This is a genomic window from Parafrankia sp. BMG5.11 (assembly GCF_004337455.1).
In genome coordinates this window covers 570,842-626,562 of record NZ_SJXI01000027.1, presented here as the reverse complement: position 1 = coordinate 626,562, position 55,721 = coordinate 570,842, and the positions used below count along the sequence as shown (strand labels likewise).

Genomic DNA, 55,721 nt, shown 5'->3' with positions numbered 1-55,721 from the left:
GGCTGATCTCCAACCCGTGAAACCGAAAAAGGAAGGGGATGCGCCCAAGCCTACGAAGGATGGCGAACCGGAAAAGCCAAGCTTCAGCGAGCGCGGATCGCTCCTGAACTTCGCAAATACCGATATCGCCTTTTCGGGCGACCTGATGGTGGCTGGCAACTATCACGGCTTCAACGCTTACAGGCTCGGCGCGGACGGTGTCCCACAGCTCGTGAGTTCCACGGTCTGTCCCGGTGGCCAGGGCGACGTCTCCATCGTCGGCAAGCTGCTGATCATGAGCGTGCAAGACAGCCGCGCGCGGAAAGATTGCGGACTGCAGGGCGTCAATCAGAAAGTCAGCCAAGAGCGCTTCCGCGGCATCCGCATCTTTGACATCTCCGACGTCACTCGGCCTCGTCAGGTGGGGCAGGTGCAGACCTGCCGAGGCAGCCACACGCATTCGATTGTCTCCGCTGACGACAAGCGGATCGTGCTCTACAACTCTGGCACCAGCTACGTACGCGATGAGAAGGAACTAGCCGGCTGCTTCGACACTTCGGGCGACGAGACGGCGCTGTTCAGTATCGATGTCATCGAGATTCCGGTGGCCGATCCGGCGGCAGCGCGGATCGTGGATCGCCCGCGCGTATTCGCGACGGGCGGGCAGATTGCCGGTTTGTGGCGCGGCGGCGACCATGGCGACGGAACGCAGGAAACAGAGCGCACCGACATGTGCCACGACATCACTGTGTTCCCGTCGAAGAAGATTGCCGCAGGTGCCTGCTCGGGCAACGGTATCATCTTCGACATCTCCGATCCGCTGAAGCCGAAGCGCATCGACGACGTCACCGACAAGGGGTTTGCTTACTGGCATTCGGCTACCTTCAACAACGACGGCACCAAAGTGCTCTTCACCGACGAATGGGGCGGTGGCGGGCGTCCTCGGTGCCAAGCGGGCGATCCGGTCAACTGGGGCGCGAACGCGTTCTACGACATCGTGGACCGCAAACTGGTCCAGCGCGGGACGTTCAAACTGCCCGCTCCGCAAAGCGACAAGGAGAACTGCGTCGCTCACAACGGATCCATCATCCCTGTGCCGGGGCGCGATATCTTCGTGCAGGCCTGGTATCAGGGGGGGATTTCCGTGATCGATTTCACCGACAGCGCGAACCCGGTCGAGATCGCATACTTCGACCGCGGGCCGGTGGACAAGGATCAGCTGGTCACTGGCGGGCATTGGTCGGCGTATTGGTATAACGGCCACATCTATGCGACCGAGATCGTCCGGGGCATTGACGTCTTGGCTCTCGAGCCGAGCGCTTTCCTGACCGCGGAAGAAATCGCCGCGGCGAAGGCAGCGCAGTACCCGGGTGGAGTGTTCAATCCCCAGACCCAAACTCGGGTCACTTGGCCGGCAGATGTCGTCGCTCGCGCTACGGAAAGTCGCAAGGGAGGTTAGTTCCTGTCCTGTTGAGGGAGCGCATAACGCTGACTCCGTTCAAGGCCTGAGCCAACGATCGGCTTGCAGGGTGTCGGCAGGACGACCGAACTTGGGCCGATAGCAAACTGACTGCCATTGGTGACATGATGCCGGTCGCCCCCTTTTTCGCGCCAGCGATCAGTTGATCTCGTCCGGCGGAGCGACCGGAAACGGCAGCGGGACGACTGCAATCCCCTCGTCCGCTAGCGCGACCGCTTCCTCGCGTGTGGCTTGTCCGTGGATCGTCGCCTGGTCCCGTTCGCCGTAATGCATCGCGCGGCTTTCATGCGCGAACCGCTCGCCCACCCAGGTGCTGTGTTTGAGAGCCTTGCTCTGAGCGTCCGCCAGAGCCTTCATCGCCGTGACCAGTTCGGGCGGGATCGTGCCGGTCATGGCCTGCTGACCGGTGGGCCGGGTATTGCTTTTTGCCGGGACCGAGGGGGCCATCGGTGCCTTCATGACGTAATTCGAGCCACAGTGCGGGCACAGGATCAGACCGCGATCTTGCTGATCTGCGAAGGCGCTGGACGAGGCGAACCAGCCTTCGAACCGATGGCCGAGCGTGCAGGCGAGGTCGAATACGATCATGCCGTCCTACAGCGGTATCTCGCGCCGGTTGGCAAGGCTGGGCAACTGCGCGCGGACTTCAGCGATCCGCGCCGGATCGGTTTCGGCAAAACCGACGCCGGGGCTGTCGCCCATGTCGAGCAGCACTTCGCCCCACGGGTCGACCACCAGGCTGTGGCCGTAAGTACGCCGACCATCCGCATGCTCGCCTACTTGAGCCGCGGCGACGACATACGCGCTTGCTTCGATCGCGCGCACACGCTGCAGCAAGTGCCAATGCGCCTTGCCAGTGGGTATGGTGAAAGCGGCGGGGATGGCAATCGCATCGCACTGGCGCCGGCCAAGCGTGTCGAACAAGGCCGGAAACCGGATATCGTAACAAATCGTCAGGCCCAGCGTCCCGACGGGCGTTTGGTCTACCGACACCACGTCTCGGCCAGGTTCGTAAGCAGTGGACTCGCGCCAGCTTTCTCCGTTAGCCAGGTCGACGTCGAACATGTGAATCTTGTCGTACCGGGCCACCACCGTCCCCCGCGCATCGATCAGCAGGGAGCGGTTCGCCCAGCGCCCATCGGCCCTGGTGACCGCCAGCGAGCCGAGAGCAACCCACAGGTCATTCCGCCTGGCAGCGTCCTGCGCCGCGGCGAGAACCGGGTTATCCTCTTCGGGAACGATATGCTGGGCAGCCCGTGCCCGATCTCGATCGAGCAGACCGCTCATCTCCGGCGTGAACAGCATGGCCGCCCCGCCCTCCGCAGCACGTTCCGCGGCCTGACTAATAGTCTGCGCGTTCTCCGCCGGGTTGATCCCGGCGGTCATCTGCAGCAGGGCGACGCGCGTCACGCGTTGGCCAGCAATGCGTCGAGCTTTCCGGCGGACTCGAGCGCCTGGAGATCGTCCGAACCGCCCACATACGTATTTCCAATGAAAATCTGCGGCACGGTGCGCGCGTTGGGCGCGCGGCTGAGCATTTCGTCACGTCTGGGGCCGCCCATGGTGATGTCATGCTCGGTGTATTCGACGCCTTTGGCGTCCAGCAGTCGCTTGGCGCGAAAACAGAAACCACAGCCGAACTTGGTGTAGATCACGACGTCTGGGCTGGCCATTTATCGTCCCTTTTTTCTTTGCCGGCAGACCCCTTGAACGGCTGCTTCGGACAACTAGATTTTGCTTGCCGACCCGTGCCGCATGGCGGGCGGGAAGGCAATCATGGCGGATGCCACGCGCGTGGGTCCGTCAATCTGGTTCAAATTGCTCATTGGAGGATTTGTTTCATGTCACGTCTTGATTTCACCCCCTATCGCCGCACCACCGTCGGGTTCGACAAGCTGTTCGACATCCTGGAAAGCCAGGTGCGCAACAACGCGGGCGATAATTACCCACCGTTCAACATCGAGCGCCGTGGTGACGACGAGTACCGCATAACCCTAGCCGTTGCCGGATTCCGCGCGAGCGATCTCGACATCACCGCGCAGCAGAACCTGCTGGTCATCCAGGGCAAGAAACGCCCCGAAACCACTCAGGGCGAAGTGCTGCACCTCGGCATTGCCAACCGCGGGTTTGAGCGCCGCTTTGAACTGGCGGATTACGTGCGGGTCGAAAATGCCGATCTTGCGGATGGGTTGCTGACGATCGACCTGGTGCGCGAGGTGCCGGAGGCGATGCGGCCCAAGAAGATCATGGTGGGCGGCCAGCCAAGCCTGGAAGTCGTCAAGGACGACGAGGATGGCCAGGCCAACGCGGCCTGAAATCGTCTGCGAGAATGATCGATGTTGTTGGGGGCAGACCTTGCGGTCTGCCCCCGCGACAATGAAGCCGCCTTGGGCGAAGCTGATCGTCCGGGTCGCAGAAGACGATCAGATCCGCACCAAGCTGTTCGCTCCTTGCCAGCATGCCAGCGCATCGACCGAATCGAGAAGCGCGACCAAAACTTAGCAAAAAGCAATCTCTTGCCCGAGCGCCGCCCTACCGGCTCTCGTGACATAAGCAACATATATTCTTTTTTCGGCCGCTCCGCTTGTAGAAAATGACGATCGTGTCATTTCCGCGCGGTTTTCAGACCAGGCGGGCCTGCCTCAACGCGGCTTCCACGAAGCCGGCGAACAGGGGGTGCGGGTCGAACGGTTTGCTCTTCAGCTCCGGATGGAACTGCACGCCGATGAACCAAGGATGGTCCGGTCGCTCGACAATCTCAGGCAGCAGCCCATCGGGCGACATGCCGGAAAAGATCATCCCGTCCTTCTCCAGCGCTTCGCGATAGGCGGAGTTCACCTCGTACCGGTGACGGTGACGTTCGCTGATAGTGGTGGCCCCGCCATAGACCGTGCTGACGTGGCTGTTGCCGGTGAGGTGCGCGTCGTAGGCACCCAGCCGCATCGTCCCACCCAGATCGCCCTCGGCACTGCGCTGCTGCAGGCCTTCCTTGCTCATCCACTCGGTGATGATGCCGACCACCGGCTCGTCGGTCGGGCCGAATTCGGTCGAGCTGGCGGCCGCATGGCCGGCCGCGCGCACGCCTTCGATGCAGGCCATCTGCATGCCAAGGCAGATACCCAAGAAAGGAACGTTGCGCTCCTTGGCGAAGCGGACGCTGGCGATCTTGCCCTCGCTCCCCCGCTCGCCGAACCCGCCGGGCACCAGAATCCCGTGCATCGGTTCCAGCCGCGCGGCGATCTCTTCGTCGTCAGCTTCGAACAGCTCCGCGTCGATCCAGCGGATGTTGACCTTGACCCGGTTGGCCATCCCACCATGGACCAGCGCTTCGTTGAGCGATTTGTAGGCATCCGGCAGACCGACATACTTGCCGACCACGCCGATCGTGACTTCGCCTTCGGGATGTTCGTAGCGGTCGAGGATGTCGTCCCACCGGGCAAGCTCGGGATCGGGCGCGTTCATGCCGAAATGGCGCAGCACTTCGCTGTCCAGTCCTTCGCGGTGATACTGCAGCGGCACCGCATAGATGCTCGAGGCGTCGAGCGCCGGAATGACCGCTTCCTTGCGCACATTGCAGAACAGCGCGATCTTGGCGCGTTCGCTGTCGGGCAGCGGCTTTTCGCAGCGGCACAGCAGGATGTCGGGCTGCACGCCCAGCCCGGTCATTTCGCGAACCGAGTGCTGCGTCGGCTTGGTCTTCAGCTCGCCTGCCGCGGCGATGTACGGCACCAGCGTCACGTGAACGGAACAGGTGTTCTCGCGGCCCAGTTCGTTCCTTAGCTGCCGCAAAGCTTCGATGAACGGCAAGCTCTCGATGTCGCCCACGGTGCCGCCGATCTCGCACAGGACGAAGTCGAGATCGCTGGTATCGTCCTGCGCGAACTGCTTGATCGCGTCAGTGACGTGCGGGATCACTTGGACCGTCGCGCCGAGATAGTCTCCGCGCCGCTCCTTGGCGATGATGTCGCGATAGATGCGGCCAGACGTGATGTTGTCGCCCTGGTGCGCCGACACGCCGGTGAAGCGTTCGTAGTGCCCAAGGTCGAGATCGGTCTCCGCGCCGTCGTCGGTCACGTAGACTTCGCCGTGCTGATACGGGCTCATCGTGCCGGGATCGACGTTCAGATACGGATCGAACTTGCGAATCCGCACGCGGAAACCGCGCGCCTGCAGCAACGCCGCGAGGCTCGCTGCCATGAGACCTTTGCCGAGCGAGGAGACCACGCCGCCGGTGATAAAGATATACCGCGCCATGGGAGTTGGGCCTTAAGCGGTGGTGCAGGGTGGGCGCAAGCGGCTTGGTGCGGCCGGGAGCCGCAATCCACAGCTGCCTTGTCGTCAGAAAGCGTTAGCCAGCGACGCCAGCGAGCGGATCGTCCGTGGTGGCGGGTGCGGACGGTGCCGGTGCGGCAGGAGCGGCGGCATCAGGCGCGGCCGGCAGCGGGGCAGCACGATCCAGCGTCGATTCCACCGATGCCGCGGTGCCCGCCCCGGCAGCGATCGCTGCGAGGATGATCGACAGGATCACGAACACGATCGCCAGCCAACGGGTTGCGCGGGTGAGGAAATCGGCCGCGCCGCGCGCGCTCATCATCCCGCTTGGGCTGCCGCCGATGCCCAGCCCGCCGCCTTCGGAGCGCTGGACCAGGATGACCCCCACCAATGCGGCGGCGACGATCGCTTGCACGACCAGGAGAAAGATGAACGTCGACATGTACGAAGATTCCGGTTGGCTATGCTGCGCGACTTAGGCGCGGCGGGCAGTCACGGCAAGGGCGGCGCCTCAGGCGTCTTGCAAGTCCACCGTCGCCATGACGATCCCCAAAAAGCTTTCCGCGGTCAGGCTGGCGCCGCCGACCAGCGCACCGCCGACCTCGTCAGCCGCGAGCAGCTCCCGCGCGTTATCAGGCTTGACCGAGCCGCCATAAAGGATGCGCACGAGCGCGCCCTGCTCCTCGCCGTATCGATCGATCAGCAGCGCGCGGATCGCGCGATGCATCGCCGAAATGTCGGCGACGGTCGGCGTCCGCCCGGTGCCGATCGCCCAGATCGGCTCATATGCCACCGACAGGCGTTCCGACGCCGCATCGATCGCATCCGGCAGCGACGCCGCCAATTGACGGGTCACGAAGATTTCGGCCCCGTCCGCGTCGCGCGTGGCTTCGCTCTCGCCGCAGCAGACGATCAGCTTGAGACCGGCCGCCAGCGCGGCATCCGCCTTGGCGCGGACCAGTTCGTCGCTTTCGCCATGGCCGCCACGCCGTTCGCTGTGGCCCAGGATCACGAACTTGGCGCCGGCATCGGCGACCATCGTCGCCGAGACGTCCCCGGTGAACGCCCCATCGGGCGATGCGTGACAATCCTGCGCGCCCACGCCGATCTGCTCCGCTTCCCGGTGCACGGCGTGAAGCAACGTGAACGGCGGGGCCAGCGCCACCTCGACCTTCATCAGGCGCTGGGCCGACCGATCGATCGCGCGCGCTTCGGCGAGCATGGCCCGCGTACCGTTCATCTTCCAGTTACCGACGACGTAGGGTCGCAGGGACATACACCAGTTCCTCAAGAGATTTGCCGCCAGGGGCGTTTGCGCGGCCTATAGTGCCGCTGCGCCGCGCCCCGCTAGCGCGCTTGCGCGCCTGCGTCAAAACGATGCAGCACCTGTTGCGGCAAGGTCGCATGCCTCCTAAAGGTCCGGCCTTCCGCGCCCCGTGCGCGCCCTTCCGTGCAGGCGATTTCGGTTTCATGCTCAGTTTCTTCCGCAATATCTTCAAGACCAAGATCGGCCTTGCCCTCACGATCGGATTCGTCGGCCTGATCGGCGTGGCCTTCGCGGTCGGCGACGTGGCGAACACCGGCGGACTGGGTGGGAGCCTGGCTGGCGGCGACAATGTCGCGGTCGTGGGCGGAGACAAGGTCGGCGCGGCAGAATTCAGCGAGGCGGCGACCAACGCCGTCGATCAGTTGCGCCAAACCAACCCGACCATCTCGATGGCGGCCTTTGTCGAACAAGGTGGCTTGACCGAGGTGCTCGATCAATTGCTCGATCGGCGCGCGATCAGTGCATGGGCGCGGGAGCATGGGCTCAGCGCGGGCGATAATCTGGTGAACAGCGAAATCCGCCGGATCCCGGCGTTCGCGGGCGCTGACGGCAACTTCAGCGAAACCACTTACCGGCAGGCGCTTGCCGGTCGCGGCCTGACCGACGCGATGGTGCGCCGCGACCTCGCCGATGGCCTGCTGGCGCAGCAGGCGCTGGTCCCGGCGGCGTTCGGCGCGCGCATGCCGCAGAAGATCGCCATGCGCTATGCAGCGCTGACCAAAGAGCGTCGCCAGGGCGGGATCGCCGTCATCCCGAGCAATGCCTTCGCGCCCAGGGGTGAGCCGACGGCGGCGCAACTGACCAGCTATTACAACAGCAACAAGGCCGACTTCATTCGTCCGGAACGCCGCATCCTGCGCTATGCCGTGTTCGGCGCGGACTCGCTCGGCAGTGTGCAGCCGACCGACGCGGAAATCTCCGCGCGCTACGCGCGGGACCGGGCCAACCTCTACGCCGCGCGTGAACTGCGCACGTTCAGCCAGCTGATCGTGCCCACCCGCCAGGCGGCGGAGGCGATCGCGCAGCGCGGGCCTGGCGCCCTCGAAACGGCGGCGCGCGAGGCCGGGCTGGAAGTGGCGAAAATCCCCTCGATCGATCGCAACGGGTACGCCGCCCAGAACTCCGCCGCGGTCGCGCAGGCCGCTTTCGCGGCCAATCGCGGAGCGATCGCCGCCCCCGCACGGGGCGCTTTGGGCTGGTACGTCGTGCGCGTCGATGCCATGCAGACGGTTCCGGCGCGCTCGATCGACCAGGCGCGCGGCGAGATCGTCGCGGCGCTGACCGCGGAGAAGCGCACGCGTGCGCTCAGCGAACTGGCCGGGGACGTCGAGCAGCAGATCGACGAGGGTAATTCGCTGTCGGACATCGTCCGATCGCTGAAGGTCGATGTTCTCACCACCAAGCCGGTGGTCGCTGACGGGCGCGTCTACGGCTCTGGCACGGAGCGGGTGCCCGATGCGCTGGCGCCGGCACTGGCCAGCGCGTTCGAGATGGAAGAAGGCAGTCCGCAGATTGCCGCGATGCCCGGCGGGGAGACCTATCTGGTCTATGAAACAGCCCGGATCACGCCTTCGGCGGCCGCACCGCTCGCCGAAATCCGCGCTGACGTGGTGGCTGGCTGGCGCCAGGCGGCGGGGGCCGCGGCGGCAAAAGCCGCGGCCGACCGGATCCTCGCACGAGTTGGCAAGGGGCAGACGCTTGCTCAGGCGGTCGCAGCCGAAACCGCCGCCCTGCCCGCCATCGAAACGATCAATATGACCCGCGAAGAACTGGCGTCGCAGGGACAGCGGGTGCCGCCAGCGCTGGCGTTGCTGTTCTCGATGGCACGAGGCAGCGTCAAGAAGCTGGAAGGGCCGAACAACGCAGGCTGGTTCGTGGTCAACGTCAACAGCATCGAGCCGGGCAAGATCGCCCCCAACGACCCACTGATGGCGCAGGCTTCACAGAGCCTCGGCCAGCTGCTCGGTCGCGAGTACAGCGATTCCTTGCGCGCGGCGATCCGCAAGGATGTTGGCGTCGAGCGCAATGCGGAGGCGGTCGCAGCAGTGCGCCAGCGCCTCGTCGGCGACAACAGCGCGAACTAAGGGCCGGACACTGAGCGGCGCCGCGCCCCATAATGCCGCGGCCGCGCGCGCCGCGCTGAACGAGGGCCGCGCGGCGCTCGTCTGGCGGCGCGTCGTCGCCGACACCGAGACGCCGGTCGGCGCTGCGCTCAAGTTGATCGAGCCTGAGCGGGGGGACTTCCTGCTGGAGTCGGTCGAAGGCGGGGAGGTGCGCGGACGCTACAGCCTGCTGGGCCTCGATCCCGATCTGGTGTTTCGCGCGCAGGGTAGCCTAGCGGAAACCAATCACCGGTGGCAGGCGGACAGGAAAGCGTTTGTTACCTGCGCCGGCGATGCACTCGCGGAACTGCGCGGGCTCGTGGAGGCGTGCCGCATCGACGTGCCGCCCGGGCTCCCGCCCATCGCGTGTCTGGTCGGCTACTTCGGATACGAGACCATTGGCCTGGTAGAGCGGCTGCCCCGCGCCGCCGCCCCAGGCATCGGCCTGCCCGACATGTTGTTTGTGCGCCCCACCCTGATCCTGGTGTTCGACCGGCTGGGAGACGAACTGTTCTGCATCGCGCCGTTGTGGCCGGGAAAGCTCTCAGGTGATAAAGCGGTCGCTGCTGCCGGGGAGCGGATCGACGGAGCGCTGCGCCGCCTGTCGCAAGCGACCCCACCAACCGCGCGCGCCAACGTTCCCGAGCCGACTCTGTCGCCAGTGCTCGCGCCCGAGGACTACCGGGCGATGGTGATCAAGGCGAAAGACTACATCGAGGCGGGCGACGTGTTCCAGGTGGTGCTCGCTCAGCGCTTCACCGCGCCGTTCACCCTGCCCCCGGTCGCGCTCTACCGGGCGCTGCGGCGGATCAATCCCAGTCCGTTTCTCTACTTCCTCGATCTGCCCGGGTTCGCGGTGGTTGGCTCCAGCCCTGAAATCCTAGTCCGGGTGCGCGGCGGTGAGGTGACTATCCGCCCGATCGCTGGAACGCGTCCGCGCGGAGCGACCGCGGAGCTTGATCGCGCTGCGGAGGAAGGTCTGCTGGCCGACGCGAAGGAACGCGCCGAACACCTGATGCTGCTCGATCTCGGACGCAACGACGTTGGGCGGGTAGCCGCACGGGGCACGGTGGACGTCACCGACAGCTTCACCATCGAACGTTACAGCCACGTGATGCACATCGTCAGCAACGTGGTGGGGCAGCTCGATCCCGCGAAGGACGCGCTCGATGCCCTGTTCGCGGGCTTTCCCGCCGGCACCGTCAGCGGCGCGCCGAAAGTGCGCGCGTGCGAGATCATCGCGGAGCTCGAACCCGAAGCGCGCGGCGCATACGCCGGCGGAGTGGGCTATTTCGCGCCCGATGGCACGCTCGATTCCTGCATCGTGCTGCGCACCGGGGTCATCAAGGATGGCACCCTCCACGTCCAGGCAGGCGCGGGCATCGTCGCCGACAGCGATCCCGAATACGAGCTGCGCGAATGCCATGCCAAGGCCGGCGCCCTGATCGCCGCCGCGCGCGAGGCGGTACGCATCGCGGCAGAACCGGACTTCGGTCAGTGAAGCGCCTTTCGCTCATCTTCGTCGTCCTGCTCGGGGCGTGCAACCCGCAAGCGGGCGGTGAGCCGGTGACCCGCGTCGATCTCGAGAATCCGGGCAAGGCGGCCATGCCCGCGCCGATCCCCACGCCCGTCACTACAGGCGCGTGCCAAACCGTCACGTTCGAGGACGCGCAGTTCACCCACTGTGTCGCCGACCCGGCCAGGCACCGCATCACCACCATGCTGGGCAACCCGCCTTACCGCAGCTTCAAGGCCTACGCCGCCGCGCGCGCGGCCGATGCCCCAGCCCCCGCCTTCGCAGTGAACGCGGGCATGTTCGATGATGCCGGCAAGCCGATCGGCTACTACGTTCGCGAAGGGGAGCGCGGGCAGGAATTGAACCGCAATGACGGTGCGGGCAACTTCCACATGAAGCCGAACGGCGTGTTCTTCGGCACCGCTGGCAAGTGGCGCGTGATGACCGCCGATGCGTTCTACGCGCAAGTAGGTGACCGCCCCCAGTTCGGCACCCAGAGCGGCCCCATGCTGCTGGTAGACGGCAAGCTTCATCCTGAAATTACCGACGATGGCCCCAGCCGCACGATCCGCAACGGGGTTGGCATCGATGCTGCTGGACGCGCGCATTTCGTCATCAGCGACAGCGCGGTCAGCTTCGGCAAGCTCGCGCGGTTCTACCGCGACGTCTTGAAGACGCCGAACGCGCTCTATCTCGATGGTTCGGTGTCCGCATTGTGGGCTCCGGCGACCGGTCGCATGGACGCTCGTGCGCCGATCGGGCCGATGATCGTGGTTGAGGAGACGAGTCAGTGAGTGTCACGGATCAGGAACGTCGCACGCTCTATCCGCCCATTGAACCGTACGAGACCGGCATGCTGGACGTCGGCAACGGCCATTCGCTTTACTGGGAGCGGGTCGGCACCCCCGGCGCCAAGCCGGCGGTCATGCTCCACGGCGGGCCCGGTGCCGGCTGCAGCCCTAGTCACCGCCGTCAGTGGGACCCGGAACGGTACGACGTCCTGCTGTTCGACCAGCGCGGCTGCGGTCGTTCCAGGCCGTTCGCCAGCCTGGAGCACAACACCACCTGGGATCTTGTCGGCGACATCGAGGCGCTGCGCGCGATGTGCGGTCACGAGCAATGGCAAGTGTTTGGGGGTAGCTGGGGCTCCACGCTTTCGCTGGCTTATTCGCAGACCCATCCGGAGCGGGTCAGCGAGATCATCCTGCGCGGCATTTTTCTGTGCGAGCAGAACGAGCTCGACTGGCTCTACAAATACGGCGCAAGCGAGCTCTACCCCGAAGAATGGGACCGGTTCGTCGCTCACGCCGCGGCGCACGGAGACGATCTGCTGGAAACGTACATCGCGCTGCTCGACGATGCCGACCCCGAGGTGCGCAAGGCCGCGGCGAATGCGTGGAACCGGTGGGAGGGCGTGACCGTGACCCTGCTTCCCGAAGAAGACACGATCGACCGCATGGCCGGCGGCGAAAACGCCGTCGCCACAGCTCGGATCGAAACGCATTATTTCCGCCACAGGTGCTGGCTGGAAAGCGGGCAGCTGCTGGCAGGTGCGGACAAGTTGCGCGGCATCCCCGGCGTAATCGTCCAGGGACGCCACGACTGCTGTACGCCGCCGGCGGCAGCCTGGGCGCTCAAGCAGGCCTGGCCTGAAGTCGATCTGCAGATCGTGCCGGACGCCAGCCACCTTTTTACCGAGCCCGGCATCACCGATGGCCTGGTGCGCGCCACCGATCGCTTTGCTGCTGCGCCGCCGTCATGATCCTGGTCATCGACAACTACGACAGCTTCACCTTCAACCTGGTCCACTACCTGATGGAACTGGGTGCCGAAGTGCGGGTGGAGCGCAACGATGCGCTGACCGCTTCGGAAGCGATCGCGTCCGGGGCGGAAGGGTTCCTGATCTCTCCGGGACCGTGCACGCCGAACGAGGCGGGGATCAGCCTTGATCTCGTGGCGGCCTGCGCAGATGCCGCCATGCCCCTCCTCGGCGTGTGTCTGGGGCATCAGGCGATCGGCCAGCATTTCGGAGGACGCGTGGTGCGCGGCGGGCTGATGCACGGCAAGACATCGCCGGTCAGCCATGACGGCAGCGGGGTGTTCGCAGGCCTGCCCTCACCCTTCCTCGCCACCCGGTATCACAGCCTGGTTGTAGAGGGTATTCCAGCGACCCTGCCGGTCAACGCCACGTCCGATGATACCCACGTCATGGGCTTTCGCCACGCAGAGCTGCCGATCCACGGCGTGCAGTTCCATCCCGAAAGCATCGCTACCGAGCACGGCCACGCATTGCTTGCGAACTTCCTGCGGGTGTGCGGGATCGCTCCGGAGGATTGGATATGAGAACTCTTCCAGAGGCCGAGCCGCACCTGAACGAAGCGCAAGCTGAAGAGGTGTTTGGCGCGCTGCTCGATGGCGAAGCGAGCGAGGAAGAAATCGCGCGGTTCCTGTGCGATCTGTCCGATCGCGGTGAAACCGCTGACGAGATCGCCGGTGCGGCGCGCGCGCTGCGCGCGCGGCTGATCCCGGTTGACGCGCCCGCCCACGCGATCGACGTCTGCGGCACGGGCGGCGATGGGCACCACACGCTGAACGTATCGACTGCGGTGAGCCTTGTCGTCGCGGCGTCGGGCGTGCCGGTAGCCAAACATGGCAACCGCGCCGCGAGCAGCAAGGCCGGCGCTGCCGATACTCTCGAGATGCTTGGCCTCGACATGGAAGCCGCCGGAAGAACGGCTGAGAGGTCGTTGGCGGAGCTGGGAATCGGGTTCCTGTTCGCAGCCAATCACCACCCTGCGATGCGGCGCATTCAGCCGATACGCCAACGGCTTGGCCGGCGGACGATCTTCAACCTAATGGGGCCGTTGTGCAATCCTGCGGGCGTAAAGCGTCAGCTGATCGGCATTGCCCGCCCCGCTTACGTGCCCATCTACGCCGAGGCCAAGGCGCGACTGGGCAGCGAACGCACGCTGATCGTATCTGGCGACGAAGGGCTTGACGAGTTGAGCCTCGCGGGCGGCAACGAAGTGGCCGACGTGCAGGGGCACGACTGGGAGATGCGCCGGGTTCGCGCCTCCGACGCAGGCCTGCCCACCGCGCCGATCGAGGCGATCCGCGGCGGAGATGCCGCACACAACGCGAAAGCACTCAAGGCGCTCCTGATGGGTGCGCCTGGTCCTTATCGGGACGCGGTGCTGTTCAATGCCGGCGCCGCGCTGATGATCGCCGGGCAAGCCGCGGACTATGCCGATGGCGCCAAACAGGCGGCCGACGCTCTCGATTCCGGCCGTGCCGAAGAATTGCTCACCCGCTGGATTGCGATCGCCCAATGAACAAGCTTGACGAGATCTGCGCGACCAAGCGCATTGAGGTGGCTGACCGACGCGGAGCGGCCACGATAAGCGATCTCGATCGCCTAGCGCGCGACCAGACGCCTCCGCGAGGGTTCCGGGCGGCACTTGATGCCAAGGCGCAGGAGGGCTTTGCCCTTATCGCGGAGATCAAGAAAGCTTCGCCGTCCAAGGGGCTGATCCGGCAGGACTTCAGGCCTGCCGAACATGCCGTGGCGTACGCGCGCGGCGGCGCCGCCTGCCTGTCGGTGCTCACCGACGCTGCCTACTTTCAAGGACACGAGGATTTTCTGGCGGACGCGCGGAGGGCCTGTGATCTGCCAGTGCTGCGCAAGGATTTCATGGTCGATCCCTGGCAGGTTGCAGAAGCCCGCGCGATCGGGGCGGATGCGATCCTGATCATCGTGGCGGCGCTGGAAGACGGCGTGATGGCGGAGATCGAGGCGGCCGCGCTGGAGCGCGGGATGGACGTACTGGTTGAGGTTCATGACGAAGCAGAACTGGCGCGCGCGGCCAAGCTTCGTTCGCGCCTGGTCGGAATAAACAATCGCGATCTCAAGAACTTCCGTACCGATCTTGGCACGACTGAGCGGCTCGCACCGCTGGCACCAGAAGGTACGCTGCTGGTCGGGGAGAGCGGCATCAGCAGCCATGCCGACTGCATGCGGCTGGAGCGCGCTGGCGTTCACGCGTTCCTGGTTGGCGAAAGCCTGATGCGGCAGCCAGACGTGGAAGCTGCAACGCGCGAACTGCTCGGCGGACATTAGCGCTGTCCTACAACTCGCCGCTTACGCTACCCGATCCCAGCAGCTAATTGGCCCGCAGCGGAGCGGGCAAACTTTCCGCTCATGAACAGTGTGACACGTGTGACACTTTCACTTCTGGATTGTCCTCTATGAACGATCTCACGCACCTCGATGAACACGGTCAGGCCCGGATGGTCGACGTCGGCGGCAAGGCGGAAACCGTGCGTAAGGCAGTGGCATCGGGTCGGATCGCGATGTCAGCCATCGCGCTCGCCGCCATTCGTGACGGCAGCGGGCCCAAGGGCGACGTGCTCGGCGCCGCGCGGATCGCTGGCATCATGGCGGCCAAGAAGACCGCCGATCTTATCCCGCTGTGCCACCCGCTCGCGCTCGATAGCGTGATCGTCGACTTCACGTTCGAGGAGGCGGCGATTTCGGCCACGGTTGAGGTGGCGCTGACCGGCCGCACCGGCGTAGAAATGGAAGCGATGACAGCATGTTGCGTCGCCCTGTTGACCATCTACGACATGGCGAAGGCGCTCGACAAGAGCATGATGATCGGAGATGTCCGATTGCTCGAAAAGACCGGCGGCAAGTCGGGAAAATGGAGACGTGACGGTGGTTTGACGCCGCGACTTGACGGCTTGGGGTAAGTTGCCTAATTGTTCCGCGTTCGTTCCCGCATTGGAACGGTCTCGCAAAGGATCGGGCATGCTCACTGCCAAGCAACGCGAACTTCTCCACTTCATCACCGTTCGTCTTGAAGACAGCGGGATCTCCCCGTCGTTCGAAGAAATGAAGGAAGCGCTCGATCTGAAGAGCAAGTCGGGCGTGCACCGGCTCATCTCCGCGCTGGAGGAACGTGGGTTTATTCGCCGGCTCCCCAACCGGGCTCGCGCGCTTGAGGTGATCCGCCAGGCCGAGGATTCCGTCGCCGCGCCGCGCGCCAAGTCGTTGGAGAGCACCCACGACAATGTCGTGCCCCTCCGCCGACCCGCACCTGTCCAGCGCCAGATCGCCAACGATGTCGTCGAGTTGCCCTTGCACGGGCGCATTGCGGCCGGTGTACCGATCGAGGCGCTCGAAGGTCAAAGCACTCTGCCCGTGCCCGCCGCGCTTTTGGGTCCGGGCGAACATTACGCGCTGGAGGTGTCTGGCGACTCGATGATCGAAGCCGGCATCTTCGACGGTGATTTTGCGCTCGTCCGCAAGACTGACGTGGCACGCGACGGAGAAATCGTGGTGGCGCTGGTGCGGGACGAGGAAGCGACCCTCAAGTACCTGCACCGTGAGAACGGCATGGTGCGGCTGGATCCGGCCAACGGAGCGTATGAGCCGCAGGTGTACCGGGCCGGCGAGGTCAAGGTGCAGGGTAAGCTAGCGGGCCTCCTGCGCCGTTACCACTGAGCGCGAAAAGCGCGGTTCCGGTCGGCTGGCCGTCCACCATGGGTGCTCGCCTTCGCTTTCGCCCACGGTGACGGTGCGCGCCTCGGCGAGGTAAATCGCCAGGCCGCCGTGGGCATCCAGGAAATTGCGGTCCGCCTTCAGCCAGCGGGGCCGGCAGCTTCTCGGCAGCCAGCGTTCGGCGATGACGATATCGGACCGTTCGCAAGCCGCGGCCAGCGACCGCTCCTCGATCCGGGCACGGCTCCGTCCCATCAGGATGTGCCAGGTGCGCTCGTCGCGTTCGATCGTCAGGCTGCAAAAGTCTCGACTGCAGGTGGCGTCAGGCCACCGTTCGATCAGCACCGGATCGGCTTCCATCCCGGCAAGCTCCATCAGGTTGTCGCGCGCGAAATCGCTGCGTCCCTCGCGCAGGACCAGCAGCCGCTCACCCTCCCCGACAATGCCAACGTTGCGTCCATCACTGGAGATCAGCAAATCGGGCGGTTGAGCGCCAAGCAGAAAGATGGTCGCGGCCAGCACCGGCACCAGTCCGATCAACCGCCGTCTGCCGTGCCAAAGCGCTAACCATAATCCACCCAAGACAAATAATGCGAAAACCCCGGCCCCCATCTGGGGCATCAGCTTGACCGCGCCTGGCTGGCTAGCGGTGAAATGAGCGAGCGCCAGCATCAGATCGAGTGACCCGCCGACCAGGAACCAGACCGGAGCGCCGGCTCCCACCAAATCCAGCGCAAGCGCCAGCGCGATCAGCGGCATGGTGACAAAGGTAACCAACGGAATTGCGACGACATTGGCGAGCGCGCCGTAGAACCCCGCCCGGTGAAAATGGAACAGCACGATCGGCATCAGCGCGACCTCGATCACCACGCCCGTCAGAAGGAGCATGACGGCGCGCCGCCCGGTTCTCGCCACCGCCCCTTCGTCACGCGGCGCAAGGAAAGCGCGCGCCGGAGCCGCCTCATGGAGGGCGACGATCGCAATCACTGCGGCGAAGCTCATCTGAAAGCCGGGGCTCACCACCGCCTCGGGCCAGGCAAGCATGACCACGAAGGCCGCAGCGGCGACCATGCGGAGTGACAGCGCTTCCCGACCGAGTGCAAGAGCGCCAAGAACCAGCAGCGCGCCGACGCAACTGCGCACGGTGGGCACCTCGGCGCCGGTGAGCAAGGTGTACCCCACCCCTGCCCCTGCCCCGCAAGCCGCCGCGACCAGCGGCAGGCGCACCCTCAATGTCAACCAGGACCACAGGGCGAGCAGCCGCAAGGCGACGAAATAGGCGCCCGCGATCACTGCGCTGACATGCAGACCGCTGATCGATAGCAGGTGCGTGAGCCCCGCATCGCGCATCGCATCATCGTCCGCGGCCGAGATTCCGCCACGGTCTCCGCTGGCAAATGCCGCGGCGATGGCGCCTGCGGAGCCGTCGAGCCGCGAGCGCACGTGGTCTGACAAGGTGCGTTGCGCGGCGGGCCAGCGTGCCGCCTGGCGTGGCTGAGCCGATCAACTGAACGGGTCCGATGGCGGTCCCCGTAGCCGACAGTCCGGCAAACCACGCAGCGCGAGCAAAGTTGTACGCGCCGGGGGCCATCGGCGGCGCCGGTGGCATCAGGCGGGCACGAAGGCGTACGTGCGCACCTTCCGCAATTCCGGGATCGAGATCATCGGGCGCTACGTTCACGCGCACCTTGCGCGCCAGACCTGCCTCTGCGTCACGATAAGCGAGCGTCAACCGCACTCGTTGTTGCGCGGGTTGGTTCTCGCGCTCCAGAACTTTGCCCTCCAGCCAGATGACCTGGGGCCGGGCGATGGGTTCGGCGCCGATCACGACTGAACGGATCCAGACAAGCGCGATGCCCGCGGAAATCAGCAATGCTACCGCGACCACTGCACGACGAAGGTGAACGTAGTCATCGCCCGGCCGCGTCAGGGCGACAGTAGCCGAAGCAAGCAGGATGCAGCCCGCCATAGCGACGATCCAGGCGATAGGACTGGGTAGCGCAAACCATGCGACGATCCCGCCGGCCAGCGCGGTCGCCAGCCACGGCGCACGGTCGAACCCGGCGCGATCGAGCCACGCATCTGCGCCCCCCGCAAGGCTGGACAAGGACCACGCCTTGCGCCAATGCTGCTGCAGTGCAACATCGCCAGGATCGTCGACGATGGGTACGATCACTGCTGCGCGGGTCGCCATTTAACCGCTGGATAAGGATACGCATTCGGATGGCAAGCGATAGCGGAGAAGTGGTCACCCGCTTCGCGCCCTCGCCCACTGGATTCCTGCACATCGGTGGTGCACGAACCGCGTTGTTCAACTGGTTGTTCGCCCGGCATCACGGCGGCAAGGCACTGCTGCGGATTGAAGACACCGACAAGAAGCGGAGCACGGCCGAGGCGATAGATGCCATCATCGATGGTTTGTCCTGGCTTGGCTTGGACTACGATGCGCCCGTCGTGTTTCAATCAGAACGGGCGGGCCGCCATGCGGAGGTCGCTCATCAGTTGCTGACGGCCGGACATGCCTATAAATGCTTCGCCACGCCTGAGGATCTCGAGGCTATGCGCGCGGCCCAGCGGGCTGCGAAGCAACCTTTGCGATATGACGGTCGGTGGCGCGATCGTGACCCCGGCACGGCTCCCGAAGGCGCGCCGTTCGTCATTCGCCTGAAGACGCCAGATGACGGCGAGACGGTCATCCAGGATCAGGTGCAAGGGTCCGTCACCGTGCGCAACGCAGAGCTTGACGATTACGTCCTGCTGCGCGCTGACGGCACCCCGACCTACATGCTCGCGGTGGTCGTCGACGATCACGACATGGGAGTGACGCACGTCATTCGAGGCGACGACCACCTCAATAATGCGTTTCGCCAGTTGCCCATCTACCGCGCGATGGGCTGGCAGGAGCCGGTCTATGCGCACATTCCCCTGATCCACGGGGCCGATGGCGCGAAACTGTCCAAGCGCCATGGCGCGCTCGGAGCCGAGAACTATCGCGACGAATTCGGCATCCTGCCCGAAGCGCTGTTCAACTACCTGCTCCGGCTGGGATGGGGTCACGGCGATCGCGAGGAAATCTCTCGCGACGAGGCGATCGCGCTGTTCGATCTGGCCGGTGTGGGCAAAAGCCCCAGCCGGTTCGACCTGAAGAAGCTGCAGAACCTCAACGGGCATTACATCCGTGAGGCGGATGATGCGCGGCTTGCCGAACTGGTCGCGCCGCGGATCGGCGAAGGCATCGACTTGGCGTTGCTTACCCGCGCGATGCCGCAGCTGAAGCTGCGCGCCAAGGACTTGGATGAGCTTGCGACGGGCGCGGCCTTCCTGTTCAAGACGCGTCCGCTCGCGCTAGAGGACAAGGCTGCCGCGCTTCTGACCTCGGACGCACGGGTGCTGCTAGCGAAGATCTCGGCGCGGTTGCGAAACCAGGATGATTGGACCGTCGCCGCGCTGGAAGCTGAACTTAAACCGTTCGCCGAAGAGCTCGGGCTGGGTCTTGGTAAGTTGGCGCAACCCATGCGGGCAGCTTTGACCGGGACCACGACCTCGCCCGGAATTTTCGACGTTCTCGCTCTGCTCGGACGGGAGGAATCGCTGGCGCGGCTTGACGCACACGCGACTTCCGCCGACGCGTCCCAACAAGCTTAAGGAGACTCACGATGGCGGACAAACAGGCCACGCTCACTTACAACGACAAGACCATCGACGTGCCGGTGCTGGAAGGCAGCGTCGGCCCGGAAGTGCTCGATATCCGCAAGCTGTACGGCCAGACCGGAGCGTTCACCTACGATCCCGGCTACAAGTCGACCGGCAGCTGTGAGAGCGCCCTGACCTACATCGATGGCGATGAGGGCGTGCTGCTTCATCGCGGCTATCCGATCGGTCAGTTGGCCGAGCAATCCTCGTTCATGGAAGTCAGCTATCTCCTGCTCAACGGTGAACTGCCGTCCAAGGACGAACTGGACGACTTCACCTACACCATCAGCCGCCACACGATGCTGCACGAGCAGCTGTCGACGTTCTACCGCGGCTTCCGCCGCGATGCTCACCCGATGGCGATCATGTGCGGCGTGGTGGGCGCCCTGTCCGCTTTTTACCACGACAGCACCGACATCTCCGATCCGGAGCAGCGCAAGATCGCCAGTCATCGTCTGGTCGCCAAAATGCCGACGATCGCCGCGATGGCGTACAAGTATTCGGTCGGGCAGCCGTTTCTCTATCCCGACAATTCCCTGTCCTACACCGGCAACTTCCTGCGCATGACCTTCGGCGTTCCGGCCGAGCCGTACGAGGTGGTGCCGGCGGTCGAGAAGGCGATGGACCGGATTTTCATCCTCCACGCCGACCACGAGCAGAACGCGTCGACGTCCACGGTGCGGCTGGCCGGGTCGTCGGGAGCCAATCCGTTCGCGTGCATCGCGGCGGGCATCGCTTGCCTGTGGGGGCCCGCGCACGGCGGGGCCAACGAGGCGGCACTAAACATGCTTCGGGAAATCGGCACGCCCGACAAGATTCCGCACTACATCGAGCGGGCCAAGGACAAGAATGATCCGTTCCGGCTGATGGGGTTCGGCCACCGGGTGTACAAGAACTACGATCCTCGCGCGACGGTGATGCAGAAGACGGTGCGCGAAGTGTTCGACGCGCTCAAGGTCAACGACCCGCTGTTCGAGACCGCGCTGCGGCTGGAAGAACTGGCCCTGCAGGACGATTACTTCATCGAGAAGAAGCTGTTTCCGAACGTCGACTTCTATTCGGGCGTGATCCTCTCCGCGATCGGTTTCCCGACCACCATGTTCACCGCGCTGTTCGCTCTCGCACGCACGGTGGGCTGGGTCGCTCAATGGAACGAGATGATCTCCGATCCGGCGCAGGTCATCGGTCGTCCGCGGCAGCTCTACACCGGCCCTACCCAACGCGATTACGTACCCGTAGGCCAGCGCTGAGGTGCGCGCGCTGAAGCTCATCGCGCAAATCTTCGGCGTTGCGCTGGTGCTATCGGGCGGGCTGTGGGCGCTGCAGGGCCTGGGGCTGGTCATGTGGCCGGCCGAAAGCTTCATGCTCGCCGACCGTTCATGGGCGCTCTACGGTGGGTTGACGGTTGTGGTCGGCCTGCTGCTGATCTGGTGGGGCAGCCGGCGCCGCGCCTAGTCGTCGGACGGCAGCGTCAGGGTGAACCGCGCCCCTTCCCCCGGCGCGCTGCTGACAGTCAGGTCGCCCCCCATGGCACGGGCAAGCTTGCGCGAGATATAAAGCCCCAGGCCTGAGCCCCCGTCCCCGCTTCGACCGAGGCGTTCGAACTTTTCGAATATCCTGGCAGCCTGGTTATGCTCTAGCCCCGGCCCCTGATCCGCGACGGTCACGAGCGCCGATCCCGCTTGTTTCTCCAGCGCGAGCGTAACCCGCGATCCGGCCGGTGAGTAGGCAATCGCGTTGCCCACCAGATTGAGCAGAATCTGTAGGACCCGGCGAAACTCACCTGTCGCGGGCAGGCTTTCGCCGACCGGAGGCGCTGTCAGTGTGATTATCTTGGCCTGTGCCCGCATGCCTAGGATGCCCACCGCGCGGCGCGCGACGTCGGCAAGGTCGATGGGGTCAGGCGCCGTGACGAATCCATCTGAGTCGACGATGTCGAGGTCGGCGAGATCTTCCACCAGCGACAGCAGGTGCTGCCCCGCGGCAGCGATGTCTGCCGCATAATTGCTGTATTCTTCAGCCAGTGGTCCCGCCAGGCGTGACCGGATCGTCTCCGCGTTGGCGATGATCCGCGCGATCGGTGGTCGCAGAACCGGGGTCAACTCGCGGCCAAACCCGCTCAATCCCGGATCGTCGGCCTCGACCGGCTCGGGGGCATCCGCCAGCGGAGTGTCCGCCACCAACAACAGCTCGAACCCGGCGCTGCCGGGCTCCGGATGGCCGAGCGGCACCAGAGTGACGGTCCAGATCCGGTCCGATCCGGGTGCACGGCACCGCGCCCCGTCCAGCAGCCGCCAGTGCAACGGCTGATGGCGGGCTACATCGGGAAAAGTCAGCCACTCACTCCACGGCCGGTCTCGACCATCGCGCAGCTTTTGGGCAAGTTCACCGAGGTCCGGCGCACTTACCTCCACTACGAGCGGCCGCTGTGCCGGATCGAGGCGCGCGGTCAGTTCGGCAACTGCGCGGTCAATCATGATCCGTCGTGCGGCCACGTCCGCGTCAGGTTCAGCTGCGCGCGGGGCGCTTTGCCAGCTGCCTACTGAAATCGCGCAGCCGCCTCCGCCAGCGCTGTCCTGAGGCGCAATCTCGACCCACGCTCGAATGGTTTCTTCCCCATCGGAGGCAGTGATCGAGCGCGCGAGTTTCAGACCCATGGCGCGTGCCTTGCTTACCGCTTCGAGCAATTGCGGGATCGCGACCGTCCCCGGAAGCTCCCCACCGCAGCGACGCTGCAGGCCGGCCAGCGGCTCATCGGCCTCGACCAGGCAATCGGCTGCATCGGTCCGCGCACGCGCCAGCACTGTGCGCTCAGCTGTCATGGTCAAGTCGCCGAGGTGCGACGGGACGACGCGAGCAACTCGCGCGCGCGATCAGCGCGCAGCGAATCGAACCCTTCCGGCAGCGCGACGTTAGGGTGGAGGTAGAGAAACTGCTCTTCGATCGCGGACGGCTTCAGACCGGCGGCGCGCAGCGACAACGCCAACCGGGCAAGCTGGCGGTCGTTGGTTGCGATGATCGTCAGGTCCCGGTCCTGCTGATTGGCCGAGGACAGCGCCGTCAGGAACATCGCAGCTCCAGCATGGCTGACGGACAACGCGGCAAGCGCTCCTGCACCCATGGTGTGGATCAGGCGCGCGAGCAGGCCCAGACGACCGGCGCTCTCATCAAAGTCATCGCGCAGCTTGCCCGCCGCCAGAACTGCCGCTTCAGCATCCTGAGGTTCCACCAGTTCTAGCCACGTGGCGAGCGCCTGGTGGAAGTGGTCCGCCGGCAGCTCCGGCAATGGCAGTTCCATCCGCCGCTGGCGTTGCGCGAACCGCGCCTGCGCGGTCAGAGCGGCCATCGCGGTCGACGCCGTCGGTGGATCGTCCGACGCGATCAGCGCCTGCAACAGCGGCGAAAGAACGGGGTCCACTCCGCTACGGGTCTCCAACCGCAAAGTGAGTTGCCATTCGAGCGCCAGCGCATGGCAATGGCCAACCAGCCGGGCGTCCGCCATCAGCGCGTCCGTCAAGACGCCGATGCCGGTCTCCGGGACAGCCCGTGGATCCGCCGCATCCGCTGCGTCGGCCTGAGCGTGCAGCATTTGCCGCGCAAGGTCGCCAATCATCCCGCGCACCCGGCTGACGATCTCGTCGCTGAACAGAGAATGGTCGTGGTTCGCCAGCAAATGTCCCAACACGGGGCCGATCGTGCCAAGCACGATGTCGCCATGCGCCAACTCGTCGCGCAGGATCGCTTCGACGGGAGCTTCAGGAGAGGAGGTCGTGGCCGCTTCGTTCATCGATGCCACCTATAGCAGCGCCGTGGTTAAGCGCGCGTTAGCTCCGCTGGCGCGGGGCGAATATCCTGACGGCGAGTGCGATCAGCGCGAGAATGGCCAATCCGCCGGGCAGCACGCCAACTGCGGCAAACATGGTCAGCAGCAGGAACACGAGGGGTCGATCCGACATCGGACGTAGCAGCCGCGGAGCGCCCTCCTCCAGCGAAAGCCGGATCGCTCCGACCAGCATGAGAGCTGCAAATGCCGTCCACCGATTTTCAAACGCGGCGGGGCTGGATGCAATCGCGACGAGTGACAGGTCAAGAAGCGCGCGACGCGCGTGCGACATCCACGGCCGCTCGACCGCGGGCGAACCTGCGCCGGCGAGCCGGGCGAGAGCACTTCCGGAACTCAATAACATGCTACCGATCGTGAGCGCGCCCAGGCCGGCAGCCGTCCACCCCAGGTAACCGGCAAGGGCCCCGCCCACCGCCAGCACCGACCCGCTTGCAGCCAGCATGATCGGGGAGCGCTGAGCGTCCCCGAGCCGGTCCAGCAGGCGCCGGGCCAGCTTGTAAGCGAGTGCCGCACCCGGTCGACTTAGCGAAGGCGCCGGCACATGCCGCGCATACCAGTCATCCTGGTAGCGCTGCGCTGCCCCCTCGCTGGTCACCATCGCCCAGCGGCCATCGTCGATCCACTTGTCCGGCACCGCGAGCGTGCCGCCAGCCCGCTGAAGCGAGACGCGCAGCAGTCCCCCAATGGGATCGGCATCGGGCGCCAGGCCTGCCAGTGCTTCCACCGCGTCTCCTCGCGTGGCCAGCACGCCAGCCCAGGCTCGCTCGCGATCGATCCGTTCGAACCCTTGTTCGATCGCGCTATCGGCCGGCAGCGTCGCGATACCGGCGCGGGCGCCGAATGCCTGGACCAGCCAGTCGCGGTCGGGCAGCACCCCTGGCCCAAAGACCACCAGAGTGTCTGCCGCGCTCACCAGACCTGACAGTGGCCGGTGGCCCGCAACGGCATGAAAGGTCGCGCCGCGTCGTTCTGCTTCCCGCTGGACGATCGCAAGCGCTGGCCCAGGCGCGTCGGCCAGGACAATAACCCGCTCGCAGGACAGGTCGAGCGCGGCCTGAAGCTGGTGCCAGGCAAGCGGATGGCCCGCCACGCGAACGTCGGTCGCCGGCAGCTCCGTCATCGAAATCAGCGCTATGCGCAAAGCCGCGTCCACCCTCCTGTAGAGGATGGAGCGCTAGGCAGTTCGAACCCGATTGGCTAGGTTTGTGCGATCACCCAGCGATGAAGCGGTCGCGAAATTCCGCGATCCGCCGCACGACCGCCGGCTCTCCCGGTGCGGCGGCGATAGCCTCATCGGCAAGCGCGATCAGCTCGCTGGCATGGAAACCCGCCGCCAGTCCCTTCAGCCGCTGGGCCGCGACGGCCCAGTTGCCGTCGCACCGAGATCGTCGCAGCAGGTCGAGATGCCTCGAGACACTGTCGGCGAAAGCCGCTCGCAGCTCAGCAACGAGCTCCCGATCTTGCCCGGCGGCAGCGGCCAGGGTCGCGTCGAATGCTCCGTGTTCGTATGCCATCACCTGGCGAGATAGCCGGGCCATGATTAATAGACTGTTTAACCATAACCCGATGGTGTATTTCGCCAGAGCATGAGTGGGGGTTCACATATCCGGGCGATCGGCGCCGGCAGCGGCGCTGACGCGTCAGGCGAAACAACTCGGCAGGACAGCGAGCCGCTGACCCTGGATGAGACTTGGGCCGAAGTCCCGGAACACGAAGCGGATTGGGATGAACCGTCGCCGGCATCGCGGAGCGGCCTGATCGTGCCGGCCATGGCGGGCGCGGCGATTGTTGCCTGGACCGCGTTCTTCGCCTGGGCTCATTTGAGCGACCTGCGTACCGGAGTAACGCCGCAAGGCGGATCGCAACTGTTGATCGACTGGTCGATCCCGACCCTGCTGGTCATCGGCGTATGGCTGCTGGCAATACGCAACAGCCGGCGCGAGGCACGCCGCTTCGGCGATACCGCGGTCACGCTGCGCACCGAAAGTGCCGCGCTCGAAGCGCGCCTGTCGGTCGTCAACCGGGAGCTCAGCTTGGCGCGCGAGTTTCTCGCTGCGCAAACCCGGGAGCTCGATTCCCTCGGGCGGGTCGCGACGCAGCGACTGTCGGAGCACGCAGACCGGCTCCAGGATCTGGTGCGAGACAACGGGACACAAGTAGAGGCCATCGCCGGAGTCAGCCGCACCGCGCTCGACAACATGGACAAGCTGCGCGGCGACCTGCCGGTCATCGCCAATGCTGCGCGGGATGTAACCAGCCAGATCGGCAATGCGGGCAACACCGCGCATTCCCAACTGGCTGAACTGATTGCCGGCTTCGGCCGCCTGAACGAATTCGGGCAGGCAAGCGAACGGCAGGTCGGGACCCTTCGTGCGAAAGTCGACGCGGCGATCGCCGGATTCGAGGCGCAGGCGGTGCAGCTTGATGAGATCGCGGGCGCCCGGTTCACCCTCTTGCGTGAGAAGAGCGATGCGTTTCGCGCTGAGCTGGACGGGCGCGAGGTCGATACGCTGGCTGCGATGCGCCACCGGGCCGATCGCCTGCGCGAGGAAGTCGCCGCCGCAGCCAACCTGCTGGAAACGCACGAGGAAGAACTGCTCAAATCGATGCAGGCGCGGCTGGCCGCCCTGCGCGATGGCGCCATCACTGTCGGCGACGGATTGGCCGGGACCGAGCGACAGGCGCTGGCATCGTGGAATACCCGGCTCGATGCCCTGAAGGCGGACCTTGCTGCGGCGATCAAGGAAGTGGAAGCAATCGACATCGCGGCCCGCGATGGCGCAAGCGAGCGGCTGCGCCTGATCCAGGACGAAGCGGTACTGGTCGACGACCAGCTCAAGAATTCGCACGCGCTGTTCGTCGACGAGGTTGAGAAGCGACGGAGCGAGGCGGCAGCGCTTGCTGACGAGCAGGCCGAACTCATTCAGGAGCGCCTGGCCCTGATCGACCAGGCCCTCGCTGAGCGGCGTGCAGGTCATGCCGTTCAGGCCGAAGAACTCGCCCAGCAAAGCGAAATCCTTGGGATGAGGCTGGATGCGTTGGGTGCCGAGATGGCCCGCGCTGCGGACCAGGGCCGCGAGGCCGAAACCGCGCTCGCGAGCTCGATCGATGTTCTGGCCGCTCGCCTCACGGAAAGCCGCGAAGCACTGGCCGGGACCGATCGAGCTGTCGCGAGCCTGACCGAGGCGAGTGTCCGCCTGCTTGAGCTGATCCGCGCGAGCGCCGATCACACCCGTACCGACCTCCCCGCCGCGCTCGGCAACGCCGAAGAGCGCCTTGAAGAGCTCAGCCAACGTGGCGAGCGGCTTGGCCTGATGCTGGGTCAAGCGGGCGAACAAAGCCGGGAGTTGTCGGAATACGTCATTCTCGCCAGTCGCGACAGCGCGGCGGCCATGGGCGACCTCAAGGGTTTTCACGGACAATTCACCGCCACTTTTGCGGCCAACGAGCAGGACATCGCAAACCTTCGCTCGCAGCTTGCCGCCCTCGCGGAAGACAGCCGGGGGACGGCCGCCGAGGTCCAGGGCCCGCTACGCGAGGCGATCGGCGCGTTGGAGAGCTCCGCGCGAGACGCCATTGCCTCGCTGGAGCGTGACAGCGCCGGTCAAGTCGCGGCGCTGGCCGAGCGGATCGGCGCTGACGCCGCCGGTGCGATTGATCGGGCACTGCAGACCCATGTCGGTGCCGCCCTCGCTGAACTGGACGAGAGCGCGGCGCAAGCCGCCGGAGCCGGTCGTGCCGCGGCACTGCAACTGCGAGACCAGCTGGCGCGGGTGAACGAACTCGCCGCTAATCTGGAAAACCGCGTGGCGCACGCTCGTCAACGAGCCGAAGAGCAGGTCGACAGCGACTTCGCGCGCCGGGTCGCGCTGATCACCGAAAGCCTGAACTCCAACGCCATCGATCTAGCCAAGGCCTTGTCGAGCGAAGTGACCGACACCGCCTGGGCGAGCTATCTGCGTGGCGATCGCGGGATTTTCACCCGCCGTGCGGTGCGCCTGATCGACAACACGCAGGCGCGCGAAATCTCCGACCTGTTCGAGAGCGACCGCGAATTCCGCGAGCACGTCAGCCGCTACATCCACGATTTCGAAGCGATGCTGCGGGCCATGCTGTCGACGCGCGACGGGAACGCGATCGGCGTCACCCTGCTCAGCAGCGACATGGGCAAGCTCTACGTGGCGCTCGCCCAAGCCATCGAACGGCTGCGGGACTAGACGTTAGCTGCCGATCATCAGGTCGCGCGGAGTGATCCAGCCGTAGATATAGTTGGCGACATACAATGCCGTCAGCGCGGCCGACAGGGCCGTCGCTCGCACTGCCAGCCGGCCCGGCCGGAAATTGGCCGGAGCGCTGTCAGCCTGCCCCGGGATTTTGTCGATCCCCAACTCGTCATGGGTTTTGACCCCGAACGGCAGCAGCACGAATGCGCTGGCGACCCAGAACAGAAAGTAGATCGCCAGGATCGACGTCCACTTCATGCCGGCTGGCTTTCGGTCAGGAGGACTTTGACCTGCGGCCGCTTTCCGCTCCAGCGAGTGGCGGCACGGCGCGCGGCGAGGCGCGCCGCCTCGATCACGCTGTCTCGATCCCGAGAGCCGCCCTTCAGCTTCGCGACGGCAGCGGCGATGTCGGTCTGCGTTTCGGTAACGAACGCGGGGTAATCCTCGTCCAGTGGCAGGCCGATGCCTTCGACCTGCGCCCGGCCCCGCGGATCCAGCGCGACAATCACCAGCCCTTCGCGCGCGATCCGCCGGCGCATCACCATCGCATCGCCATCGGCGGGAGTGATCAGGTCGCCGTCGAGGATCAGGCGCCCCGCCCGGACCTTGGCCACCGTGCCGGGCTTTCCGGGCGCGATCCGCACGATATCGCCGTTCTTCTGCACCACTGCGTGCGGGATGCCGCACTCAAGCCCCAACCGGGCCTGCTCGGTCATGTGGCGCATCTCGCCATGGACCGGCACCAGGATTTCGGGCCGCAGCCAGCTGTAGAGCGCTTCCAGCTCAGGCCGCCCGGGGTGACCGGACACGTGAATGGCACTCTGCCGATCGGTCACCACGATGATCCCCCGCTCGGCCAGAAGGTTCTGAATGCGCCCGACCGAAATTTCGTTTCCGGGGATCTGCCGACTGGAAAACAGCACTACGTCGCCTTCGCTCAGCGACAGGGGGTGCTGGCCTTCCGCGACCCGTGCCAGAGCGGCTCGCGGTTCGCCCTGCCCGCCGGTCGCGACGATCAGAACCTCCCCCCGTGGTAACGACATCGCGGTGTCGAAATCGACGATCTCCGGAAAATCCGCGAGGTAGCCGTTGTCCTGGCTGACCTCGATCATCCGGTCGAGCGACCGTCCGGCAACGCACAACCGGCGTCCGGTGGCCTCTGCCACCGCTCCCAATGTATGGAGGCGAGCGACGTTGCTCGCAAAGGTGGTGACCAGCACGCGCCGGCCGTCCCACCGCGCTACTTCTTCGTGCAGCGCGCGATAGACCGCGCCTTCGGAACCGCTTTCCGCCGGATTGAACACATTGGTGGAATCGCACACCATCGCGAGCACGCCCTCGTCGCCGATCTCGCGCAGCTCCGCTTCGGTGGTGGGATCACCGATGATCGGTTCTTCGTCGAGCTTCCAGTCGCCGGTGTGGAAGATGCGGCCATAAGGCGTGTCAATCAGCAGCGCGTGCCCTTCGGCAATCGAGTGCGCCAGCGGCACGTAGGCAACATCGAACGGGCCCAGCGCAAAGCTGTCGGAACCGCGAATGATGTTGAGTTCGACTTCGTCCACCAGACCCGCTTCGGCTAGCTTGCGCCGCACCAGGTCTGCCGTGAACGGCGTGGCATAGAGCGGCACGCCGAGATCAGCGGCAAAGTACGGCACGGCGCCGATGTGATCTTCGTGCGCGTGAGTCAGGACGATCCCGACCAGGTCGCGGGTCCGCTCCTCGATAAACTCGAGGTCGGCGAACACCAAGTCCACCCCCGGGTATTCGTTGCCGCTAAAGGTCATGCCCAGGTCGACCATCAGCCACTTGCCCTGGCAGCCGTACAGATTGACGTTCATGCCAATCTCGCCAGAGCCGCCGAGCGCCAGGAACAGCAATTCGTCTTCGGGGGTGTAGTTCTTTTTCATGCGCGCGCCTGCTCTGCCAGCAGCGCCAGACCGTCCAGTGTCAGGTCGGCATCGACTGCGTCGAAAATAGTGGTGTGTTGATCGAACAGGATCGCCAGCCCACCGGTGGCGATCACCGTCGCCGGCCGGCCGATCTCCTCACGCATACGCGCGATTAAACCTTCCAGCATGGCAACGTAGCCCCAGTACACCCCGATCAGCATCTGGTCTTCCGTGTTAGTGCCGATGACGCTGTCGTTGCGTGGTGCTTCGATGGCGATGCGCGGCAACTTCGCGGTGTTGCCCACCAGGGCATCGAGCGACAGGTTGATCCCCGGCGCGATGATGCCGCCCTTGTATGCGCCGCTGAAGTCGATCGCGTCGAACGTCGTGGCCGTGCCGAAATCGACCACGATCAGGTCGCCCTGGTACTTGGCATGCGCGGCGATGACATTGAGTGCGCGGTCCGCGCCAAGCGAACGCGGCTGATCGACATCTGCGCGAAACGGCCACTCCGCCGCGCCCTCTCCCGCTATCACCGGCGTTAACTTGAAAAACTTTTCCGCCAGCACCGTAATGTTATGGATCGCGCGCGGGACTACCGAGCCGACGATGATCTGCTTGATGTCTTCACGCTTGAAGCCCTCGATGGCGAGAAGCTGGAGGAGCCACACGGCGTACTCATCGCCCGTCCGGCGCGGGTCGGTCGCGATGCGCCAGCGCGCCTTGATCTCGCGGCCACCGCCTTCACCCAAGGCGAACAGCGCGAAGACCACGTTGGTGTTGCCGACATCGGCGGCGAGCAGCATGGCGGTTCCCTTCAGCCCAGCATCACATCGCCGGCGTGGATAGGCCGGGTTGAGCCGTCTTCCAAGCGTAGCAACAGCGATCCATCCGGGCCGAGCCCGGCAAAGGCGCCTGATACCTTCGCCCCGGCGGGCTCATGCACCGTCAGCGAGGTACCCAATGGATGCGCGACTGCGAGCCACCGTCGCAGCAGCGGATCGATCCCGGCGGCGCGCCAGCGTTCAAGCTCGCGGTCGAACGATCGCGCGAGAGCGGCAGCGAAGTCGTCGCGCGCGGGCGGAGGGCCGAGCGCTGACAACGCCACGGTCTCGCGCCCTTCCACATCCGGTGCCGCGGCCAGGTTGACTCCCAGCCCGACGATCACCGCGTCGCCTTCCCGCTCCAGCAGAATACCGGCGAGCTTGGCACGGCCGAGCAGCAGATCGTTTGGCCACTTGAGCGAGAGCCCCGCGGGTTCCGCAAGCAATGGCGCGATTGCTTCGTAAAGCGTCAGGCCGCTCATCAGTGCCAGCGTCGGCGCTGCAGGATCGTGCGGGCCGGGACGCACGATGGTGGAACCCATGAAGTTGCCAGCCCCATCGAACCATGCACGCCCCTGGCGCCCGCGCCCGGCAATCTGGCGGTCGGCGATCAGCCAGTGACCTTCACTCAATCGCTCACCAGCACGCACCGCGCTGGCTAGGTCGGCGTTGGTGGAGCCGGTTTCAGAGACGAACTTCAGTGGCAACTGGGTCAAGCGGCGAGAAACAGTGCCGCGCTTGCCTTACCCGCGATCCGGTCGAACCACCCTGTAAGCAGGTAGCCCAAAGGAGAGTTGAATACGGTTGCCGCCAGCAGCAAGCTCCAGTGTGCCCAGTCGTTCCGGCCCTTCGCCTGATCCGCCGGTTCGTCGAAGAACATCGTCTTGCAGACCATCAGGTAATAGTACGCGCTGATCACGCTGCCCACGATCGCCAGCGTTGCGAGTGCGATCATGTCGGCATCGACTGCCGCGCGGAATACGACCAGCTTGCCCCAGAACCCGAACAGTGGCGGAATGCCGGCCAGGCTAAGCATCATCACCAACAGGCACCAAGCCAGGAGCGGCTGAGTACGCGACAGGCCGGCCATGGCCGAAATCGATTCAATCTGGTTGCCGTCGGCATCGCGCAACATCAGCACGCCGACGAACGCTCCGATCGACATCGCGACGTAGATGGCCAGGTACACCAGCATCGCACTTGCCCCGCCCACCGTTGCAGTCGCCAGGCCGACGAGGATGAAACCCACGTTGTTGATCGAGGAATAGGCGAGCAAGCGTTTGATGTTGCTCTGCCCGATCGCGCCGAGTGCACCCACCACGATCGAAGCGAGGGCGACGAACACCACCACCTGGCGCCAGGCATCGGCCTGGTCGCCGAACGCCTCGAGCGCGACGCGCATGGTCAGTGCGATCGCCGCAACCTTGGGCGCGGTCGAAAAGAACATGGTGACCGGCGTCGGCGCGCCTTCATAGACATCGGGCGTCCACATATGGAACGGCACGGCCGAAATCTTGAATGCCAGCCCCGACAGCACGATGATCAGTCCGAACAGAGCGCCGGTGGACATGCCACCTTCCAGCGCGACGCGGATGGCCGCGAAGTTGGTCGACCCGGTGAAGCCGTAGGTCAGGCTCATGCCATAGAGCAGGATGCCGCTCGCAAGGGCGCCCAGCACGAAGTACTTCAGCCCCGCTTCAGCAGAACGGTTGTCGACCCGCAGGAATGCTGCGAGCACGTAAGCGGCCAGGCTGTTCATCTCGAGCCCGATATACAGCGTCATCAGGTCGCTTGCGGATACCATGATCCCGGTGCCGAGCACGGCGAACAGCAGCAGCACCGGATATTCGGCCCGCATCGCGTTCCAGCGATCGAAGAATCGCGGGGCGATCATCAGTCCGGCGGCGCCCGAGATGTAGATCAGCAGCTTGGCGTAAGCGGCAAAGGCATCTGCGCGAAACTGTCCGAAGAACGCGTTTGTATCGGGGCCCATGGCGCCCGCGTCCAGCGTCGGGACGGTCACGGCCGCGGCAGCGACCATCAGGGCCACTGCGGCGATCGATATGGCCCGGCTCGACTTGTCGCCCAGCCACGCTGCGGCCAGCAGGAGCACCAGCCCGCCGACACCGAGGATCTCCTCGGCCAAAATGAGGCGGAGGGATTGGGTGAGATCCATCAGTGGGCCTCCCCTTCGGCAGCATGGCCCGCGCCAGTCTCCGCGTGCGGCAGGGCATTGGCTGCCTGCGTCCGTGCCTGCCCGGCGGCGGGGGCCGCCAGCTTGCTATCGCCGGCAGGGGCCGCGCGCGCCAACCGGGCGTCGAGCGCGGCAATGTCCTTGCGCATCGGGGCGAGGAAGCTTTCCGGGTAGACACCCATCCACAACACGGCGGCGGCGATGGGGGCGAGCATGAACCATTCACGCACGTTCATGTCGCGCATCGCGGCAGCGTCGGCATTGGCCTGGACGCCGAAAGCTACGCGGCGGTAGAGATATAGCATGTAGGCCGCGCCCAGGATGATACCCGTGGTGCACACCAGCGTGACCCAGGTGGAGATCTGATAGATGCCGGCAAGGCTGAGGAATTCGCCAACAAAGCCGCTGGTGCCGGGCAGGCCGATGCTCGCCATCGTGAACAGCAAAAAGAACAGCGAATAGCGCGGCATGTTGATGCTGAGACCGCCGTAGCGGTCGATCTCGCGCGTGTGCAGCCGGTCGTAGATGACCCCGACGCACAGGAACAGCGCGCCCGAAACCAGACCGTGGCTCAGCATCACGATCATTGCGCCTTCGAGGCCCTGCACGTTGAAGGCGAACAGGCCCACCGTCACGACCGCCATGTGCGCGACCGACGAATAGGCGATCAGCTTCTTCATGTCGTGCTGCACCAGCGCGACCAGCGAGGTGTAGATCACCCCGATCATGCTCAGCGCGAACACCAGCCAGGCAAGCTGGGCACTTGCTTCCGGCAGCATCGGCAGGCTGAAGCGAATGAAGCCATACCCACCCATCTTGAGCAGCACGCCCGCCAAGATCACCGAGCCCGCGGTCGGCGCTTGGACGTGCGCGTCGGGCAGCCATGTATGCACCGGCCACATCGGCATCTTGACCGCGAAGCTGGCGAAGAACGCGAGCCACAGCCACGTCTGCGCCTGGGGCGGGAAATCGAACTGCATCAGCGTGGGGATGTCGGTCGTGCCGGCCTCGCGGATCATCCACAGCATCGCCACGAGCATCACCACCGACCCGAGCAGCGTGTAGAGGAAGAACTTGTAGCTCGCGTAGATCCGCTCGGCCCCGCCCCAGATGCCGATGATCAGGTACATCGGGATCAGGCCGGCTTCGAAGAAGATGTAGAACAGCAGGATGTCTTGCGCCGCGAACACGCCGATCATCAGCAGTTCCATGAACAGGAACGCGGCCATGTATTCGCCCACGCGCTGCTCGATCGATTCCCAGCTCGCCAGGATGCAGATCGGCATCAGGAACACGCTGAGCACGATCAGCAGCAGCGCGATCCCGTCGATGCCGAGCGCGTAGCTGAAGCCGGCAAACAGTTCCGCGCGCTCGGTGAACTGCCACTGCGCGCCGCCGATGTCATAGTTCGCCCATAACGCGATGCCGAGCGCGAGGTCGATCAGCGTCGCCGCCAGCGCCACCGTGCGGGCGGCCTTAGCGTCGAGGAAGAAGCACGCCAGCGCCCCGACCAGCGGGACCAGCAGCATCAGCGAAAGGATCGGGAACCCGTCCATCAGAAGAGCACCCAGGTGATCGCGCCGACGACGCCAACCAGCATCCAGAGCGCGTAAGTGGTAAGGTAACCCGACTGCACGCGGGTGTTGCCGACGCTGCCGAGTGCCACCACCCGCGCCGCGCCATTGGGACCGAAGCGGTCGATAATGCCCTGATCGCCGGTTCTCCAGAACCGGCGGCCGAACCAGAATGCCGGCCGCACGAACAGGAAGTGGTAAAGTTCGTCAAAGTACCACTTGTTGAAGAAGAACCGATAGACCGGCCCCAACTGCTTGGCCGCGCGCTCGGGCATGCCGGTGTCGCGGATGTAACCCAGCCATGCAACGGCAAGGCCGATCAGCATGACGATCGTCGCGGTCAGCTTCACCCACAGCGGCACGGCATGCAGCGCGTGCATCAGGTTCTCGTTGTAGAAGATCGAGCCGCCCCAGAACGCCTCGGAATCGAGGAATTGCGGGTTGAACATGAACCCGGCGACCACCGCGCCCACGCTCAACACGGCAAGCGGGATGAGCATCGTCAGCGGACTTTCATGCGGGTGATAGCCCGCGGTGCCGTAGCCGTGATCCGGATCGGGAACGTGATGCGCGACGTCATGGCCGGAGTCTTCCTGCGCCGGAGGATTGCCGCGCTCGCTATCGGCGTGGCCGTGTGCGTCGTGCACCGCGTGCTGGATGTGGTCGCTCGCCGCCCAGCGCGGCTTGCCGAAGAAGGTCAGGAACATGAGCCGCCAGCTGTAGAAGCTGGTCAGCAGTGCGGCGACCGCGCCAAGCCAGAAGGCGAAGTGCGCCATCTCCGTCCCGCGGCCCCAGGCGGCTTCGAGGATCGCGTCCTTGGAATGAAACCCCGCAAAGCCAGCGTGCAGCCAGTAGATGCCGACCCCGGTGATCGCCAGCGTGCCCGCCATCATCGCCCAGAAGGTCAACGGAATGCTTTTACGCAAGCCGCCGTAGTACCGCATGTCCTGCTCGTGATGCATCGCGTGGATCACCGATCCTGCGCCAAGGAACAAGAGTGCCTTGAAGAACGCGTGCGTGAACAGGTGGAACATGGCCGCGTTGTAGGCACCCACGCCCGCGGCGAAGAACATGTAGCCAAGCTGCGAGCACGTGGAATAAGCGATCACCCGCTTGATGTCCCACTGGGTCGTGCCGACCGTCGCGGCGAACAGGCAAGTGGCAGCGCCGATGAACGTCACGAACATCAGCGCGATCGGCGCGGTTTCGAACATCGGCGACAAGCGGCAGACCATGAACACGCCCGCGGTCACCATCGTCGCCGCGTGGATCAGCGCCGACACCGGGGTCGGGCCTTCCATCGCATCGGGCAGCCACGTGTGCAGGCCTAGCTGCGCCGACTTGCCCATGGCGCCGATGAACAGCAGGATGCACAGCACATCCATCGTATCGACGCGGTATCCCAGGAAGCCGATCGTGCTGCCCGCCATGCCCGGCGCGGCGGCCAGGATCTCGGGGATGGAGACAGTGCCGAACACCAGATAGGTGCCGAATATTCCGAGCATGAAGCCGAGGTCGCCGACCCGGTTGACCACGAACGCCTTGATCGCCGCGGCGTTGGCGCTCGGCTTGCGGAACCAGAATCCGATCAGCAGGTAGCTGGCCAGACCTACGCCTTCCCAACCAAAGAACATCTGCACCAGGTTGTCCGCGGTCACCAGCATCAGCATCGCGAAGGTGAACAGCGACAGGTAAGCGAAGAATCGCGGCTGGTCCGGGTCCTCGTCCATGTAGCCCCAGCTGTACAGGTGCACGAGCGCCGAGACGGTGGTGATGACCACCAGCATGACCGCGGTCAGCGTATCCACCCGCAGCGCCCAGTCGAACGCCAGGTCGCCCGAACGGACCCACTGCAGCACCGGCACGACGCTGGCCTCCGCAGAGCCGTTGAGGAAGGCTAGGAAAATCGGCCAACTCAACGCGCACGACAGGAACAGCGCGCCGGTGGTGAGCGATTTGACGACCGTGTTGCCGAGCGCCCGGTTACCCAGCCCGCCCACGAGCGCGGCCAGCAGGGGGGCGAAAACAATGATGAGGATCGGATGCAAGGGTCCGTTATCCCTTCAGCCGGTCGACGCTGTCGACCGCGATGGTGCCGCGTCCGCGGAAATAGATGACCAGGATCGCCAGCCCGATCGCCGCTTCGCCCGCGGCGACGGTCAGGACGAACATCGCGAAAACCTGACCGGTGATGTCGTTCAGGAAAGCGCTGAACGCTACCAGATTGATGTTTACCGCCAGCAGGATGAGCTCGATCGACATCAGGATGACGATGATGTTCTTCCGGTTGAGGAAGATGCCCAGCACGCCGAGCACGAACATGATGGTCCCGACAACGATGTAGTGTTCGAGGCCGATCACAACTCCAGCCCTCCCCCGACTTCCGGACGCATGTTCACAGTCGCATCCTGCGGCCGGCGACGGTTCTGACGATCGATGTTCTGCGGCCGCGAATCCTTGCGGTCGCGATGCGTCAGCACGATTGCCCCGATCATCGCGACCAGCAGGATGATGCCGGCGCTTTCGAACAGGAACAGGTAGCGGCTGTACAGGACCTGCCCGATCGCGGCGATGTTGCTGGTCATGATCGGCGGTGCCGCTGTCGCTGCGGCGGGTGCAAGGTCGATCGATCCTGCGCGGTACGCGCCGATCCCGAACACCAGTTCGGCCAGCAGCACCACTGCGATAGCGATACCCAGCGGGAAGTTCTTCACGAACCCTGCTCTGAGAGAGGCGAAGTCGATGTCGAGCATCATCACGACAAACAGGAACAGCACCGCGACCGCGCCGACGTACACGATCACCAACAGCATCGCGATGAACTCGGCGCCGACCAGCACCATCAGCCCAGCTGCGTTGAAGAACGCAACGATCAGCCACAGCACCGAATGCACGGGGTTGCGCGACAGGATCACGAACACCGCGGACAGGATCGCGAGCGCGGCGAACAGATAGAAGGCGAAGACCTGGATCATGGTTCGGCGCGGCCCCTAACGATAGGGCGCATCGGCTTCAAGGTTCGCGGCCAGCGCCCGCTCCCACTTGTCCCCGTTGGCCAGCAATTTCGCCTTGTCGTAGAGCAATTCCTCGCGCGTCTCGGTCGAGAATTCGAAGTTCGGCCCTTCGACGATGGCATCGACCGGACAGGCTTCCTGACAGAAGCCGCAATAGATGCACTTGGTCATGTCGATGTCGTAACGGGTGGTGCGGCGGCTGCCGTCCTCGCGCGGTTCGGCCTCGATCGTGATCGCCTGTGCCGGGCACACCGCCTCGCACAACTTGCACGCGATGCAGCGTTCCTCGCCATTGGGATAGCGGCGCAGCGCGTGCTCTCCGCGGAAGCGCGGGGACAGCGGGTTCTTCTCGAACGGGTAGTTGATCGTCGCCTTAGGCTTGAAGAAATACTTCAGCGTGAGGGCGTGCGCCTTCACGAATTCCCACAGGGTGAACGACTTGATGAAGTGAGCGACGCTCATCCGTACCTCGTAAGCATGAGCCAGCCCGAAACGAGCACGACGAACAGCAGCGAAACGGGCAGGAACACCTTCCACCCAAGCCGCATCAACTGGTCATAGCGGTACCGCGGCACGGTCGCCTTGACCCAGCTGAAGATGAAAAAGAACATGAACATCTTGGCAAACAGCCAGATGATTCCCGGGACCGCATAGAGCGGCGCCCAGTCAATGGGCGGCAACCACCCGCCGAAGAACAGCGTCGCGTTGAGCGCGCACATCAGGAGCACGTTCGCGTATTCGCCGAGCCAGTAGAGCGCGAAGCTCATAGAGGAATACTCGGTCTGGTAGCCCGCGACGAGCTCGCTTTCCGCTTCGGTCAAGTCGAACGGCGCGCGGCCCGTTTCCGCCATGCTCGAAATGAGGAACATGACCCACATCGGGAACAGCAGCAGGTTGAACCAGTAGCCATTGACGATGCCCAGCCCGTGGCCGCGCTGCGCCTCCACGATGGCGTTGAGATTGAAGGTGCCGGCATAGAGCACCACGCACACCAGGATGAAGCCGATCGAGACTTCATAGCTGACCATCTGCGCGGCGGCGCGCATGGCGGAGAAGAAAGGGTACTTGGAGTTCGAGGCCCACCCGGCGATGATCACGCCGTAAACACCCAGTGAACTGATCGCCAGAACGTAAAGCAACCCGACGTTGATATCGGCCAGCACCGCGCCCGAATTAAATGGGATGACGGCCCACGCCATCAGCGCGACGGTGAAGGTGACGATCGGCGCGATCAGGAACAGGCCCTTGTTCGCGGCCGAGGGGATGATCGTTTCCTGCAGAAACACCTTGAGCCCGTCGGCGAAGCTCTGGAGCAATCCGAACGGCCCGACCACGTTGGGCCCGCGCCGCAGCGCCATCGCCGCCCAGATCTTGCGGTCGGCATAGATGATCATCGCCACCGCCAGCATCAGCGGCAGCGCGATCAGCAGGATGCCGGCGATCGTCGCGGCGAACCACGCCCATTCGTAGGACATGCCCCAGTGTTGGAAGGTCTCGGTCATTCCGCGGCCTCCGCCAGCGCATCGCCGTGAAGCAGTTCATCCGAACAGCGCTGCATCACCACGCTCGCGCGGGCGATCGGGTTGGTGAGGTAGAAATCCTGGATCGGGTAGCGGATCGCACCGCTCGCCATGGCCGCGCCGGGCGTGGGCAGCGCGCCGTAGCTTGCCAGCCCCTCGACGCCGAGCGCGGGAACTGCCTCGATCATCTTCGCCTGGAGTTCGACCAGGCTGTCGAAGCCGACCGCCACTCCAAACGCATCGGCCAGCGCGCGCAGGATCGTCCAATCCTCGCGCGCGTCGCCCGGCGGAAACACCGCGCGTTCGGCGAACTGCACCCTACCCTCAGTGTTGACGTAAGTGCCGTCCTTTTCGCTGTAGGCGGCAGCCGGCAGGATGATGTCGGCGGCATGGGCACCCTTGTCGCCGTGATGACCGATGTAGACCTTCAGACTGCTCTGGAACTGCGTCCAGTCGACCTCGTCCGCGCCCAGCGCCAGCACGACCTTGGGCGCGGCTTGAACGATGTCGGCGATCCCGCCCTTCTGCGCGAAACCGAGCATCAGCCCGCCCATCCGGCTGGCGGCCATGTGGAGCACGTTGAACCCGTTCCAGCCCTCACGCTGTACCGGCAGCGCCAGCGCCGCGTCGAGCACACCCGCCGCCAGTCCCGCGCCACCGACGATCACCGCTGGGCGCTGCGCCTTCTCCAGCGCCTCGGTAACATGGCCTGGTAGGTCGTGCAGCACCGCCACATCATCGCCCAAGAATTCGGCCGGATAAGTCGTTTCCCACTTGGGTCCGACCACAAACACCTTGGCTCCGGCCTTGACAGCCTTGCGCAGGCGGACGTTCACCAGCGCCGCTTCCCAGCGCACATGGCTGCCAACGATGAGGATCGCGTCGGCGGTCTCGATCCCGGCCAGCGTGGAATTGAAATTAACCGCGGCGAGATTGTCCGCCGCATAGCTCATTCCGGTCTGCCGGCCTTCCAGCAGTGTCGAGCCCATGGCGCCGAGCAGCGTCTTGGCGGCGAACATCGTTTCACAATCGACCAGATCGCCGGCGATGGCGGCGATGCTGGCGCCCGGCTGGGCCTGGCGGATGGCGGCGAACGCCTCGTGCCAGGAAGCGGCTCGCAGCTTGCCGCCTTGCCTGATCCACACCTTGTCGAGCCGCCGGCGCACCAGCCCATCGACCATGTAGCGGCCCTTATCGCTCAGCCACTCCTCGTTCACGTCGTCATTGACCCGCGGCAGCGCGCGCAGCACTTCGCGACCGCGGCTGTCGAGGCGGATATTGGCGCCCACGGCATCGCTGACGTCGATTGACAGCGTCTTCTTCAGCTCCCACGGCCGCGCCTCGAAGGCATAAGGGCGCGAGGTCAGCGCGCCGACCGGGCACAGGTCGATCACATTGGCCGACAGTTCGTGCGTCGCTGCCTTCTCCAGATAGGTCGTGATCTGCATCGATTCGCCGCGATAAAGGGCGCCGATTTCGTCCACCCCGGCGATCTCCTCGGAGAAGCGCACGCAGCGGGTGCAGTGGATGCAGCGGGTCATGATCGTCTTGATCAGTGGACCCATGTACTTCTCGGTGACCGCCCGCTTGTTCTCGTAATAGCGCGAGCCGCCGCGGCCATAGGCCATCGCCTGGTCCTGGAGATCGCATTCGCCGCCCTGGTCGCAGATCGGGCAGTCGAGCGGGTGATTGATCAGGAGGAACTCCATCACCCCTTCGCGCGCCAGCTTGACCATCTGGCTATCGGTGCGGATTTCCTGGCCTTCTGCAGCCGGCAAGGCGCAGCTCGCCTGCGGCTTCGGCGGGCCCGGCTTCACCTCGACCAGACACATCCGGCAATTGCCCGCGATGCTCAGCCGCTCGTGGTAACAGAACCGAGGGATCTCCTTGCCGGCGAGTTCGCACGCCTGCAGCACGGTGGCGCCGTCCGGCACCTCGATTGTTTCGCCGTCTACGGTGACCTTGGGCATCAGACTTCTTTCATGCTCGCGACGGAGCGGAACGAGGCGGTCGCCAGCATGGCCCGCAGGCCCGCCGGACTGATCGACAGCGGCTTGCGCGCCTTGGCCGCCTGCGCGCACAGCGCGGCCGGCGTCGCCAGGACGTTAATGGCCGTCGTTTCCTCGGCGCTGCCGGGCGTTGTCGCGAATAATGCCGCTACCTGATCGGGCGCTGAGCGGGCGACGCACATGGCGACGCTGTCGGTGAACGAATACGTGGGTGCTGCGGGGCTTGCAGCAGCACGTGCCAGCTGCGCGTTCAGCGGCGCGCCGCGCTGCTTCATGAGCGCTTCGGCAAGAGCGCCGGCAAACGACAGGTTAGCCATCTTCAGTCGACCCTGCAGCCCCACCTTGCGGCCGCAATGATCGTTGTTGCGGATCATGGTCTGGATACCCGCGCGGTACGAGTTTGCCCGAAAGTCGCTGAGCAGCAGAGCGCTTGCCTTGTCGGTACTGCCTTCCACCACGCAAGCGGCAAATGCACTCATCGTGCGCCGCGCCATGCTGTCGCTGTCGGTAGTATAGGCATCGACCATTCCCAGCTCGCGCTCATGGTCGGGCCACGGCGCGGGCGTGTTCTCGATCTTCGGCTGCGGCTGCGGTTGCGGCGCGGCCTGCATCGCGAGGATAAGAGCGAGTCCGATCATTCCGCCGCCTCCGGCAGATTACCCGCCTCGACGATGCGGCGCTCCAGCTCCGGTCGGAAATGCTTGATCAGCCCCTGAATCGGCCAAGCCGCCGCGTCGCCGAGCGCGCAGATGGTGTGGCCTTCGACTTGCTTGGTGACCTGCTGCAGCATGTCGATCTCATCGATGTGTGCATCGCCGGTACGCAGACGCTCCATCACGCGCCACATCCATCCGGTGCCTTCCCGGCACGGGGTGCACTGACCGCAGCTCTCGTGCTTGTAGAAATAGCTGATCCGGCTGATCGCGCGGACGATGTCGGTGGACTTGTCCATCACGATCACCGCTGCGGTGCCAAGGCCGCTCCCGACTTCCTTCAGCCCGTCGAAATCCATCGGGCAGTCCATGATCTGCGCCGCCGGGACCAGCGGCACGGAAGATCCGCCAGGGATCACCGCCAGCAGGTTTTCCCACCCGCCGGTGATTCCGCCGCAGTGCTTCTCGATCAGCTCGCGGAAGGGGATGCTCATCGCCTCTTCCACCACGCACGGCCGCTCAACGTGGCCGCTGATCTGGAACAGCTTGGTGCCCTTGTTGCCCTCGCGCCCGAAGCTCGCAAACCACGCCGCGCCGCGCCGCAGGATCGTCGGCACGACCGCGATGCTCTCGACATTGTTGACCGTGGTCGGGCAGCCATAGAGGCCCGCGCCCGCCGGGAACGGCGGCTTCAGGCGCGGCTGGCCTTTCTTGCCTTCCAGGCTTTCAATCATCGCGGTTTCTTCACCGCAGATGTACGCGCCCGCGCCGCGGTGGACGAACACGTCAAAGTCGTAGCCCGAGCCAGCGGCGTTCTTGCCCAGCAGCCCCGCGTCATAAGCCTGCGCGACCGCAGCGAACAGCGTCTCGGCCTCGCGGATGTATTCACCGCGGATGTAGATGTAGGCCGCCCGCGCGCGCATCGCGAAGCCCGCGATCAGCGCGCCTTCGATCAGCTTGTGCGGATCGTGGCGGATGATCTCGCGGTCCTTGCACGAACCGGGCTCGGATTCGTCGGCGTTGATGACCAGGAAACTGGGCCGACCGTCCTTGCTCTCCTTGGGCATGAAGGACCACTTCATCCCGGTCGGGAAGCCCGCGCCGCCGCGTCCGCGCAGGCCGGAATCCTTGATCTCCTGGATCAGCGCGTCTTGTCCGCGCGCGATCAGCGCCTTGGTGTCATCCCAATCGCCGCGCGCCTGCGCCGCCTGCAGCCCCCAATCCTGGAAGCCATAGACATTGGTGAAGATGCGGTCCTTGTCAGCGAGCATCAGCCCATCCCTCCCTGTGAGAGGAAGTAGATCGCGGCGACGATGATCAACGCGATCAGGCCGAACTTCACGATCCCGGTCACCACTTTCCAGGCGATGAAGATCAGCACGATGGCGATGATAATGGTGACGATGCTCATTCCGCCCGCTCCCCCGCGGCGGCATCGGTCTTCCTCGCGTTGGCGGTCAGCGCGGCAAAGCTGGCGATCTGCGACATGGCGATCGCGATCATCGCGGCCCCCAGTGCCACGTTGCCCTCGACGAAGAAGAACACCGCCAGCCCCAGAAGGACGACTGCCATGACGGCAAGCAGCTTGCGCACGTCCATCACCACTCGCTCCGGTAATCGTGGTTTGCCGTCATCATCGCGCTCAGGTTGGTCGGCGCGCCAACCGGCTCGACCGTGTGACGCGCCGGGTCTTGCGTGCCTTCCTTGGGCTGCTGCCCGGCAGCAAGCGCATCGAGTACCGCGTCGAGGCGCTCAGGCGTCAGGTCCTCGTAATTGCCGTCGTTGATCTGGACCATCGGGGCGCTGGCGCAGTTGCCCATGCATTCGACCTCGGTCAGCGTCCACATGCCGTCGGGAGTCGTGTGACCCTTCTTCATTCCGCGCTTGTAGCAGGCGGCGAGGATGTCGTCGGACCCGCGCAGCATGCACGGGGTAGTGCCGCAGACCTGCACGTGAAAGCGGCCGACCGGCGCGATGTTGTACATCGTGTAGAACGTCGCGACCTCGAGCACGCGGATCACCGGCATGTCCAGTTCGCGCGCGACGAATTCGATCACCGGGATCGGCAGCCAGCCTTGCGTGTTCGTCTCGGCACCGACCTGGTACTGCGCCAGGAAGAGCAGCGGCATCACCGCCGAGCGCTGCCGCCCTTCGGGATAGCGCGCGACGATCTCCTTCGCTTTGGCCGCATTCTCAACGGTCCAAGCGAACGGACCCCACCGCTCGCGCAGCTCGGGCGTATCGGGTGCGGGGGCGCGGTCAGCCATTGGAACGCCTCCGATTTCGGAAATGCATGATTGTGTAGCCCAACGCCGAGAAGATCAGGGCAAATCGCAGCCAGTCTGCAAAACGATATACAGGATCGCTCAGCACGATCAGCCCTGCCAAAGCAGTACAGCCCGCGAATAGAATCGCCATCGCACGCAAGCTCACCGGTCACACTCCCCGAACACTACGTCGATCGCGCCGAGGATGGCGGTCGCGTCAGGCAGCATGTGGCCCTTCGACATGAAGTCCATCGCCTGCAGGTGGCTGAACGCCGTCGGGCGGATCTTGCAGCGGTAGGGTTTGTTGCTGCCGTCGCTGACGAGGTACACGCCAAACTCACCCTTGGGGCTTTCGGTCGCGACATAGACCTCGCCGGCCGGCACGTGGAAGCCTTCGGTGTAGAGCTTGAAGTGGTGGATCAGCGCTTCCATCGACTGCTTCATCTCGCCGCGCTTGGGCGGGGCGATCTTGCGGTCGAGGCTTTGCACCGGTCCGTCCGGCATCTCGGCGAGGCACTGCTTCATGATCCGCGCCGACTGCCGCACTTCCTCAACCCGGACCATGAACCGGTCATAGCAATCGGAATTGGTGCCCACCGGGATTTCGAAGTCCATCCGGTCATAGACATCGTAGGGCTGGCTCTTGCGCAGATCCCACGGCAGGCCAGCGGCGCGGATCATCGGGCCGGAAAAACCCCACGCGATCGCGTCTTCCTTGCTCACGACCGCGATCTCGACATTGCGCTGCTTGAAGATCCGGTTGTCGGCCACCAGGCTGATCGCATCCTCGAACAGGCGCGGCAGGCGGGTGTCGAGCCAGGTGCCGATGTCGGCCAGCAGTTCGGGGGTCGCGTCCTCGTGCACCCCGCCCGGGCGGAACCAGGCCGCGTGCATCCGCGCGCCGGAGACCCGCTCGTAGAAATTCATCAGGTCTTCGCGCAGTTCGAACAGCCACAGGTTGGGCGTCATCGCGCCCACGTCCATCACGTGGCTGCCGAGATTGAGCATGTGGTTCTTGATGCGCGTGAGTTCCGCGAACAGCACCCGCAGGTACTGCCCGCGCAGCGGCACTTCGAGGTTCAGCAGCTTCTCGATCGCGAGCACATAGCTGTGCTCCATGCACATCGGGCTGCAGTAATCGAGCCGGTCGAAATACGGCAGCGCCTGCAGGTAGGTCTTATGCTCGATCAGTTTCTCGGTGCCGCGGTGCAGCAAGCCGACGTGCGGATCGATCCGCTCGATGATTTCGCCGTCCAGCTCCATCACCATGCGCAGCACGCCGTGCGCCGCCGGGTGCTGCGGCCCGAAGTTGATCGTGTAGTTGGTGATGACCTCGTCGCCCGTGGTGGGCGAGCGTTCCATTTGCATGCTCATCGCGCGCAGTTCCAGCTTCCGGGGGCGAACGTGGTTTCACCCTGCGGACCGTTGATCGTCAGCACGGCTGAGCCAGAACCAGGCTTGACCGCCACCGAGTAGCCGTTGGCCGCCAGGGTCACGCCGTTGGCGACAACCTGCGCGGTTCCCGCAGGCGCGCCGGGCAACGAGACTTCCTTTCTGTCAATCACCAGCACGCCGCGCACGCCGGCACCTGCGGCATCGTCCGCCCCCGCCACCAACAACGAACGGCCCTGATAAACGAACGAGCATGCACCAGCGATGGCGCCAAGCGCCTTGGGGGCGGTCGGCGCCAGCGGCGTAAGCACTGACGAGCCTGTCGGCGCGACGACGGGCTGGGCATTCACCTCACCAAGCGGAGCGGCCTCGCCACCCTGCGCAGCCGCGCCGGCGCCGGTGCGCTCGGCGAAATCTTCGGCGCTTTCGCCGTTCCGCCTGTCGGAGCAGCCGGCCACCAGTGCGAGGGCACTCAACGCCACGAGAGCTTTCATGCGCCGTCCCCCTTCGGCTTGCGCGGACGACGGGCCTTGGGCTCGGTCGCGCCCGCGGTATCCTTTGCGGCTGCCTTGCGCGGTTTGCGCGCTGGCCGGTCCTCGGTGGGGTCGGGCGCGCCGGGTTCGGGCTTAGAGGTGACGACGGGCGCCGGCTCCCCCTGCCCTTGCCCCGCGACCTGGCCGATCGGGGCGGCCGGCGCGACCTTGTCGTCAGCCTTGCTGTCGGTCGGTTCGCCCGCCCCGCTAATGCCGGGTCCGGGAGTTACCTTAGGCTCGTCGACCTGCGGCGACGGTGGCGCCTTGGCGGCCTTCTCGTCGCCCGGAAGCACGTAATCCGCGCCCTCCCACGGACTCATGAAGTCGAACCGGCGCAAGTCCTGCGGCAAGTCGACCGGCTCGTACACGACCCGCTTCTCGTCTTCGGAATAGCGCAACTCGGCATAGCCGGTGAGCGGGAAATCCTTGCGGAACGGATGCCCTTCGAACCCATAGTCGGTCAGGATCCGGCGCAGATCGGTGTTGCCAGCGAACACGACGCCGAACATGTCGAACACCTCGCGTTCCAGCCACCCGGCGTTGGGCCAGAGGGTGGTGACGGTCGGCACCGGCGTGTTTTCGGCCGCGCTGCACTTGACCATGATGCGGTGGTTCTTGGTCAGGCTGAGCAGCATGTACACGCACTCGAACCGCTCAGGCCGGGCGGGGTAGTCTGCCCCGGCGATCTCCATCAACTGCTGGTATTCGTGGCCATCGCGCAGCAGCCGCAGCGCATCCTCGATGCGGTCGCGCGCCACGGTGAGGATAACCTCGCCACGTTCCTCGCGCGCCTCCAGCACCATCGCACCAAGCGCGCCGGACAGCGTTTCGACCACGCCCGAATTGGAGGCGATCTTCGGAGCGGAATGAAGAACCAGTGCCATCCTAGCGCTCGACCGTCCCTTCGCGGCGGATCTTCCGCTGAAGCTGCATCACGCCATAAAGCAGCGCTTCGGCCGTGGGCGGGCAGCCGGGCACGTAGATGTCCACCGGCACGATCCGGTCACACCCGCGCACCACGGAATAGCTGTAGTGATAGTAACCGCCGCCGTTGGCGCACGAACCCATGCTGATGACGTACTTGGGGTCCGACATCTGGTCGTACACCTTGCGCAGCGCCGGGGCCATCTTGTTGCACAGCGTTCCGGCAACGATCATCACGTCCGACTGACGCGGAGACGCGCGCGGGGCGACGCCGAACCGTTCCATGTCGTAGCGCGGCATGTTGACGTGGATCATTTCCACCGCGCAGCACGCGAGGCCAAAGGTCATCCACCACAATGAACCCGTCCGGGCCCACTGAAACAACTCCTCGGTCGACGTCAGCAGGAAACCCTTGTTGTCGAGCTCGGTCGACAGCGCGCTGGGCAGCGCCCCGTCGGGCATGCGCGAATCCGGGTGCAGCACCCAGTTTTCGCCCGGGCCGCTGACGGTCGAACCCGCGGGATTGGCCAGCTGGTGGCTGAGCGAGGGCTGGCGATCTACTCCCATTCGAGAGCTCCCTTCTTCCAGGCATAGGCAAGGCCGATAGCCAGTTCTCCCAGGAAGATCATCATGGTGATCCAGCCCGGCCATCCGGTCATGTCCAGGCTGACCGCCCAGGGGAACAGGAACGCGGCTTCCAGATCGAAGATGATGAACAGGATCGCCACCAGGTAAAAGCGCACGTCGAACGGTTCGCGCGGGTCCTCGAACGCGGGGAAGCCGCATTCGTACTCGCTGAGCTTCTCGGCATCGGGATTGTGCGTGCCCGTCAGGCGCGACACCCCCATCGGCAGGAACACGAACAGCGCCGACAGCGCGATCGCTATCCCCAGGAAGATCAGGATCGGCAGGTACTGGCTGAGATCGACCACGAGATTTCCAGTTGCGGGCCGCCCGCTTGCGCAGGCACGGACTTTCGCGCCGCCTCTAGGCCTCGCACCCTGCCCGCGCAAGGCTGCGGGCCCGCAAATTTACCCCGCAAATGTCAGCTTACTTCATCATCCCCTTGATCGCCTTGATCGTCGCCGGGCCATACGGGGGCTTGATCCCGCCCAGCTTGGCCACGTCCACTTTGGGCTGGGTATAGACGCTGCGGGCGTGACTGAATTCGCGGAAGCCTTCGATCCCGTGATAGCTTCCCATGCCCGATGGGCCGACCCCGCCGAACGGCAGGTCCTCCATCGATACGTGGAAGACCACGTCATTGACCGTCACGCCGCCCGAGATCGTCCGGGTAAGCACCTTCTCGCGTTCTCCCGCATCGTCACCGAAGTAGTACAGTCCGAGGGGCCGGTCGTGCTCGTTGACGTAATCGATCGCCTCATCGATCTGCTTGTAGGTCTTGACCGGCAGGACTGGCCCGAAAATCTCCTCCTGCATCGCCTTCATGTCGTCGGTCACGTTGCGCAGGATCGTCAGCGGCATCTTGCGCGCATTGGCCGACGAGAAGTCCTCCTCTCCCGGATTGACCTCGATCACTTCGGCGCCCTTCTCGCGCGCGTCGGCGACCAGCCCCTGCAGACGTTCGAAATGCCGGTCGGATACGACGCTGGCGTAGTCTTCGTTATCGAGCAGCTTGGGGTACATATTGTGTACGCCCAGTTGGACGGCGGCGACCGCGCCTTCCTCGATGTCTTCGGGGACATAGAGATAATCGGGCGCCAGGCAGATCTGCCCGGCGTTCATCATCTTGCCCATGGCGATGCGCTCGCCCGCCTTGGTGAGGTCCGCGCCCTTCCCCATGAACACGGGACTCTTGCCGCCTAGTTCCAGCGTGACCGGGACCAGGTTCTTGGCCGCCGCCTCCATGACCTTGCGCCCGGTAGCGGTGGAGCCGGTGAACACCAGGTGGTCGAACGGTAGCTCTGAAAAGGCATGTGCCACCTCGGGACCGCCCAAAACAACTGCGCACTCCGCTTCGTCGAACCGCTTGGCGACCAGTTCCGCCATCAGCGCGCTGGTGCGCTCGGTGAATTCGCTGGGTTTGATCATCGCGCGGTTGCCAGCGGCGAAGACCTGCATCAGCGGCCCGAAGCTGAGGTTCACCGGGAAGTTCCACGGCGCGAGGATGCCGATGACGCCCTTTGGTTCGTATCGCAGTTCCGCCTTCGCGCCGAGCAGGCCGAGGGGGAACTGTACCTTGCGCTTTTCGGTCCGCGACCACTGTGAAAGGTGCTTCAGGCAATAGCGGCCGAACCCGATCGTGCCGGCGATGTCGGTGATCATCGACTGATGCGGACTGCGATTGCCGAAGTCGGCGCTCATCGCCTGACACAGTTCCTCGCCGTGCTCCTTCAGCAGCGCCATCGCCCGCTCGATCCGGTCGCGGCGGACGGACAGGAGCTCGGGCCGAGCGGCGGTAAAGGCGCTGCGTTGCTTTTGCAGCAGCGCGTGGAGCTGGTTCGTGCGGTTTTCAGCCATGCTTGCTCTCCGTTGTCCTTTGCCACTGACGTTCGGCGATTATCCCGCCCTTGGCAAGCGGCGTGGGATGGCGCTGTCCTACAGCCAGTTCGATGTGCCATCGCACCAGGATGCGCGCTGGGACAATCTCCTTCGAACACCCCGAAAAGGCGTTAACTTAAGGCAGCGCGGTTTTGCGCCAGAACAGTGTGACACGTGTGACACTTCGTCCTTCGCGACCCTTGAGGTCGCTGGATTGCCATTGCCGCAGTGCAACATTAGATCGGCGTCGCACGCACATCAGAAAGGCTTGTCATGCCCACCTTCTCCGCCGCCGATCCGGTCGTGATCCTGTCCTACGCCCGCACCCCGATGGGCGGTATGCAGGGCGCCTTGTCCGATGTCTCGGCGACCGATCTTGGCGCGACCGCCGTCAAGGCGGCCGTTGAGCGTGCGGGTGTTGCAGGTGAAGACATCGAGCGGATCTATATGGGCTGCGTCCTGCCCGCAGGGCTGGGTCAGGCTCCTGCCCGCCAGGCGGCGATCAAGGCGGGGCTGCCCACATCGGTCCAGGCGACCACCGTCAACAAGGTCTGCGGCAGCGGGATGCAGACGGTGATCATGGCGAGCGAGGCGATCGCCGCCGGCTCGCTGGACGTCGCGGTGGCCGGTGGCATGGAGAGCATGACCAACGCCCCGTACCTGCTGAAGAAGCATCGTTCGGGTGCGCGCATCGGCCACGACACGGCGTATGATCACATGTTCCTCGACGGGCTGGAAGACGCCTATGACCAGGGCCGCGCGATGGGCACCTTCGCGCAGGATACCGCCGACGAGTACCAACTGACCCGCGAACACCAGGATGACTACGCGGTCGAGTCTCTACGCCGCGCCAACGAGGCTATCACCGGCGGTGCCTTCGCTGAGGAGGTGGTGCCGGTACTGGTGAAAAGCCGCAAGGGTGACGTTACGGTCGACACCGATGAACAGCCGCCCAAGGGCAACCCCGACAAGCTGCGCCAGCTCAGGGCGGCATTTGCCAAGGACGGGACGATCACCGCCGCTTCGTCCAGCTCCATCAGCGACGGCGCCGCTGCGGTGGTGCTGGCGCGCGAAAGTGTCGCCAAGGACAAGGGCCTTGCCCCGGTCGCCCGGATCGTCGCGATGGCCGCGCACGCGCAGGCGCCCAAGGACTTCACCACCGCTCCGGTCGGCGCGATCGGCAAGGTGCTGGACAAGGCCGGCTGGTCAAAGGACGAAGTCGATCTGTTCGAAATCAACGAGGCGTTCGCCTGCGTGGCGATGTTCGCCATCAAGGATCTCGGTCTCGATCACGCCAAGGTCAACGTGCATGGCGGGGCGACCGCTCTGGGCCATCCCATCGGCGCGAGCGGGACGCGGATCATTGTTACCCTGCTCAACGCACTCAAGCAGAAAGGCTTGAAGCGTGGGGTCGCATCGCTGTGCATTGGCGGCGGCGAGGCAACCGCCGTCGCGGTGGAACTGGTCTAAAGCTCGGCCGAACCCCACAACCGGTCGGCGCGGATGAACCCGCGCCGGCCGCCGATGTCGATTTCGCACCAACCGGCCTCGCAGTCCTCGATCTCGCCGACGACCCCGGGCTCGGCATTCCAACGCGTCTGGGCGCCATCCGATGGTTTGGCGCGAATGGCGGCGAGGCCCTTGCCGATCACGATCCCGCCGCGCTCCTTGCTCAGCAGGTTGGCGGTTACCCACCCTTCGTCCCCAGCGGGATCCTGGACCAGCCGCCAGCCCTCGTGAACGCGGATCACCTTGAGCGGCAGGCCGACCCGGTGATAAATCCACCGCACCGGGTAATCGCGGCCGGGCCCGGCGCGCAGGTTGAGCGTCTCGGCCTTTACCGAGGCCCAGTACGGAACCTCGCGTTCCTGTCCGACGACGGGGGCGGCGATCAGCACGAGAGCGGCAAGGAGTATGAAGCGCATGACCAGCAGCGATAGCCTCACCAGCCGCCGCGCTTCAAGCACCGTCGCCGCCACGGCTGGGTGCTTGACCACCACGCCGGAGCGGGTAGCTCGTTGAATCATGAGCGAACGCCCCACCCCGCGCCGCACGGCGAAGCCCAAAGTGGCGGTCACGCGCCACCTGTTGCCCTCGATCGAAGCGCGGATGGCGGAGCTGTTCGATGCCACCTTCAACGAAGCGGACGCGCCGCTGACCCGCGACGAACTAGCCGACCGGATGCGCACGGCGGACGTGCTGGTACCAACCGTCACAGATCGGATCGACGCCGCTCTGATCGCCGAAACGGGACCACAGCTCGGCCTGATCGCCAGCTTCGGCGCTGGCATCGACCACATCGACCTCGCCGCGGCGAGAGCGAAGAAGATCATCGTCACGAACACCCCCGGCGTGTTCACTGACGATACCGCCGATCTGACGATGGCGCTCATCATCGGCGTGCCGCGCAGATTGCGGGAAGGAACCGCGCTGATCCGGCGCGGCGAGTGGAGCGGCTGGGCGCCCTCGACGCTGCTGGGCCGCAAACTGGGCGGCAAGGTGCTTGGCATCGTTGGCATGGGGCGGATCGGCCAGGCAGTGGCATGGCGGGCACGCGCGTTCGGTTTGACGATCCGCTATCACAACCGCCACCGGCTGCCGCAGGCGGTCGAGAGCATGTTCGGAGCGGAATACGTCGACAACCTCGACGTTCTGCTGCGCGAGGCCGACATCGTCACGCTTCACGCGCCCGCGACGGAGGCGACCCGCGGCTTGTTGAACGCAGATCGCATCGCGGCGATGAAGCCGGGCGCGACGATCGTGAATACCGCCCGGGCGGACCTGATCGATTACGAGGCGATGATCGCAGCGCTGGAAAGCGGTCACCTGGGAGGGGCCGGGCTGGACGTCTATCCCGAGGAGCCGACGGTCGATGCCCGGCTCGTTGCGATGCCCAACGTCATCGCCCAGCCGCACATTGGAAGTGCCACGATCGAAGGGCGCGAGGCATCGGGCGAGAAGGTCATCGCCAACATTCGCTTCTGGGCTGACGGGCATCGTCCGCCTGATCAGGTGCTCGAGGGCCTGGTCTGATCTGCGCACCGAGCCGGCGCCCAAAACAGCCATAATTGTCTGGCGCGCCGCCGCCACCCTCCGTTAGAGCCTGCCCCGATGGATCAATTTGCCGCCAAGATAGAGACGCTCGAGCACCACTGGATGCGCGCCTGGATACTGGGTGATCGAACCGCGATGAAATCACTCGCGTCGCGAGAGTTCATCTTTCTGCTCGGGTCGACCAAGCCCGCTATTCTTGATCGGGCCAGCTGGCTTGAGGCTGCCACCACCCGGTTCCGCTGTACCTCGTACCGCTTCGGTGAGGTGTACGTGCGGCGCCATGGCGGGCTCAGCCTGTTCGCCGCGCAACTCACGATGGAGGGGATCATCGGGGACGACGAATGGTCAGGCGCGGGATGGGTTACCGACCTGTGGGCCCGCTCCAAGATCCGGCGCAAGTGGCAGCTCGTCGAGCGAGTCCTGTCCCGTCCGGATGAGGATCGTCGATTTCCGCCCGCCATCCGGTCGATGCAGTTGTGGCGCTGAGCGCAGCCGGCCGGTCAGCCGGCGTCACTCAATCGCCGGTCAAAATCCGATCAACCAGTTCCTTCACGGTCGGCGTGTAGTTGTTCGAATAGAACGGATCCTGGCCGAACCGGTATGCCGCGTGCCCGGCAAACATCAGGTTTTCCGAGATCGGCTCTCCGTGAGCGATGTTCTGCAGCGCTTTCTGAATGCAGAAACTGCGCGGGTCAGCCAACCGTCCGGTGGTGAAGTCATCGTGATCCTTCCAGCTTGAGAACTGGCAATGCGACAGGCAGCCCATGCAGTCCTTCTGATCCTGCCGGATCACGTCGCGGCTCTCTGGCGTGACATAGACGATCGTGTCGTCCGGCGTCTTCAGCGCCTCGGTATATCCGTGCGCGAACCAGGATAGCGCACGCTCATAGTCGGTCGGCGCGACCCAGAAGTTACGACCTCGCACGCCGATATCCAGCTGACGCGTGTGCTCTCCCGCCGCAACTTTGCTGAAGGGGATTTGCCGCTCTGACCGGTGGATCAGGTCGAACAGGAATTCGTTCTTCACCGCGGAGCTGTAGAACCCCGTCGGCGAGAAGCGGTGAAGGAGGACATCACCTTCTTCGATATGGCGAAGCGCTTCCTTCCAGTCATCCGGGATCGGGCTTTCGACAGTGAGCAGCGGACGAGTTCCGAACTGGAAGGCAATCTTCCCCAATTCCGGATTATCGATCCAGTCGTTCCATTCGCGCAGGAACCATACGCCGCCTGCCATCACGATCGCGGTGTCTTCGGACACGCCTTCAGCCCGCATGGTGTCACGCAAGGCTTTCACGCGCGGGTACGGATCCTCAGGCTTCAACGGGTCTTCGGCGTTGGACAAACCGTTATGTCCGCCGGCCAGCCAAGGATCTTCATAGACGACCGCCGCCATCAGGTGCGGGACGCGGCTATAGCTGCGCTTCCACAAAGCCCGGAAGGCGCGCGCTGAGCTTACAATCGGCAGGTAGTGCACATTGTGGCGCTCGGCGATCTCCGCCAGCTTATAGGGCATGCCGGCCCCGCAAGTGACGCCGGTCACCATGCCTTGGGTCTGTTCGAGGACGCTTTCCAGGATCGGCTGAGCCCCGCCCATCTCCCACAACACGTTGATGTTGATCGCGCCCTTGCCGTCGGCAATCTCGTAAGCGCGGCGAACCTGCTCCACCGCACCGTCGATTGCGTACCGCTTCAACTGCTCGTGCCGCTCTGCCCGGGTGAGCGCATCGTACACCTGCGGCACGATCTTGCCTTCGGCGTCGTAGCTGTCGGCGTTCACCGCGCTGACCGTCCCGATGCCCCCGGCCGCAGCCCATGCGCCGGAGCTCATGTGATTGGTGGCAGAAACGCCCTTGCCGCCTTCCACAAGCGGCCAGACTTCGCGTCCGCCATAGACGATCGGCTGCAATCCCTTGAACGCCATCGAGCTTATCTCATCCCAAAGTTGGGCGCGGTAATCAGCGCGCCGCACCGCCGGTCGTTCCCGGCTCTTGCTTGCAGGGCCTGATATCCTGCGGCTCGGGCCGCTTAGCGGCTCGCTTGAACTGTGCATAGTACCCGGCCAACTCGGGCGAGTCCTTGAAAGTCTCTAGTTGGAACCCGACCCGCTCGAATTCGCAGCTGAGCAGCAACGGATCGATGCCGTGCTGATTGGTCGGCCGATCGATGTCGACCACCACGATCCGGCCGTCCTGCTTGAGGCTCGGCCACAAGCGCCAGAGAAAAGCGTAAGGCTCCTGCACCTCGTGATACATGTGAACCATGAACACGCGGTCGAAGCTGTTCGCGGGTAGTTTAGGGTCGTCGGCGGTGCCCAGCCGGATCGATACGTTATCGAGCCGCTCGCGCTCAACCCGCTGAGCGAGCCTGTCCAGCGCCGCGCGATCAATGTCCTGAGCAAGCACCCGGCCGGTACCACCGACTGTTTCCGCCAGTCGGATCGTATAATAGCCTTCGCCCGCGCCGATATCGGCAACCGTCATCCCCGGTCGGATCTCGGCGAGATCCATGACCTTGCGCGCTTCGCCTACGCTGTCGCGCTGATCCTCCGTGGAAAACTGATTGCTGCCAAGATCGGATACCGCGCGCTCGGCCTGCGGGAATGCCAGCGCGGTCTCTGGACGCTCGACCGCCGGGTCTGCCTGATCGCACCCAGTGACCGCGAACAGAGCCAGCGCCAGTAACGCCTCTGTCCGCATCAATCGGCGTCCTCCACATCGACGCTTTCGCCAGTCACCCGCTGTGCCAGGGCCGCGGAGATAAACGGGTCGAGCGCGCCGTCGAGCACATCGTCCGGCGCGGGCGAGGTATACCCCGTCCGCAAGTCTTTCACCATCTGATAGGGTTGCAGAACATAGCTGCGGATCTGATGGCCCCACCCAATGTCGGTCTTGCTTGCGTGTTCCGCGCTGGCTGCCTCTTCGCGCTTGCGCATCTCTTCCTCGAACATGCGCGCCTTAAGCATGTTCATCGCAATTTCGCGGTTCTTGTGCTGGCTGCGGTCGATCTGGCTGGCGACGATGATCCCGCTGGGGATGTGCGTGATGCGCACCGCGCTGTCGGTGGTGTTGACGTGCTGTCCGCCGGCGCCGCTCGCCCGATAGGTATCGATCCGCAGATCGGCCGGATTCACCTCGATCGAGATGTTATCGTCGATGACGGGATAGACCCAGATGGAGCTGAAACTCGTATGCCGCCGAGCGCTCGAATCGTACGGGCTAATGCGCACGAGACGATGCACGCCGCTTTCGGTCTTGGCGTAGCCATAGGCGTTCTCGCCTTTCACCAGCAGGGTCGCACTTTTGATCCCCGCCTGATCACCCGCGTGGTAATCGACCAGATCGACCTTGAACCCGCGCCGCTCGGCCCAGCGGGTATACATCCGCTGCAACATCTCGGCCCAGTCCTGGCTCTCGGTTCCCCCCGCTCCCGCGTGGAT

57 protein-coding genes and 1 pseudogene (2 of these 58 running past the window's edge) are annotated in these 55,721 nt (G+C 64.9%); 18 read left to right on the top strand and 40 right to left on the bottom strand.

What is annotated here, in order from left to right:
- Nucleotides 1-1,438, top strand: partial view of a DUF305 domain-containing protein gene (locus tag E0504_RS21010; protein WP_131625658.1) — the 3' portion only. The gene continues 743 nt to the left of window position 1, outside the view; 1,438 of the gene's 2,181 nt are visible here — the last part of the coding sequence; the start codon falls outside the window, past its left edge; it ends in the stop codon at nt 1,436-1,438.
- Nucleotides 1,439-1,597: 159 nt separating this feature from the next.
- Here the strand turns inward: E0504_RS21010 and E0504_RS21005 are convergent, their stop codons facing one another.
- From E0504_RS21005 to grxC, 3 genes are read right to left on the bottom strand one after another with little or no spacing between them, the layout of a single operon-like run.
- Complete coding sequence (locus E0504_RS21005) at nt 1,598-2,047, bottom strand: DUF1178 family protein (RefSeq protein WP_131625657.1); 450 nt, start codon at nt 2,045-2,047, stop codon at nt 1,598-1,600.
- A 6-nt stretch (nt 2,048-2,053) separates the two neighbouring features.
- Nucleotides 2,054-2,869 carry a carbon-nitrogen hydrolase family protein gene (locus tag E0504_RS21000; protein WP_131625656.1) on the bottom strand — a complete coding sequence of 272 codons (816 nt, stop codon included), beginning with the start codon at nt 2,867-2,869 and terminating at the stop codon, nt 2,054-2,056.
- Complete coding sequence (grxC, locus tag E0504_RS20995) at nt 2,866-3,132, bottom strand: glutaredoxin 3 (RefSeq protein ID WP_131625655.1); 267 nt, start codon at nt 3,130-3,132, stop codon at nt 2,866-2,868. Before grxC ends, E0504_RS21000 begins: the two co-directional genes overlap by 4 nt.
- A 168-nt stretch (nt 3,133-3,300) precedes the next feature.
- On the opposite strand from grxC, the gene E0504_RS20990 reads away from it, so the two are divergent.
- The gene (locus E0504_RS20990) at nt 3,301-3,774 is read left to right on the top strand and encodes an Hsp20 family protein (protein WP_131625654.1); all 474 of its coding nucleotides are present in this window, start codon (nt 3,301-3,303) and stop codon (nt 3,772-3,774) included.
- Nucleotides 3,775-4,081: 307 nt separating this feature from the next.
- Here E0504_RS20990 and E0504_RS20985 read toward each other — a convergent pair whose 3' ends face one another.
- From E0504_RS20985 to tpiA, 3 genes are all read right to left on the bottom strand, one after another.
- Nucleotides 4,082-5,713, bottom strand: a complete 1,632-nt coding sequence (locus E0504_RS20985) for a CTP synthase (RefSeq protein WP_131625653.1) — start codon at nt 5,711-5,713, stop codon at nt 4,082-4,084.
- A gap of 94 nt (nt 5,714-5,807) precedes the next feature.
- The gene (gene secG, locus E0504_RS20980) at nt 5,808-6,173 is read right to left on the bottom strand and encodes a preprotein translocase subunit SecG (protein ID WP_131625652.1); all 366 of its coding nucleotides are present in this window, start codon (nt 6,171-6,173) and stop codon (nt 5,808-5,810) included.
- A 69-nt stretch (nt 6,174-6,242) separates the two neighbouring features.
- Nucleotides 6,243-7,007, bottom strand: a complete 765-nt coding sequence (tpiA, locus tag E0504_RS20975) for a triose-phosphate isomerase (RefSeq protein WP_131625651.1) — start codon at nt 7,005-7,007, stop codon at nt 6,243-6,245.
- A gap of 194 nt (nt 7,008-7,201) precedes the next feature.
- On the opposite strand from tpiA, the gene E0504_RS20970 reads away from it, so the two are divergent.
- From E0504_RS20970 to lexA, 9 genes are all read left to right on the top strand, one after another.
- Nucleotides 7,202-9,142, top strand: coding sequence for a peptidylprolyl isomerase (locus E0504_RS20970; protein WP_131625650.1), 1,941 nt, complete (start codon nt 7,202-7,204; stop codon nt 9,140-9,142).
- A complete protein-coding gene (locus E0504_RS20965; RefSeq protein ID WP_207974561.1) occupies nt 9,066-10,661 on the top strand; it encodes an anthranilate synthase component I family protein in 1,596 nt (531 codons plus the stop codon). Before E0504_RS20970 ends, E0504_RS20965 begins: the two co-directional genes overlap by 77 nt.
- On the top strand, nt 10,658-11,470 hold the full coding sequence (locus tag E0504_RS20960; protein WP_207974560.1) for a phosphodiester glycosidase family protein: 813 nt from the start codon (nt 10,658-10,660) through the stop codon (nt 11,468-11,470). The genes E0504_RS20965 and E0504_RS20960 overlap by 4 nt, the downstream gene beginning before the upstream one ends.
- 59 nt (nt 11,471-11,529) lie before the next feature.
- Nucleotides 11,530-12,438, top strand: coding sequence for a prolyl aminopeptidase (pip, locus tag E0504_RS20955; RefSeq protein WP_131625738.1), 909 nt, complete (start codon nt 11,530-11,532; stop codon nt 12,436-12,438).
- A complete protein-coding gene (locus E0504_RS20950) occupies nt 12,435-13,019 on the top strand; it encodes an aminodeoxychorismate/anthranilate synthase component II (protein ID WP_131625648.1) in 585 nt (194 codons plus the stop codon). The genes pip and E0504_RS20950 overlap by 4 nt, the downstream gene beginning before the upstream one ends.
- Nucleotides 13,016-14,008, top strand: a complete 993-nt coding sequence (gene trpD / locus E0504_RS20945; protein WP_131625647.1) for an anthranilate phosphoribosyltransferase — start codon at nt 13,016-13,018, stop codon at nt 14,006-14,008. The genes E0504_RS20950 and trpD overlap by 4 nt, the downstream gene beginning before the upstream one ends.
- On the top strand, nt 14,005-14,793 hold the full coding sequence (trpC, locus tag E0504_RS20940) for an indole-3-glycerol phosphate synthase TrpC (protein ID WP_131625646.1): 789 nt from the start codon (nt 14,005-14,007) through the stop codon (nt 14,791-14,793). The genes trpD and trpC overlap by 4 nt, the downstream gene beginning before the upstream one ends.
- Nucleotides 14,794-14,921: 128 nt before the next feature.
- Nucleotides 14,922-15,425, top strand: coding sequence for a cyclic pyranopterin monophosphate synthase MoaC (gene moaC, locus E0504_RS20935; RefSeq protein ID WP_131625645.1), 504 nt, complete (start codon nt 14,922-14,924; stop codon nt 15,423-15,425).
- A gap of 58 nt (nt 15,426-15,483) precedes the next feature.
- Nucleotides 15,484-16,179 carry a transcriptional repressor LexA gene (lexA, locus tag E0504_RS20930; RefSeq protein ID WP_131625644.1) on the top strand — a complete coding sequence of 232 codons (696 nt, stop codon included), beginning with the start codon at nt 15,484-15,486 and terminating at the stop codon, nt 16,177-16,179.
- Here lexA and E0504_RS20925 read toward each other — a convergent pair.
- Together E0504_RS20925 and E0504_RS51330 are read right to left on the bottom strand one after the other, a co-directional pair.
- Complete coding sequence (locus E0504_RS20925; protein WP_243657559.1) at nt 16,150-17,526, bottom strand: ComEC/Rec2 family competence protein; 1,377 nt, start codon at nt 17,524-17,526, stop codon at nt 16,150-16,152. The genes lexA and E0504_RS20925 overlap by 30 nt on opposite strands.
- Before the next feature lie 4 nt (nt 17,527-17,530).
- Nucleotides 17,531-18,370: a DUF4131 domain-containing protein gene (locus tag E0504_RS51330; RefSeq protein ID WP_207974557.1), complete on the bottom strand. Its 840-nt coding sequence runs from the start codon at nt 18,368-18,370 to the stop codon at nt 17,531-17,533.
- A gap of 29 nt (nt 18,371-18,399) precedes the next feature.
- Here E0504_RS51330 and gltX point away from each other — a divergent pair, with 29 nt between their 5' ends.
- The 3 genes from gltX to E0504_RS20910 are packed head-to-tail and all read left to right on the top strand — an operon-like array spanning nt 18,400 to nt 21,324.
- Entirely contained in the window at nt 18,400-19,821 is a 1,422-nt protein-coding gene (gltX, locus tag E0504_RS20920; RefSeq protein WP_131625643.1) for a glutamate--tRNA ligase, read from the top strand.
- A gap of 11 nt (nt 19,822-19,832) precedes the next feature.
- Entirely contained in the window at nt 19,833-21,119 is a 1,287-nt protein-coding gene (locus E0504_RS20915) for a citrate synthase (RefSeq protein ID WP_131625642.1), read from the top strand.
- A gap of 1 nt (nt 21,120) precedes the next feature.
- On the top strand, nt 21,121-21,324 hold the full coding sequence (locus E0504_RS20910; RefSeq protein ID WP_131625641.1) for a hypothetical protein: 204 nt from the start codon (nt 21,121-21,123) through the stop codon (nt 21,322-21,324).
- Here the strand turns inward: E0504_RS20910 and E0504_RS20905 are convergent.
- The 4 genes from E0504_RS20905 to E0504_RS20890 form a co-directional block, all read right to left on the bottom strand.
- Entirely contained in the window at nt 21,321-22,691 is a 1,371-nt protein-coding gene (locus E0504_RS20905; protein ID WP_131625640.1) for a HAMP domain-containing sensor histidine kinase, read from the bottom strand. The two genes, E0504_RS20910 and E0504_RS20905, sit on opposite strands and share 4 nt — an antisense overlap.
- A 2-nt stretch (nt 22,692-22,693) precedes the next feature.
- Entirely contained in the window at nt 22,694-23,656 is a 963-nt protein-coding gene (locus tag E0504_RS20900) for a hypothetical protein (protein ID WP_131625639.1), read from the bottom strand.
- A 37-nt stretch (nt 23,657-23,693) separates the two neighbouring features.
- Nucleotides 23,694-24,854: a hypothetical protein gene (locus E0504_RS20895; protein WP_131625638.1), complete on the bottom strand. Its 1,161-nt coding sequence runs from the start codon at nt 24,852-24,854 to the stop codon at nt 23,694-23,696.
- A gap of 70 nt (nt 24,855-24,924) precedes the next feature.
- Nucleotides 24,925-25,227 (bottom strand): Hpt domain-containing protein, encoded by a 303-nt coding sequence (locus E0504_RS20890; protein ID WP_131625737.1) that lies wholly within the window; start codon nt 25,225-25,227, stop codon nt 24,925-24,927.
- A gap of 72 nt (nt 25,228-25,299) precedes the next feature.
- On the opposite strand from E0504_RS20890, the gene E0504_RS20885 reads away from it, so the two are divergent.
- Nucleotides 25,300-27,930, top strand: coding sequence for an ATPase (locus E0504_RS20885; RefSeq protein ID WP_131625637.1), 2,631 nt, complete (start codon nt 25,300-25,302; stop codon nt 27,928-27,930).
- Between the two features lie 3 nt (nt 27,931-27,933).
- On the opposite strand, the gene E0504_RS20880 is transcribed toward E0504_RS20885, so the two are convergent.
- The 24 genes and pseudogenes from E0504_RS20880 to E0504_RS20775 all read right to left on the bottom strand — a co-directional run.
- Nucleotides 27,934-28,194: a DUF1467 family protein gene (locus E0504_RS20880; protein ID WP_131625636.1), complete on the bottom strand. Its 261-nt coding sequence runs from the start codon at nt 28,192-28,194 to the stop codon at nt 27,934-27,936.
- Nucleotides 28,191-29,843, bottom strand: coding sequence for a ribonuclease J (locus E0504_RS20875; RefSeq protein WP_131625635.1), 1,653 nt, complete (start codon nt 29,841-29,843; stop codon nt 28,191-28,193). Before E0504_RS20875 ends, E0504_RS20880 begins: the two co-directional genes overlap by 4 nt.
- Nucleotides 29,840-30,631: a type III pantothenate kinase gene (locus tag E0504_RS20870; RefSeq protein WP_131625634.1), complete on the bottom strand. Its 792-nt coding sequence runs from the start codon at nt 30,629-30,631 to the stop codon at nt 29,840-29,842. The genes E0504_RS20875 and E0504_RS20870 overlap by 4 nt, the downstream gene beginning before the upstream one ends.
- Before the next feature lie 11 nt (nt 30,632-30,642).
- Nucleotides 30,643-31,365: a biotin--[acetyl-CoA-carboxylase] ligase gene (locus E0504_RS20865; protein ID WP_207974555.1), complete on the bottom strand. Its 723-nt coding sequence runs from the start codon at nt 31,363-31,365 to the stop codon at nt 30,643-30,645.
- Nucleotides 31,362-32,825, bottom strand: coding sequence for an NADH-quinone oxidoreductase subunit NuoN (nuoN, locus tag E0504_RS20860; RefSeq protein WP_131625633.1), 1,464 nt, complete (start codon nt 32,823-32,825; stop codon nt 31,362-31,364). The genes E0504_RS20865 and nuoN overlap by 4 nt, the downstream gene beginning before the upstream one ends.
- The gene (locus E0504_RS20855; RefSeq protein ID WP_131625632.1) at nt 32,825-34,399 is read right to left on the bottom strand and encodes an NADH-quinone oxidoreductase subunit M; all 1,575 of its coding nucleotides are present in this window, start codon (nt 34,397-34,399) and stop codon (nt 32,825-32,827) included. The genes nuoN and E0504_RS20855 overlap by 1 nt, the downstream gene beginning before the upstream one ends.
- Nucleotides 34,399-36,465, bottom strand: a complete 2,067-nt coding sequence (gene nuoL, locus E0504_RS20850) for an NADH-quinone oxidoreductase subunit L (protein WP_131625631.1) — start codon at nt 36,463-36,465, stop codon at nt 34,399-34,401. Before nuoL ends, E0504_RS20855 begins: the two co-directional genes overlap by 1 nt.
- A gap of 7 nt (nt 36,466-36,472) precedes the next feature.
- A complete protein-coding gene (gene nuoK / locus E0504_RS20845; protein ID WP_131625630.1) occupies nt 36,473-36,778 on the bottom strand; it encodes an NADH-quinone oxidoreductase subunit NuoK in 306 nt (101 codons plus the stop codon).
- Nucleotides 36,775-37,392 (bottom strand): NADH-quinone oxidoreductase subunit J, encoded by a 618-nt coding sequence (locus E0504_RS20840; protein ID WP_131625629.1) that lies wholly within the window; start codon nt 37,390-37,392, stop codon nt 36,775-36,777. Before E0504_RS20840 ends, nuoK begins: the two co-directional genes overlap by 4 nt.
- 15 nt (nt 37,393-37,407) lie before the next feature.
- Nucleotides 37,408-37,893, bottom strand: coding sequence for an NADH-quinone oxidoreductase subunit NuoI (gene nuoI, locus E0504_RS20835; protein WP_131625628.1), 486 nt, complete (start codon nt 37,891-37,893; stop codon nt 37,408-37,410).
- Nucleotides 37,890-38,933: an NADH-quinone oxidoreductase subunit NuoH gene (gene nuoH / locus E0504_RS20830; protein ID WP_131625627.1), complete on the bottom strand. Its 1,044-nt coding sequence runs from the start codon at nt 38,931-38,933 to the stop codon at nt 37,890-37,892. The genes nuoI and nuoH overlap by 4 nt, the downstream gene beginning before the upstream one ends.
- Nucleotides 38,930-40,921: an NADH-quinone oxidoreductase subunit NuoG gene (nuoG, locus tag E0504_RS20825; RefSeq protein WP_131625626.1), complete on the bottom strand. Its 1,992-nt coding sequence runs from the start codon at nt 40,919-40,921 to the stop codon at nt 38,930-38,932. The genes nuoH and nuoG overlap by 4 nt, the downstream gene beginning before the upstream one ends.
- Nucleotides 40,921-41,598, bottom strand: coding sequence for a hypothetical protein (locus tag E0504_RS20820; protein ID WP_131625625.1), 678 nt, complete (start codon nt 41,596-41,598; stop codon nt 40,921-40,923). Before E0504_RS20820 ends, nuoG begins: the two co-directional genes overlap by 1 nt.
- A complete protein-coding gene (gene nuoF, locus E0504_RS20815; RefSeq protein WP_131625624.1) occupies nt 41,595-42,884 on the bottom strand; it encodes an NADH-quinone oxidoreductase subunit NuoF in 1,290 nt (429 codons plus the stop codon). The genes E0504_RS20820 and nuoF overlap by 4 nt, the downstream gene beginning before the upstream one ends.
- Nucleotides 42,884-43,024 (bottom strand): hypothetical protein, encoded by a 141-nt coding sequence (locus tag E0504_RS50455; protein WP_165938568.1) that lies wholly within the window; start codon nt 43,022-43,024, stop codon nt 42,884-42,886. Before E0504_RS50455 ends, nuoF begins: the two co-directional genes overlap by 1 nt.
- Nucleotides 43,021-43,212 (bottom strand): hypothetical protein, encoded by a 192-nt coding sequence (locus tag E0504_RS20810; RefSeq protein WP_131625623.1) that lies wholly within the window; start codon nt 43,210-43,212, stop codon nt 43,021-43,023. The genes E0504_RS50455 and E0504_RS20810 overlap by 4 nt, the downstream gene beginning before the upstream one ends.
- Entirely contained in the window at nt 43,212-43,880 is a 669-nt protein-coding gene (locus E0504_RS20805; RefSeq protein ID WP_131625622.1) for an NAD(P)H-dependent oxidoreductase subunit E, read from the bottom strand. The genes E0504_RS20810 and E0504_RS20805 overlap by 1 nt, the downstream gene beginning before the upstream one ends.
- Nucleotides 43,873-44,046, bottom strand: coding sequence for a hypothetical protein (locus tag E0504_RS50450; RefSeq protein WP_165938567.1), 174 nt, complete (start codon nt 44,044-44,046; stop codon nt 43,873-43,875). Before E0504_RS50450 ends, E0504_RS20805 begins: the two co-directional genes overlap by 8 nt.
- The gene (locus E0504_RS20800) at nt 44,043-45,254 is read right to left on the bottom strand and encodes an NADH-quinone oxidoreductase subunit D (protein ID WP_131625621.1); all 1,212 of its coding nucleotides are present in this window, start codon (nt 45,252-45,254) and stop codon (nt 44,043-44,045) included. The genes E0504_RS50450 and E0504_RS20800 overlap by 4 nt, the downstream gene beginning before the upstream one ends.
- Nucleotides 45,251-45,766, bottom strand: a complete 516-nt coding sequence (locus tag E0504_RS20795) for a hypothetical protein (protein ID WP_131625620.1) — start codon at nt 45,764-45,766, stop codon at nt 45,251-45,253. The genes E0504_RS20800 and E0504_RS20795 overlap by 4 nt, the downstream gene beginning before the upstream one ends.
- Nucleotides 45,763-46,689 carry an NADH-quinone oxidoreductase subunit C gene (locus tag E0504_RS20790; RefSeq protein ID WP_131625619.1) on the bottom strand — a complete coding sequence of 309 codons (927 nt, stop codon included), beginning with the start codon at nt 46,687-46,689 and terminating at the stop codon, nt 45,763-45,765. Before E0504_RS20790 ends, E0504_RS20795 begins: the two co-directional genes overlap by 4 nt.
- A 1-nt stretch (nt 46,690) precedes the next feature.
- A complete protein-coding gene (locus E0504_RS20785) occupies nt 46,691-47,191 on the bottom strand; it encodes an NADH-quinone oxidoreductase subunit B family protein (protein ID WP_207974575.1) in 501 nt (166 codons plus the stop codon).
- Between the two features lie 95 nt (nt 47,192-47,286).
- Entirely contained in the window at nt 47,287-47,661 is a 375-nt protein-coding gene (locus E0504_RS20780) for an NADH-quinone oxidoreductase subunit A (RefSeq protein WP_131625618.1), read from the bottom strand.
- A gap of 118 nt (nt 47,662-47,779) precedes the next feature.
- Nucleotides 47,780-49,225 (bottom strand): annotated as a pseudogene (locus E0504_RS20775) (coniferyl aldehyde dehydrogenase); the annotation flags it as partial.
- 279 nt (nt 49,226-49,504) lie between these two features.
- Here E0504_RS20775 and E0504_RS20770 point away from each other — a divergent pair.
- The gene (locus tag E0504_RS20770; protein WP_131625616.1) at nt 49,505-50,701 is read left to right on the top strand and encodes an acetyl-CoA C-acyltransferase; all 1,197 of its coding nucleotides are present in this window, start codon (nt 49,505-49,507) and stop codon (nt 50,699-50,701) included.
- Here E0504_RS20770 and E0504_RS20765 read toward each other — a convergent pair.
- The gene (locus E0504_RS20765; protein WP_207974552.1) at nt 50,698-51,210 is read right to left on the bottom strand and encodes an SH3 domain-containing protein; all 513 of its coding nucleotides are present in this window, start codon (nt 51,208-51,210) and stop codon (nt 50,698-50,700) included. The two genes, E0504_RS20770 and E0504_RS20765, sit on opposite strands and share 4 nt — an antisense overlap.
- 46 nt (nt 51,211-51,256) lie before the next feature.
- Between E0504_RS20765 and E0504_RS20760 the strand changes: the two genes are divergently transcribed.
- Together E0504_RS20760 and E0504_RS20755 are read left to right on the top strand one after the other, a co-directional pair.
- On the top strand, nt 51,257-52,264 hold the full coding sequence (locus tag E0504_RS20760) for a D-glycerate dehydrogenase (protein ID WP_131625615.1): 1,008 nt from the start codon (nt 51,257-51,259) through the stop codon (nt 52,262-52,264).
- A 78-nt stretch (nt 52,265-52,342) separates the two neighbouring features.
- The gene (locus E0504_RS20755; protein ID WP_131625614.1) at nt 52,343-52,771 is read left to right on the top strand and encodes a DUF4440 domain-containing protein; all 429 of its coding nucleotides are present in this window, start codon (nt 52,343-52,345) and stop codon (nt 52,769-52,771) included.
- A 28-nt stretch (nt 52,772-52,799) separates the two neighbouring features.
- On the opposite strand, the gene E0504_RS20750 is transcribed toward E0504_RS20755, so the two are convergent.
- The 3 genes in view from E0504_RS20750 to prfB are tightly spaced (at most 34 nt apart) and all read right to left on the bottom strand, a layout consistent with a single transcriptional unit that may run on beyond the window.
- Nucleotides 52,800-54,206: a nitronate monooxygenase family protein gene (locus E0504_RS20750; protein ID WP_131625613.1), complete on the bottom strand. Its 1,407-nt coding sequence runs from the start codon at nt 54,204-54,206 to the stop codon at nt 52,800-52,802.
- A 34-nt stretch (nt 54,207-54,240) separates the two neighbouring features.
- The gene (locus E0504_RS20745) at nt 54,241-54,981 is read right to left on the bottom strand and encodes a class I SAM-dependent methyltransferase (RefSeq protein ID WP_131625612.1); all 741 of its coding nucleotides are present in this window, start codon (nt 54,979-54,981) and stop codon (nt 54,241-54,243) included.
- Nucleotides 54,981-55,721, bottom strand: partial view of a peptide chain release factor 2 gene (gene prfB / locus E0504_RS20740; protein WP_131625611.1) — the 3' portion only. 387 nt of this gene lie beyond the right edge of the window; the window shows 741 of its 1,128 coding nt (coding positions 388-1,128); the start codon falls outside the window, past its right edge — the gene reads right to left on this strand; its stop codon occupies nt 54,981-54,983. Before prfB ends, E0504_RS20745 begins: the two co-directional genes overlap by 1 nt.

What these genes read in the sequence shown, in the direction of transcription:
- E0504_RS20925 (WP_243657559.1), bottom strand. Translation starts at nt 17,526, where the DNA reads ATGCGCGATGCGGGGCTCACGCACCTGCTATCGATCAGCGGTCTGCAT.
- E0504_RS20750 (WP_131625613.1), bottom strand. Translation starts at nt 54,206, where the DNA reads ATGGCGTTCAAGGGATTGCAGCCGATCGTCTATGGCGGACGCGAAGTC.
- E0504_RS20760 (WP_131625615.1), top strand. Translation starts at nt 51,257, where the DNA reads ATGAGCGAACGCCCCACCCCGCGCCGCACGGCGAAGCCCAAAGTGGCG.
- E0504_RS20785 (WP_207974575.1), bottom strand. Translation starts at nt 47,191, where the DNA reads ATGCCCGACGGGGCGCTGCCCAGCGCGCTGTCGACCGAGCTCGACAAC.
- E0504_RS21005 (WP_131625657.1), bottom strand. Translation starts at nt 2,047, where the DNA reads ATGATCGTATTCGACCTCGCCTGCACGCTCGGCCATCGGTTCGAAGGC.
- E0504_RS20840 (WP_131625629.1), bottom strand. Translation starts at nt 37,392, where the DNA reads ATGATCCAGGTCTTCGCCTTCTATCTGTTCGCCGCGCTCGCGATCCTG.
- E0504_RS20770 (WP_131625616.1), top strand. Translation starts at nt 49,505, where the DNA reads ATGCCCACCTTCTCCGCCGCCGATCCGGTCGTGATCCTGTCCTACGCC.
- nuoH (WP_131625627.1), bottom strand. Translation starts at nt 38,933, where the DNA reads ATGACCGAGACCTTCCAACACTGGGGCATGTCCTACGAATGGGCGTGG.
- E0504_RS20970 (WP_131625650.1), top strand. Translation starts at nt 7,202, where the DNA reads ATGCTCAGTTTCTTCCGCAATATCTTCAAGACCAAGATCGGCCTTGCC.
- grxC (WP_131625655.1), bottom strand. Translation starts at nt 3,132, where the DNA reads ATGGCCAGCCCAGACGTCGTGATCTACACCAAGTTCGGCTGTGGTTTC.
- E0504_RS20820 (WP_131625625.1), bottom strand. Translation starts at nt 41,598, where the DNA reads ATGATCGGACTCGCTCTTATCCTCGCGATGCAGGCCGCGCCGCAACCG.
- E0504_RS20915 (WP_131625642.1), top strand. Translation starts at nt 19,833, where the DNA reads ATGGCGGACAAACAGGCCACGCTCACTTACAACGACAAGACCATCGAC.
- E0504_RS20855 (WP_131625632.1), bottom strand. Translation starts at nt 34,399, where the DNA reads ATGGACGGGTTCCCGATCCTTTCGCTGATGCTGCTGGTCCCGCTGGTC.
- E0504_RS20950 (WP_131625648.1), top strand. Translation starts at nt 12,435, where the DNA reads ATGATCCTGGTCATCGACAACTACGACAGCTTCACCTTCAACCTGGTC.
- trpC (WP_131625646.1), top strand. Translation starts at nt 14,005, where the DNA reads ATGAACAAGCTTGACGAGATCTGCGCGACCAAGCGCATTGAGGTGGCT.
- E0504_RS20965 (WP_207974561.1), top strand. Translation starts at nt 9,066, where the DNA reads ATGTTGGCGTCGAGCGCAATGCGGAGGCGGTCGCAGCAGTGCGCCAGC.
- trpD (WP_131625647.1), top strand. Translation starts at nt 13,016, where the DNA reads ATGAGAACTCTTCCAGAGGCCGAGCCGCACCTGAACGAAGCGCAAGCT.
- E0504_RS20745 (WP_131625612.1), bottom strand. Translation starts at nt 54,981, where the DNA reads ATGCGGACAGAGGCGTTACTGGCGCTGGCTCTGTTCGCGGTCACTGGG.
- E0504_RS20870 (WP_131625634.1), bottom strand. Translation starts at nt 30,631, where the DNA reads ATGCTGCTCGCCGCCGATGTCGGCAACACCAACGTGGTCTTCGCGCTG.
- E0504_RS20890 (WP_131625737.1), bottom strand. Translation starts at nt 25,227, where the DNA reads ATGGCATACGAACACGGAGCATTCGACGCGACCCTGGCCGCTGCCGCC.
- gltX (WP_131625643.1), top strand. Translation starts at nt 18,400, where the DNA reads ATGGCAAGCGATAGCGGAGAAGTGGTCACCCGCTTCGCGCCCTCGCCC.
- E0504_RS20810 (WP_131625623.1), bottom strand. Translation starts at nt 43,212, where the DNA reads ATGGACGTGCGCAAGCTGCTTGCCGTCATGGCAGTCGTCCTTCTGGGG.
- secG (WP_131625652.1), bottom strand. Translation starts at nt 6,173, where the DNA reads ATGTCGACGTTCATCTTTCTCCTGGTCGTGCAAGCGATCGTCGCCGCC.
- E0504_RS20795 (WP_131625620.1), bottom strand. Translation starts at nt 45,766, where the DNA reads ATGAAAGCTCTCGTGGCGTTGAGTGCCCTCGCACTGGTGGCCGGCTGC.
- moaC (WP_131625645.1), top strand. Translation starts at nt 14,922, where the DNA reads ATGAACGATCTCACGCACCTCGATGAACACGGTCAGGCCCGGATGGTC.
- E0504_RS20805 (WP_131625622.1), bottom strand. Translation starts at nt 43,880, where the DNA reads ATGGCTGACCGCGCCCCCGCACCCGATACGCCCGAGCTGCGCGAGCGG.
- E0504_RS20885 (WP_131625637.1), top strand. Translation starts at nt 25,300, where the DNA reads ATGAGTGGGGGTTCACATATCCGGGCGATCGGCGCCGGCAGCGGCGCT.
- E0504_RS20800 (WP_131625621.1), bottom strand. Translation starts at nt 45,254, where the DNA reads ATGAGCATGCAAATGGAACGCTCGCCCACCACGGGCGACGAGGTCATC.
- tpiA (WP_131625651.1), bottom strand. Translation starts at nt 7,007, where the DNA reads ATGTCCCTGCGACCCTACGTCGTCGGTAACTGGAAGATGAACGGTACG.
- nuoN (WP_131625633.1), bottom strand. Translation starts at nt 32,825, where the DNA reads ATGGATCTCACCCAATCCCTCCGCCTCATTTTGGCCGAGGAGATCCTC.
- E0504_RS20880 (WP_131625636.1), bottom strand. Translation starts at nt 28,194, where the DNA reads ATGAAGTGGACGTCGATCCTGGCGATCTACTTTCTGTTCTGGGTCGCC.
- E0504_RS20755 (WP_131625614.1), top strand. Translation starts at nt 52,343, where the DNA reads ATGGATCAATTTGCCGCCAAGATAGAGACGCTCGAGCACCACTGGATG.
- E0504_RS20790 (WP_131625619.1), bottom strand. Translation starts at nt 46,689, where the DNA reads ATGGCACTGGTTCTTCATTCCGCTCCGAAGATCGCCTCCAATTCGGGC.
- E0504_RS20990 (WP_131625654.1), top strand. Translation starts at nt 3,301, where the DNA reads ATGTCACGTCTTGATTTCACCCCCTATCGCCGCACCACCGTCGGGTTC.
- nuoI (WP_131625628.1), bottom strand. Translation starts at nt 37,893, where the DNA reads ATGAGCGTCGCTCACTTCATCAAGTCGTTCACCCTGTGGGAATTCGTG.
- E0504_RS50455 (WP_165938568.1), bottom strand. Translation starts at nt 43,024, where the DNA reads ATGAGCATCGTCACCATTATCATCGCCATCGTGCTGATCTTCATCGCC.
- nuoF (WP_131625624.1), bottom strand. Translation starts at nt 42,884, where the DNA reads ATGCTCGCTGACAAGGACCGCATCTTCACCAATGTCTATGGCTTCCAG.
- E0504_RS20905 (WP_131625640.1), bottom strand. Translation starts at nt 22,691, where the DNA reads ATGACAGCTGAGCGCACAGTGCTGGCGCGTGCGCGGACCGATGCAGCC.
- E0504_RS20900 (WP_131625639.1), bottom strand. Translation starts at nt 23,656, where the DNA reads ATGAACGAAGCGGCCACGACCTCCTCTCCTGAAGCTCCCGTCGAAGCG.
- pip (WP_131625738.1), top strand. Translation starts at nt 11,530, where the DNA reads ATGCTGGACGTCGGCAACGGCCATTCGCTTTACTGGGAGCGGGTCGGC.
- E0504_RS20875 (WP_131625635.1), bottom strand. Translation starts at nt 29,843, where the DNA reads ATGAAAAAGAACTACACCCCCGAAGACGAATTGCTGTTCCTGGCGCTC.
- E0504_RS20985 (WP_131625653.1), bottom strand. Translation starts at nt 5,713, where the DNA reads ATGGCGCGGTATATCTTTATCACCGGCGGCGTGGTCTCCTCGCTCGGC.
- nuoG (WP_131625626.1), bottom strand. Translation starts at nt 40,921, where the DNA reads ATGCCCAAGGTCACCGTAGACGGCGAAACAATCGAGGTGCCGGACGGC.
- lexA (WP_131625644.1), top strand. Translation starts at nt 15,484, where the DNA reads ATGCTCACTGCCAAGCAACGCGAACTTCTCCACTTCATCACCGTTCGT.
- E0504_RS51330 (WP_207974557.1), bottom strand. Translation starts at nt 18,370, where the DNA reads ATGGCGACCCGCGCAGCAGTGATCGTACCCATCGTCGACGATCCTGGC.